Origin of the sequence: Streptomyces sp. NPDC090445 (assembly GCF_044769385.1) — a bacterium.
In the GTDB taxonomy this organism is placed as follows: domain Bacteria; phylum Actinomycetota; class Actinomycetes; order Streptomycetales; family Streptomycetaceae; genus Streptomyces.
Genome location: NZ_JBIVXV010000003.1, coordinates 495,998 through 550,938, shown reverse-complemented (window position 1 = coordinate 550,938; position 54,941 = coordinate 495,998). Strand labels below are relative to the sequence as shown.

Here is a 54,941-nt window from a genome sequence, read left to right as displayed (position 1 = left end):
GTCGTGGTAGACGGTCCGCCGGTACGGGGTGTCGGATGGGGCGGCGCGCAGTTCGTGGTCGCCCGAGATGCGTCCGGGCTCCGGGAACTCCTGGTCGATCGCGGTGAGGAAGGTCTCGCGGCCGCCGGTGAGGGGGGCGAGTTCGTCCGTCCCGGCGACCTTGCCCGCGAAGGTGACCTTCGGTGCGGAGCCGCCGATCAGGGAGACGGGCTCCATCCGGTGGTCGGCCAGCACGTACAGGCCCAGCGACTGGGGGGTCTTCGCCATCCGGGACAGCCGCATCGGGTAGACGAGCCGCTCGCTGTCGAAGCGGATCCGCAGCGGGTCGAGGGTGCCGTACAGGACTCTGCCCTGCTTCCGGGGGGCGAGGCGTACCGCGACGTACTCCCACTTCTGGTCCACGTACGGCTTGACCTCGGTGGCCAGGGTGTCGGGCATCGTGAACCCGTTGGACTCCAGCCACTGCCGCAGCGCGTCCGGGTCGGTGGCGGTCAGGCGCGCGACGTCGAAGTCGCCGAGCTGTTCGCGGCCGACGACGCCGACGGAGGCGTCACCGCCGGCGGCCGGAGCCTCCGCGGCGGCCCTGTCGCCGCCGGTGGAGAACGGCCAGTCGCCGGAGCGGGGGAAGAAGTAGTGCCGGGCCTTGTGCTCGGGCCGGGTCAGCCAGGTGAGCTTGCGGAAGAGGTCCGCGTCGCCGAGCTCCACCGACGCCCGCGTCGGCACCGGCATGATCCAGGCCGCCCGACGGGCGTTCCCGGCGACCGTGAACCGCATCACGATCTCCTCGGTCCGGCCGTCCCAGCGCACGGCGGAGGTCTCGCGCGAGACGCCGATCCTGGACGTGCCGTCGGGGACCATCGCCCCGCAGCCGCACGCGTACGCGGGGCTGATCAGCGAGCCCAGCTGGGTCGCGAGGAGGAGCAGGAGCAGTGCTGCGATTCGGTTTCTCATCCACACGCGGTCTCAGACGACCGGCCGTGTGATCCGGTTCCGGCCGTGTGTACGTCTCGCGCACCCCTCCCGTACGCCCTCGCCGGGCGTATGGGACGGCACTGCACGGGGGCCCCTGTCCCGCGCGCCGGGAGCATCCCCATACTGCTCCCATGAGAGGGAAGGAAGACAAGCCGCGCAGCAGCCCGCTGGTGCCGGATCTGGTCATCGCGGAGATTGCCCGGCACGACTGGGAATCGATCGTGTGCGGCTGCGGGCGCAGTGCCGGACATCTGGTGGACCAGCTGTGGGACGCGGCGGAAGGACATCCGTCGGCCTATCGCGCGCTGGAGGGCCATGCCTTCCAGGCGGGGCAGCTGCGGCCGCCCGCCCCGGCGGTGTGCGGGGTGCTGATGGCCGTGTGGTCGGCGGGCCCGCCGCGGCTGGCGACGCGGGAGGCCCTGCTGTGGACCCTGCTGGCGCTGGCGAGCACGGAGGACGACGGGTCCCCGTACGAGGCCGGGCTGTACGGGCAGTGCGCGGCGTACATCCGGACGAACGTCGGCTCGCTGCGCCTGGAGGCGGTGACCCGCCCGGACACGGTGTCGGCGGCCTATGTGGACGGCATCCTCGAACTCCTGGGCCTGGCCGCCTGACGCCCTGAACGCCCCGGCCGGCCGGGGCGCCCAGGGTCGCCCGTGTCCCCGGCCGCCCACCCGGAGGACGGCCTGGTGGCCGGGCGGCCGGGGGACGGGTTCCCGGAGCCGGGGGCGTTCGGGCCGTCAGGTCATCAGGCGGCGCGCGCGGAGGACGTCCAGGGTGACGTCCTCCAGGGAGCGGGCGAACGACCGTGCCGGGGAGGCGGCGACGTCCAGCAGGGAGGGGACGACCAGGACTCCGCACCCGGCCGCCTCGGCCGAGGCGGCCCCGTCCGGGGAGTCCTCCACGGCGACGCAGGCCCGCGGTGCGGCGCCCAGCCGGGCGGCGGCCGCCCGGTAGGGCTCCGGGTGGGGCTTGGTCCGCGGGGTGTCGTCGGCGGACAGCGTGAACGCGAACGGGACGCCGGCCAGCGCGCCCCCGACGACCGAGTCGACGACCGGCCGCGGGGAGGCGCTGACCAGGGCGAAGGGGATCCCTTCCGCGGCGAGTTCGGTCAGCAGCCGCTCGGCTCCGGGCCGCAGCGGCGCTCCGGCCGCGACGCGGCGGAAGAACTCCTCGGCCAGGTCGGCGGCGACCCGGTCGGGGTCTCCTCCGCCGCTCGCGCGGACCAGGTGGGCCGCGGTGTCCGGGACCGCCCGGCCGACGACCTCGGGCGCGTCGGCGTCGGTCAGGGCGTGGCCCAGGCCGGCGGCGACCTCCGCGGTGACGTCCCACCACAGGACCTCGGTGTCGACGAGGGTGCCGTCCATGTCGAACAGGACGGCGGCGAGGGTGCTCATGCGGCCGCCCGGGCGACGACCAGGACGGGCCGCTCGACGAGGCCGACGGAGGCCCGCGCTCCCGGAACCAGCTCGCCCGCGTCGCGCGACGGCAGGTCGGCCTTGACCGGGGCGGCGCCGGGCAGGTCGAGGTGGAGCCGGGTCACGGCTCCGAAGAAGGAGGCGGAGACCACGGTGGCGGTGCCGTCCGGGTCGGCGGTGACGGTGACGTTCTCGGGCCGCACCAGCACCTCGACCTCCCGGGTGCCGTCCGGGGCCGGGCCGTCGACGGGCAGCCGGGAGCCGGCGACCTCCACCAGCCCGGAGTGGGCGATCCGGCCGGGCAGCCGGTTCATGGTGCCGACGAACTCGGCGACGAACGGGGTGGCGGGCCGCTCGTACAGCTCGGCGGGGGCCGCGCACTGCTCCAGCCGCCCGGCGTTGAGGACGGCGACGCGGTCGGCCATCGACAGCGCCTCCTCCTGGTCGTGGGTGACGAACACGGTGGTGATGCCGAGGGAGAGCTGGAGCCGGCGGATCTCGTCGCGCAGGGTGGCGCGGACCTTGGCGTCGAGGGCGGACAGCGGCTCGTCGAGCAGCAGTACGCGCGGGCGCAGCGCCAGGGCGCGGGCGAGGGCGACGCGCTGCTGCTGGCCGCCGGACATCTGGTGCGGGTAGCGGTCGCCGTGGTCGGGCAGGCCGACGAGGTCGAGGAGTTCGGCGGCGCGCTCGCGGCGCTCGGCTGCGCCGGCCTTGCGGACGCGCAGGCCGAAGGCGACGTTGTCGCGGGCGTTGAGGTTGGGGAAGAGGCTGTACGACTGGAAGACCATGCCGGCGTCGCGGCGGTTGGCCGGGACGCGGGTGATGTCCCGGCCGTCGATCAGGACCTCGCCCGAGTCGGGCTGCTCGAAGCCGGCGACCACGCGCAGGGCGGTGGTCTTGCCGCAGCCCGACGGGCCGAGCAGGGCCAGGAGTTCGCCGGGCTCGACGGTGAGGTCGAGCCCGTCGAGGGCGGTGGTGGAGCCGAACGCCCGCCGCAGGCCGCGGAATTCGACGCGCGCGCCCGCGGTGCCCGAGCCGTCCGCGCCGGCCCCGGCGGCCCCGGTGGCTGCGGCGGGCCCGGTGGCTGCGGCGGGCCCGGTGGCTGCGGTGGCCGCCGGCTCGTCGGGCTTCCTGGCCGGGGGGAGGGTGGTGGACATGTGGGTCAGGACTCCTTGGGGGAGGTGGCGAGGGCGGGGGAAGGCGGCCGGGACCACACCCGGGGGCGGGTGCGGGGCTTGGCGGACGCCGCGGGGGTGTCGGTCCCGGCCCGCGAGAGGGCGAGCAGCAGCAGCCAGGTGACGAGGAGGCTGAGGATGGAGACGGCGACCGACATCCGGGCCTGGGATCCGGAGATGGACACGATCCACACGGCGAAGGGGCGGAAGCCGAGGAGGGACGCGATGGTGAACTCGCCCAGCACGAGGGCCAGGGTGAGGAAGGCGGCGCCGGCGAGGGAGGTCCGCAGGTTCGGCAGCAGCACCCGCAGGACGACGTGCGGCCAGCTCGCCCCGCAGCTGCGGGCGGCCTCGACCAGCGTGGGCACGTCGACGGCGCGCAGGCCGGCGTCGAGCGAGCGGTGGACGAACGGCAGGGCCAGCACCGTGTAGGCAAGGACGAGGACGAACGGGAACGACGGGTTCTGCACGGCGATGAAGGTCTGGTACAGCGGGGTCCGCGACAGGTGCTCGGGGCCCCAGCGCAGCACCGTGGTGATGCCGGTGACCAGGGCGATCGGCGGGACCACCAGCGGCAGCGTGCAGACGACCTCGACGACGGGCCGCAGCTTCGGGGAGCCGATGCGTACGGCGATCAGCGCGGGCACGGCGAGCAGCAGCGACAGCGCGATGGTCGCGGCGGCCAGGCCGAGGGAGAGCAGCAGGCTCTCGGTGAAGCCCTCGGCGGAGAGCAGCCGGGTGTACGCCTCGAAGTCGATGCCCCGGCCGGGCACGTGCACGGTGAACACGAACGAGGCCAGCAGCGGGAGGAGGAAGTACGCGCCCGCGAGGACGAGCACGGCTCCGCGCCGGATGCGGGGTTTCATCGCAGCCATCGGGCGCTCCGTCGCTGAAGGGGCAGGTGGATCGCCATGACGAGGGCGGCGATGAGGATCATGTCGAGGCCGAGGGCGAGCGCCACGTTCTCCTGGCCGGTCAGGACGTTGCCGGACAGCGCGTCGGCGATCTTGAGGGTGACCAGCGGTACGGAGCCGCCGACGAGCGCGGCGGCCGTGGCGTGCGCGGCGAAGGCGGTGCCGAAGAGCAGCACGAACCCGCCGAGGAGGGAGGGCGCGAGCACGGGCAGGCCGACGTGCCGCCAGAACTGCCGGGTGGTGGCCCCGTTGTTGCGGGCGGCCTCGCGCCACTGCGGGCGCAGGCCGTCCAGCGCCGGTACGGTCACCAGCACCATCAGCGGGATCAGGAAGTACAGGTAGACCACGGTCAGGCCGGTGAAGGAGTACAGGTCCCAGCCGAGCGCGGTGAGGTCGGCGAGCTGGGTGACCACCCCGGAGATGCCGACGGTGGCGATGAACGCGAACGCGAGGGGCACGCCGCCGAAGTTGGCGAGGACGCCGGAGGCGGTCAGTGCCACACTGCGCAGGGCGCGCGAGCTGGAGGTGACCACAGCCTGGGCGATCAGGACCCCGAACAGCGAGCCGAGCAGCGCGGTCAGGGCGGAGAGCTGGACGCTGCCGGTGAGGGAGCCGAGGTAGGGGCCCTGGAGGGAGCGGGCGAGGTGCTCTCCGGTGAGGCGGGTGGCGCCGGTGGCCGGGTCGGTGCCGGTGACGGCGCCGAAGGCGATCGCGCCCATTGGGAGGCCGAAGCAGATCCCGGTGAAGGCGAGGAGCGGGAGGGCGGCGAGCCAGGTGCGGGGGCCGCGCCGCCGGCGGCGCGCGGTGCTGCCGCCGGCGGTCGTCCGCTCCGGGTGGGAGGCGGTGGTGGGAGCGGGCATCAGGAGAGGGCCTTGTCCCACTTCTCGGCGAGGGCGGCCTTGGCCTTGTCCAGTTCCTCGGAGGCCGGGAAGGACGGGGTGCCCTGGGTCTGCGGGAGCTTGGCGGCGGCGTCCTTGTCGGCGGTGCCGTCCTGGGTCATGGCGGGGAGCAGGACCGGGCGGGCGTGGCCCTTCAGCCACAGGTTCTGCCCCTCGGTGCTGTAGAGGAACTCCATCCACAGGCGGGCGGCCGCCGGGTTCGGGGCCTCCTTGTTGATGGCCTGCGAGTAGAACTGGGCGTAGACGCCGTCGGAGGGGACGACGACCTTCCAGTCGACGCCCTTGCCCTTGAACTGCTCGGCGTAGCCGGCGTTGAGGTAGTCCCAGTCGATGGAGATGGGCGTCTCGCCCTTCTCGACGGTGGCCGGGGTGGACTCGACGGGGATGAAGTTGCCGCTCTTGCGGAGCTGCCCGAAGAAGTCGATGCCGGGCTGGATGTCGGCGAAGGAGCCCTTGTTGGCGAGAGCGGCCGCGTAGACGCCGCCGAAGGCCGAACCGGACTTGGTGGGGTTGCCGTTGAGGGCGACCTTGCCCTTGTACTCGGGCTTGAGGAGGTCGGCGAAGGTCTGCGGGCAGGCGGCGATCTTCGCGGCGTCGCAGCCGATGGAGACGTAGCCGCCGTAGTCGTTGTACCAGCGGCCGTCGGCGTCCTTCTGGCCGGCGGGGATCTTGTCCCAGGCGGTGACCTTGTACGGGGCGAACAGGTTCTCGGCGGCGCCGCTGCGGGCGAAGGCGATGCCGAGGTCGAGGACGTCGGGGGCGCGCTTCTGGCCCTTGCGGGACTTGACGGCGGCGATCTCGTCGGAGCTGGAGGCGTCCGGGTTCTCGCTGTTGACCTTGATCTTGTACTTGGCCTCGAAGGCCTTGACGATCTCGCCGTAGTTGGCCCAGTCCGGCGGCAGCGCGATGACGTTGAGCTGCCCCTCCTTCTGCGCGGCCGCGACGAGGGCTTCCATGCCCCCGAGGTCGGCGGCCGAGGCGGCGGCGCCCGGCTGGACCTTGGTCTTGCCGTCGGCAGAGGCGCCGGCGGTCTGGTCGGGGGCGGCACCGCACGCGGCGAGCGTGGTCAGCGTGGCGGCGGTGAGCAGGACGGCGGCACCGCGGCGGACGGCTGCGGAGGAACTGAGCACGGTCTCTCCTGGAGACTGAGGCCTGGACACTGAGGCCTGGACGGGGTCCACTTGTCTGAACAAGTTGGCTCCAGTTCGCCCTGCCTCACTGTACGGACGGTGAACGCCGCACGACCCGCCGGGCACGGCTCGCCGAAGAGACGAGATTGACCGAAAGAAGTCGTGACAAGCGGGGCGGAATTCGATCACGTGGCTAGGCTGGCCGGGGAACACCGACGTCAGCGGAACGACCGAAAACAGCCGAAATCAGCTGGAGACAGCCGGAGACAGGGGGAGCACTGCGTGGACGCGAGCACGGGTGCGGGCGCGGGAGCGGGCGGAGGGAAGAGAACGGGTTCGGTCCGGTACCTGGAGATCGCCGAGGCCCTGCGCACAGCGATCCTGTCCGGCGACTACCCGGTCGGCGCCCGACTGCCCTCGGAGAGCGACCTGGCCGCGCGCTGGTCCGCCTCGCGCGGAACCGTCCGGCAGGCCGTCGCCACCCTCGCCGCCGAAGGGCTGATCGGGTCCCGGCAGGGCGCCCGCAGGATCGTCCTGCGCCACGAACGCCGGCACAGCTTCGGCGAACTGAACAGCTTCGCCCAGTGGGCGCAGGGGCTCGGCCAGGAGGTCACCAGCCGCTTCCTGGACCGCACCCGCCGCCCGGCCACCGCCGAGGAGGCGGAGCGGCTCGCACTGCCCCCGGGCACGGAGATCCTGGCCGTGCTGCGGCTGCGACTGCTGGACGGCCGGCCCACCATGGTCGAGCGGACCGCGTACGCCGACTGGGTCGCGGCCGCGGTCGAGGCGCTGCCGGACGACTGCCGCTCCGTCATGGACAGCCTGGCGGCGGACTCCGGGGTCGTCGCCCACTACGGCGAGCACCTCATCGACGCGCTCCCCGCCGGCACGGAGGACGCCCGGCTGCTGGGGGTCCGCCGCGGGAGCCCGCTGCTGCGCCAGCGGCACGTCTCGGCCACGCAGACGGGGCGCCCGATCGAATGGTCCGACGACCGCTACCGGGCGGGCAGCGTCACCTTCAGCGTGAGCAACTCGGCGGCGGCCACGCCCCTGGAGCGCCGGACGGGCGACCTGTGACCCGCCGGCCCCTCGGGCTGCTGCCCGGCCTCGCGGCCAACCCGGCGCTGCCGCCGGAACTGCTCGACGGCCTGATCGCGCTCGCCGCAGCCCGTCCGGAGACGGACGGGAACGCGCACGACCGGTGCGCGGTCGTGGAACTGCGCGACGAGCTGGCCGAGCGTGCGGACCTGGCGCCCGCCCAGGTGCGCGCCCTCGCGGACGCCTGCGAACACACCGCGAGCCGCCTCGCCCGCGACGGACGGCTGCCCGCCGCCGCGGTGGACCCGGCGGCGCGGCCGTCGGCGGCCCTGGCCCTGCTGGACGAGGGCACCGGGCGGCCGGAGTGGGCCCGGCTGCTGGCGGAACACCCGGACCGGGAGGTCCGCCGGCGCCTGGCCTCCTGTCCCGGCCTGCCGTCCGACGTGGTGGAGACCCTGGCCGCCGACCCTGACATCGCGGTGGTCGCCGAACTCGCCCTCTGGACGGACCGGCAGGAGGCCGCCGCCCGCCTCGCCGCGCACCCGCACGCGGAGGTCCGGATGTCCGCCGCGCTCAACGAGGCGGTGCCGCCGGCCGCGCTCGCCGCGCTGGTCACCGGAGAGGGGCTCGCCCCGGCGACCGCCTGCCTGGTGTGCGACCGCGAGCCGGTCCCGTTCCGGCACGATCCGTCCTGCCCCCGCCCGGACTGCGACCTGCGGCCCGACGCCGCCTGCGCGGGCGGGCACGAATCCACCGTGCACGACGCCCTGCAGCGCGCCGCCCGCAACCCGGCCACCCCCGCGGCCGCGGTGGTGCCCCTCGCCGCGCACCCCTCGATGATCGTCCGCTGGTCACTCGCCGAGCGCACCGACCTGCCGCAGGAGGTGTACGCCCGCCTCGTCGAGGACCCGGTCCCCGGGGTCCGGTGGGAGGCGGCCGGGAATCCCGCACTCGGCGAGCCCCTGGTCCGCGCCCTGACGGCGGACGCCGCCCGCAAGGACGGTGAACTGCGGCGCCGGCTGGCCCTCCGTCCGGAACTGCCGCTGGACGTGCTGGCGGAGCTGGCCGTGGCAGGCCGCATCGGGCCGGAACTGCTGCCGGCGGTCGCCGCCGCCCCGCCGGACGCGCTCGCGGAGCCGGCCGCCTCCCCGCACGCGGCCGTACGGATGCTGGTGGCCCAGAGGCGCGACCTGCCGCCCGCGGTACGCGACCGGCTCGCCGTCGACCCGGATGCGGCGGTGGTCAAGGCGGTCGCCCCACACCCCGGGCTGTCCGAGGACCGGCTGCGCGCCATGGTCGCGCGGCACGGCGTACAGGTGCTCGCGCGGGTCGCGGCCAACCCGGACGCCCCGGCGGGGCTGCTGGAGGAGCTGGCCCGGCACGATCCGCCGGTCCGGCGGGTGTTCCGCGAGGTCGCCGTGCACCGCAACGCCACGGCCGCGGCACTCCTGCCGTGCCTGGACGACGACAGGGCCCGCCCGGCCGCGGCAGCGCATCCGGCGCTGCCCGTTCCGGTGGTCGTCGGCCTGCTCGGCGACACCGATCCCACGGTGGCCCGGTCCGCCGCCGCGAACCCGTCGCTCCCCCGCGACGCCATGGAGCGGCTGGTCGCGGATGCCATGCGGGAGGCCTGCGCCGGGCCGGAGATGGGCCGGGACGCTTAGCAACCCGCGACACGGCGGCGGCCCGGGCGGGCCGGGTTCGCAGAACGGCTCAGGTCCCCGGCCGCTGGACGGATCGGGCGGCCGGGGCGCAGAGCGGGTCAGGCCCCTGGCGCCGGCCGCCTCAGGCGGTCGGGGTGCTGTCGTTCGGGGCCGGTGCGGCGATCCGGCCGTCCTGCAACTCCACGACGTGGTCGGCGAGTTCGATGAGGACGGGGTCGTGGGTGGCGACGAGGACGGTGACGTCCTCGCTGCGGACCACCGCGCGCAGCAGCTGCATGATCGAGCGGCCGGTCTCGGAGTCGAGCTGGCCGGTCGGCTCGTCCGCGATGATCAGGGCGGGCTCGTTGGCGAGGGCGCGGGCGACGGCGACCCGCTGCTGCTGGCCGCCGGAGAGCTCGCCGGGCCGCTGCTCGGCGTGCTCGGCCAGGCCGACGAGGGCGAGCAGGGTGCGGGCCCGCTCCTCGCGCTCCTTCGCCGGGATGCCGCGCATCCGCATCGGGATGCCGACGTTCTCGGCCGCGGTCAGGACGGGGATCAGGCCGAAGGACTGGAACACGAAGCCGATCCGGTCGCGGCGCAGCGCGAGCAGGCCCGCCTCGTCGAGTCCGGCGAGGTCGGTGCCGTCGACGGTGACGGTGCCGCCCGTCGGGGCGTCGAGGCCGCCGACCAGGTTCAGCAGGGTGGTCTTGCCGGAGCCGGAGCGGCCCTTGAGGGCGGTCAGGCTCCCGCGCGCGACCGCGAAGGAGGCCCCGCGCAGCGCGTGCACGGCGTGTTCCCCGCTGCCGAAGGTGCGGTGGACGTCGTCCACGACGACCATGGCTGCCGCGGGCGCGGCCGTGGCGTCCGCCGCGGCTGCGCCCCGTGCGGCGGGCATCGCGGGTGCGGTCGGCTGATCCTCTGTCATGGTGCTTGCTCCCCCCGGAAATCGGTCGGCCAGCGCCCCGTGGACCACGTCCGGATCGCTCGCCCCCCGAATATGTTCATCCGCCACCTGGATCGCGCAAGCCCCTTCCGTGTAGCGACCGGATCTGACAACATCGTCCGCTATCCGGATCCCCTGGTCCGGAACGGGGGAGGAACACAGCGCATGCTCGGCTTCGTCGTGCGCCGGCTGCGCGGGCGACTGCCGCTCGCCGCCGCCGTGCTGCTGACCGTACTGATCGCCACCACGGTGCTGACCGCGCTGACCGCTTTCACCCGCGGCGTCGGCGAGGCCGGGTTACGCCAGGCCCTGACCGGTCCGGACCGGGTCCGGACCACCGTCCTCGTCTCCGGCGGGCATCCGGCGTCCGCGCGCGGGAAGGACGACGCCGCCGTGCGCGCCTTCGGCAGCGAGCTGTTCGGGCGCTTTCCGGTCGGCGTCGAGAGCACGGCGCGCAGCCGCGCGTACGGGCTGCCGCGCGCCCACAACCAGGGCACCGAGGCGGCCCTGACCCTGCTGGCCTCCCTCGACCGCGAACGGGCCGTCCTGGTCGCGGGTCAGTGGCCCGGCGCCGTCGCGGCGCCCGGCGGCCCGGTGCCGGTCGTCGTCCCGCAGCAGGCGCTGGCCCGGCTGGGGCTGACCTCGGAGTCGCTGCCGGGCGACGTGCGGCTGGACGACCGGTACGGCGGCGCACCGCTCACCGTGCGGGTCACCGGTGTCTACCGGGCGGCCGACCGGAACGCGGCCTACTGGAGGCTGGACCCGTTCGGCGGGCGCGAGGTCCAGGTGAGCACCTTCACCTCGTACGGCCCGCTGCTCGTCGACGACAGCGCCTTCACCGCGGGCGGCATCGTCCAGGACGCCCGCGCCTGGCTGCTCACCCCCGACTTCACGGACGTCCGCACCGCCGAGACGCAGGCCCTCACCGCCCGCGCCGCGGACACCGCCGCCCGCCTCAAGGGCTCCACGGGCCTGACCGCCGCCACCGAACTGCCGGAATTCCTGGGCGAACTGGAATCCGGGCAGCTCGTGGCACGCTCGGCCGTGCTCATCGGCGCGCTCCAGCTCGCCGTCCTCGCCGCGGCCGCCCTGCTGCTCGTCTCCCGCCTGCTGACGGACCGGCAGGAGGGCGAGCGAGGCCTGCTGCTGGCCCGCGGGGCGTCCCGCGGACGGCTCGCCGCCCTCGGCCTGGCCGAGGCCCTGCTGATCACCCTGCCGGCCGCGCTGCTGGCCCCGCTGCTCGCCCCGCCGCTGCTGCGGCTGTTCGCCGGGGTCGGCCCGCTGGCCCGGGTGCCGTTCGACCCCGACGGCGACCCGCTGCTGCTGTGGCCCGCCGCGGCTGCCTGCGCCGTGGCCTGCCTGCTGCTGATCACCCTGCCCGCCGTACTCCGCGGGACCGCGGCCGCCGCGCTGCGCCGGGCCGGCCGCCGGCAGGCGATCGTCGCCGGGGCCGCCCGCTCCGGGGCCGACCTGGCGCTGCTGGCCCTCGCCGTCCTCGCCTACCGGCAGGTCGCCCGGCACAGCGGCGACGGCCCGGCAGCGGACGCGCACGGGGCGGCGGCTGCCGGGCTCGGCGTCGACCTGCTGCTGGTCGCGGCGCCGACGCTGGCCCTGTGCGCCGGCACCCTGCTGGTGCTGCGGCTGCTGCCGTTCGCTGCGCGCCTCGGCGGGCGGATCGCCGCCCGGGGCCGCGGACTCGGGCCGGCCCTCGTCGGCTGGCAGGTGGCCCGCAGGCCCGGCCGGGCCACCGGACCCGTCCTGCTGCTCGTACTCGCCGTGGCCAGCGGTGTGCTGGCCGTGGGCCAGCACACCGCATGGTCCGCGTCCCAGCGCGACCAGGCCGAGTTCGCCACCGCGGGCGGGCTGCGGATCCACGGCAGCGCCCTCGCCCCGATGGGCCAGGGCGGCCGGTACGCGGCCCTGCCCGGCGGCGACCGGGTGATGCCGGTGATCCGCAGCGCGCAGCAGCTGCCCGACGGGCGGACCGCGCAGTTCCTCGCGTTCGACACCGCCGCGGCCGCCGAACGCGTCCCGCTGCGCGACGGCCGCCCGATGCGTGAACTGTTCGCCCCGCCCGCCGCCGCGGCCCCCGCCACGGGCGGCATCCCGCTGCCCGGGCAGCCCCGCCGCATCGACCTGGACATCGCACTGCGCTCGCCCGGCGACAGCGGGAACCCGGGGCTCGGGCTGCTACTCCGCGACCGGTTCGGGCTGACCCACCGGACGCCGATGGTCCAGCTGCCGCCCGGCGACGGGGCCACCGTGTCGGTGGACCTGGGCATGCTGACCGGGGCTCCGCTCGGATCCGCCGCGGCGCCGCTCAGCATCGCCGGGATCGTGGTGTCGTACCTCCCCATGGGCGAAGGGCCCGTCGGAGGCGAGGTGGCCGTGCGGCGGCTCGCCGTCTCCGACAGCCACGACGGCCCGGCCGTCCCCGTGCCCGCACCCGCGCCGGGGCCCGTCTGGACGCTCAACGCCCAGCAGCTCCCCAAGGCCGACCGGCAGCCCGCCGGCGAACTCCTGCCCGCAGGCGGGGACGGCTCCGCCTTGGTGCGGCTGCGCTACCGGGGCGGCATCGACATCCCGGGCGCCGTGCAGCTGACGCTCACGCCGCCCGGGGCGGCGCAGGCCGTGACCGAGGTGCCCGGAGTCGCCACCCGCGGATACCTCGCGGAGACGGGGGCGGCCGTCGGGGACCTCGTCACCGTCATGGTGGGGCCGACCACCGTGCCCGTACGGATCAACGCCGCGGTCGGCTCCCTCCCCGTGGCGGGCGACCCGGCCCTCGCCGTCGACCTGCACTTCCTGGGGCGCCTGCTGGCCGCAACCGGGGCGCGGGAGCTGCCCGCCCCCGCCGAGTGGTGGCTGCCGGCGGCATCCCCCGACGACCCCGCCCCCGCGCAGGCCGCCGCCGCACTGCGCTCCGGATCCGGGGCGCAGCAGGTGATGCTGCGCGAGGAGGTCGCCGACCGGCTGCTCCGGGATCCGCTCAGCGCCGGCCCGCAGGCCGCGCTGGCCGCCCTGGCGGCGGTCGGCGCGGTGCTCGCGGCGATCGGCTTCGCCGCGGCCGGCGCCGCCGCCGGGCGGGAGCGGGCCCGGGAGTTCGGCGTCCTGCAGGCCCTCGGGGCGTCCCGGCGGAAGCTGGCCGGAACCGCGGCCGCCGAGGGCTGCCTGCTGGTGGGGCTGGGCAGTGCCGTCGGGGCGGGGCTGGGCGCCGCCATCGTCCACCTGGTCGTCCCGCTGGTGGTGCTGACGCCCGCCGGACGGCGACCCGTGCCCGAGGTACTCGTCGACCTGCCGACCGGCGCCACCCTGCTGCTGGTGGCCGCCGTCGCCGCGGCACCGCTGCTGTCGGCCGTACTCGCAAGCCGCGGCGGGGGCGCCAACGCGGCCGCCCGGCTGCGCCACGTGGAGGAGCTGTGACCAGGGACGTGACGGACCGCCGGCCCGACCCGGCCGACGACCCGCAGCCGGGCTCCGGGCCCCGGCCCGACAGCAAGCAACCGGACAAGGCCACGCCGACGGCCACCGGCACACACTCCGGCAGGACCACGCAGGCGGTCGGCGGCGCGCGGCCGGACGACGCAGCACGGCCGGGCGACCGCACACGGGTCGACCGCGGTGTGCGCAACGGTGTGGCGGCCGGGTCCGGCGGCGCGCGGAACGGCGCCCCCGGCGGGGCCGCGCGGGCCGCGGAGCGGCGGGTGCGGCCGGCGCCCTGGGTGCGGACCCGGCTGCGCGCCGCCCCGCTGGGCGCCCTGCTCGCGGCCGCCCTCGCCTTCACCGCCGTCCTCCTCGCGGCCGCCCTGCCGCGGGCCCTGGACCGAGGCGCCGACCAGGCGCTGCGCTCCTTCCTCGACGGCCGCCCCGCCCCGACGAGCCTGATCGCCACGTCCAACGCGCAGGTCGGGCCGCAGACTCCCGAGGGCCTGGACACGGTCCTGGCGGAGCTCCTCGCGCGGACCGGGCCGGTGTTCCGGATCGCCCCGACCGGGCCGGTGCACGGCACCCGGGCGCTCGGTTCACGTGCGCTCACCAACCCCGAACTGTCCCGCCCCGAGGGCGTGCCACCCGAGCTGACCCTGCTGTACCTGCGGCAGGCCGACAAGCACGCCCGCCTCGTCGCGGGCCGCTGGCCCGCCGGCGGAACTCCCGAGGGGCCGGTGCCGGTCGCGCTGTCGCAGCAGGCGGCCGAGACCCTGAACGTCCGGCTCGGGACGGTGCTGGAGTCCCTGCCCGACCTCTCCGGCCGCCCGTACAGGGCCGAAGTGGTCGGCCTGTACGCACCCCACGACGAGGACGACCCCTACTGGGCCGACCTGCCCTGCCTCACCCGCACCTGCGCCACCTACACCCGGGGCAAGGAGCCGGAGCTGTTCTGGCGGACCGCCGCGCTCGTCGGACCGGACGGCATCGACCGGCTCGGCCCGTGGGGGAAGGACGCCGAGGACTTCTGGCGGCTGCCGGTGGACACCGCCTCCCTCCGGGCCGACCAACTCGCCGTCGTCAAGCAGGAGGTGGCCTCGTACACGGTCGGCCGGACCGCCACCGAGCTGGAGCGCTCCGCCGGCCGGTCCAATCTGCGGATCACCTCCCAGCTGCCGCAGCTGCTCACGCAGGCCGAAGCCCGCTGGCAGGCGGCCGCACCGCTCGCCGCGATCGGCCCGGCCGGTGTCACCGGAGTGGCCGTCGTCGTGTTCTGCCTGGCCGGGGCGCTCGCCGCCGACCGGAGGCGGGCCGAGTTGTGGCTGCTCCTGGCCCGCGGCGGCTCGCGCGCCGGCATCGTCGGCCGGCTGCTCGGCGAGGGCGCGGTCACCGTCCTCCCGGCCGCCGTGGCTGCGACCGCGCTCGCCGTGGTGCTGCTGCCGACGCCGCGGTGGGCGGGCTCCCTGCTGGCCGCCGCCGCGACCACCCTGTTCGTCCTGCTCGCCTTTCCCGTCCGGGCCGCCGTCCTGCTGTCCCCGCCCCGCGCCCCCGCACCGCGGCGCCGCTTGGTGGCCGAGCTGCTGGTGTTCGCCGTCACCGCCGCGGCCGTGTACGAGGTCCGCCGGCGCGGGATCGCGCCCGCCGGGCAGGGCCCCGACTTCCTGCTGGTCGCCGCTCCGCTGCTGCTCGCCCTGTCCGGGGGGCTGATGCTGGCCCGGCTCCAGCCCGCCGTCGTCGGGCTGCTGGCGCGGGCGGCCGGGCGGGGGCGCGGCCTCGTCGGCTTCCTCGGCCTGGCCCGTGCCGCGCGCGGCACGGGAGGCCGGGTCCGGCCGTCCGCGCTCCCGTTGATCGCACTGCTGCTGGCGGTCACCACCGGCGGCTTCGGTGCCACGGTGCTGGACGCGGTGGACTCCTCCAGGATCCGGGCGGCCCGGCTGGCCGTCGGCGGCGACGTGCACATCGCCGCGCCTCCCGGCTACGCGCTGCCCGAGGAGATGGCCGAGGCCGCCGCCGCGCTGCCCGGCGTACGGACCGCGGTGGAGGTGTGGACCGACGACAACGCCTTCCTGTTCGGCACGGTGCAGGGCTCCACCCAGGTCGCCGTGGTCGTCGCCGACCCGGCCCGGTACGCGGAACTGGCCCGGACCGTGGGGCGCGGCCGGTTCGACCCCGCGCTCCTGGCCACCGGCGCCACCGGTTCCACCGGAGCGGGCGCGGGTGCGGGATCCGCCGACGCCCCGGTGCCGGCGCTGTTCAGCAGTGCGCTGGCCCGGCTGGCCCCGCCCGGCGGTGAGTCGTTCCGGCTGCACCTGGACTCCGGCGGGGAGCTGCGGATCCGCGGCGCCGGCGTGGTCGACGGCACCCCGGCCAAGCCGGACGGCGGCGGGGCCGTCATCGTCCTCCCGGCAGGTCCGGCGACCGCCGCCGCACTGCCGCGCACGCCCGGCCCCGACCGGTGGTTCGCCACCGGCCCGGTCGACGAGGACCGGCTGCAGGAGCTCGTCCGGGCCACGGCCCCGGCCGGGCAGGCCGCGAGGTTCCGGCTGGAGACCAGTACCGCCGTGGCCGCCGGGCTCGGCGAGAACCCGCTCCAGCGGTCGGCGGGCCGGCTGTTCTGGGGCTCCCTGGCCGGGGCCCTCGGATTCGCCCTGCTGGCGGTGCTGCTGACCCTGGTGCGGGCCGCCCCCGAACGGGCCGCGGTACTGGCCCGGCTGCGCACGATGGGCCTGCCCCCCCGGCAGGCCCTGCGGCTGATCCTCGTCGAGGCGCTGCCGCAGGCGGTCGGCGCCACCATCGGCGGGGCCGTCGTGGGACTGGCCGCCGTGGCCCTGCTGGGGCCGTACGTGGACCTGTCGACCATGGTCGGCGCGCCCGTGCCACCGGGGCTGCGGCCGGCGGTCCTGCCGGTGCTGGCGCAGGCGCTGGGGCTGACCGCGCTGGTGGCCCTGGCGGTGCTCGTCGAGACCGCCGTGTCCGGGCGGCGCCAGATCACCACCGAGTTGAGAGCGGGAGACCAGCGTTGAGCACCGATCAGCCGACCTACGAAGAGCTGCGACAGCAGGCCCTGGCGGCCTCCGGGCCCCGGGGTCCGCAGGCCGGGACGGCCATCGCCTGCGACCGGCTGGTGCGCATCTTCAGCACCGACGGGATCGAGGTGCAGGCGTTGCAGGGCCTGGAACTGACCGTGGCCCGCGGTGATCTGGTGGCGCTGGTCGGCGCCTCGGGCAGCGGCAAGTCGACCCTGCTGAACATCCTGGCCGGGCTGGACGTCCCGACCGCCGGCACGGCCACCGTCGACGGGTACGACCTGCTGGAGATGTCCGCGAAGGACCGGCTGCGCTACCGGCGCGAGGCCGTGGGCTTCGTGTGGCAGCAGACGGCCCGCAACCTGCTGCCGTTCCTGACGGCCACCCAGAACATCGCCCTGCCCCTGCAGTTGGCGGGCCGCTCCCGGGGCGGGGCCCGGCGGCGGACCGCCCGGGTGGCGGAACTCCTCGACGCCCTCGGCATCGGCGACCTGGCGGGCCGGCGGCCCGCCGAGCTCTCCGGCGGCCAGCAGCAGCGGGTGGCGATCGCGGTGGCCATGGCCAACGACCCGGCGGTGCTCCTGGCCGACGAGCCCACCGGCGAGCTCGACTCCGAGACCGGGGCCGCGGTCTTCGAGGCGCTGCGCACCGTGAACCGCGAACTCGGCGGCACCGTGGTCGTCGTCACCCACGACCCGCTCGTCGCGGGCGAGGTCCGCCGTACGGTCGCGATCCGCGACGGCCGCACGAGCAGCGAGGTCCTGCGGCGCACGGTCACCGACGAGCACGGCGCCGAGTCGGTGAGCGAACGCGAGTACGTGATGCTGGACCGCACCGGCCGCGTGCAGCTGCCCCGGAAGTTCCTGGAGGCGCTGGGCATGGAGCACCGGGTCGCCGTCGAACTGGCCGCCGACCACATCGCCGTGCACCCCGACGACGCCTCCTGACGGCCGGCGGCCCGCGCCCGCGGCAGTGCGCGCGGGCCGGAGCCCGCGGGCCCGCCCGTCACTTCCGCAGCCCGGGTGTCGTTAGGGCCACGGGGTTGACTCTGGGGGGCGAAGGGATGACGGAATGCGGCAGTTTCCTCTGGAGATGCACGGCATGGCACCCGGCCGGGTCGTCGAATGGCGGTTGCGGTCCACGGCGGCGGGGCCGGAGCCGGCCGCGGAGGGGGCGGGCAGAAGGGCCTCGTTCAACCAGGACAAGCACTTCACCGTCGCCGAGCAGAGCCGGGGGGCCGACGACCCCGTCGCGTCGTGGATCGCGGTCACGTTCGAGGTCGCGGGGGCCCTGGACGAGCCGGCGATGACCCGGGCGCTGCTGGCGTTCGTACGGCGCCACGAGGTGCTGCGCTGCGAGTTCCGGCGGCTCGCCGGGGAGCTGGCGTGCGAGCCCATCGCCCCGGACGAACTCGCCCTGTCCGTCGCCCCGGTGGCGGCTTTCGACACCACCGGGGCGCTGGTCGGCTTCCTGTCGGAGCGGTTCAAGCGGAGCATCGACACGCTGTCCTGGCCCCTGTTCACGATGGGGGCCGTGCTGCGCGAGGATTCCGCGACCGTCTACCTGGCCTTCGACCACATCGTCTGCGACGGCCTGTCGATGCCGATCGTGGTGCAGCAGGTGCAGAGCGCGTACGAGGCCCTGTGCCGCGGCGAGGAGGCCGACGACGGCCCCGACCCGAGCTACCTCGACTTCGCAGAAGACCAGCGCCGCCGCTACGTCGGCTTCACCGCGGACGACGAACGGCTCGGCTACTGGCAGGAGTTCGTGGCGCGCGGCGGCGGGGAGTTCTTCCCCCCGTTCCCGCTCGACCTCGGCGTGGAGCCGGGCCGGATGTACCCGATCGTCAACGAGGCCTCGCCGCTGCTCGACGCCGGCGAGACCGAGGTGTTCGACAAGGCGTGCCGGGCGGTGGACGGGAAGGCGTTCATGGGGGTGCTCGCCGCGGTCGCGGTCTGCCTGCGCGAGGCCGGCGGGCCGGGCGTCTACCGGGGGTTCATGCCGGTGAGCGAGCGCGGCCGGGACGGGTGGGCTCAGTCGGTGGGCTGGTTCGTCAACACCATGCCGATCGAGTTCGACGCCTCGCCCGGCCGGGACTTCGCCCAGGTGATGGCCGGGGTGCGGGCCGCGTTCGGGGAGATGATGGGCCACATCGACGTGCCGTTCGTGCGGGCGTGGCAGCTGCTGGCGCCGGTGGAGTTCGCCGCCCGTTCCTGGCCGTACCCGGTGAACTTCTTCTCGTACATCGACACCCGCAAGTGCCCGGGCGCCGAGCGGCACGACGACTGGCGGCCCGCCTCGCACGTGTGGTCGGCGCGGGCCAACGGCGTCTGCTCCTGGTTCCAGCGGGACGCGTACGGGCTGCACATGAACTCGATCTACGTGGACACCCCCGCGGCCCGCCGCACCATGGCCGGCTTCCAGGAGGCGCTGCGGCGCACGGTCCGCGAGATCGCCCGGCACGGGTCCCTGGGCCGGCCCCTCGGGCTGGCCGCGCCCCGCGGGCCGGTCGGCGCGACGGTCGGCCTGAGCGGGTACGGGTACGCCGCCCGCCCCTGACGGGATCCGGCAGGCGGCCCGCGGTCGTATCGGCTCGGGTCCGGCCCGCCGCCCGCGGTCGCATGGCTCCGGCACGGCCCGGCACGGCCGGCCCGGCACGGGTCCGGTTTCAGGGGCGGCGGCCGGCCCGGCGCAGCAGCAGGTCCCGTTCGCGGGCGTTGGCGGTGAGGGAGGCGGCGCGTTCGAACGCGGCGCGGGCCTCCTCGGGCCGGCCGAGCCGCTCCAGCAGGTCGCCGCGGACGCTGGGCAGCAGGTGGTAGCCGCGCAGCGCCGGGTCCTGCGCCAGGGCGTCGACGAGCGGGAGGGCCGCCCCGGGCCCCTCGGCCATGGACACGGCGACGGCCCGGTTGAGCTCGACCACCGGGGAGGGGGTCAGCTCGGCCAGCCGCCCGTAGAGGGTGGCGATGGCCGCCCAGTCCGTGTCCTCGTAGCGGACGGCCCGGGCGTGGCAGCCGGCGATCGCGGCCTGGAGGGCGTACGGGCCGCTGCCGGCGCGTGACAGGGCCTCGATGCCCCGGCGGATGAGCATCCGGTTCCATCCGGCCCGGTTCTGGTCGGCGAGGAGGACGGGCTCGCCGTCGGGGCCGGTGCGGGCGGCGGTCCGGGAGGCCTGGAACTCCAGGAGCGCCGCGAGGCCGTGGACCTCGGGCTCGTCGGGCATCAGCGCGGACAGGAGGCGGGCGAGGCGGAGGGCGTCCTCGCAGAGGGCGGGGCGCAGCAGGTCGTCGCCGGAGGTCGCCGCGTAGCCCTCGTTGAAGATCAGGTAGATCACCTCCAGGACGGAGGCGAGCCGCTGTTCCCGGTCGGCTCCGTACGGCACCTCGAAGGGGACGCCGGCCTTGGCCAGGGACCGCTTGGCGCGGACGATGCGCTGGGCGACGGTCGACTCGGAGGCGAGGAAGGCGCGGGCGATCTCCCGGGTGGTCAGCCCGCCCATGAGGCGCAGGGTGAGGGCGATCCGGGCGTCGGCGGCGAGCACCGGATGGCAGGCGGTGAAGATCAGCCGGAGCAGGTCGTCGTCGATGTCGTCGGGCCCGGCCGGCTCGGGCGGCGGCACGTCCTCCAGGGTGCGGCCGACCTCGGCGAGCTTGCGGGCGTACGTCTCCTTGCGGCGGACGAGGTCGATGGCCCGGTGTGTGGCCGTGGCGGTGAGCCAGGCGCCCGGGTTGGCCGCGACGCCCGACGCGGGCCACTGCTCCAGGGCTGCGACGAGGGCGTCCTGAGCCAGTTCCTCGGCGATGCCGACGTCGCGCACGATGCGCGCGACGGCGGCGATGATCCGCACCGATTCGATCCTGAACACCGTCTCGACCGCCTGGGCCGTGTCCGCTCCCGTCACGGGCACCCATCAGAGCAGCCGTGACAGGCCGGGGCAAACCGGGCAGTCGCCCCGGCGCGGACACGGGCGGCTGCCGGCGGTCGCCGGCCGGGGTCAGCCTTCGTCGATCTGGCGGACCTCCAGGCCGACCGTCCACTCCGCGGGGTGGACCTCCAGGAACCGCTTGCCCCACTCCAGCGCCTCGGCCATGTCCTTGGCCTGAATGAGGGCGTAGCCGCCGATGACCTCCTTGGTCTCGGTGAACGGGCCGTCGGTGTAGCTCAGCCTGCCGCCGGACCAGGTCACCCGGGTGGCTTCGGAGGTGGGGCGCAGTCCGGCGGTGTCCAGCATGACGCCGGCCTTGGTGATCTCCTCCAGGAGCGCGGCCATGCGCTGTGCGAACTCCGGGGGGAACTCGGTGTCGGCGGGGAGGTTCTGCTCGTCGATGCGGACCATCGAAAGGAAGCGCGGCATGGTGACTCCTCGATCGCGAGGGCGGGGGCTCTCCCCACCTCTCACCCCTGCGTCGAACCGGAGGCTGCGGAATCGACACCCGCGGGGAATCTTTTCCCGGGATTCTCTCCGGACCGTGGACCGCGGGCCGGGCGGCGGGGCCGTGTCGGGCGGTCGAGGACCCCTCCGATGCTGCCGGATGCGGACCGGACGGGTGAACCCCGCCCCGACCCGTGCCTACGATCGCGGTGCCTGGATCCCCGCTCCCCGGAGAGAGGACGCACCGCCATGCCCCGCATCCCTTCCTCGCCCGCGCTGCTCGCCGGCTTCCCGGCGGCCGCGGGCGTGGCGCACGCGGCCGGGCCGTTCGCCGGCGTGTTCCCCGCGAACGCGCAGACGGCCGTCGACGCACGGCACCTCTCACCCGTCCGACGGGCGGCCGTCGTCGGCCGGCTGCCGCTGCAGATCCCGCCGGTGCCGTGGGCGCGGAGCGTGCGCCGGGGCGCCGCCCGCTGACCTGCGGCCGCGTCGCGGGTCAGCGGCTGTCGCCCGACCAGTCCCAGCGGTCGGGGTCGGCGGCGCGGCGCCGGTAGTGGGACCGGCCGCCGGCCCCGTACCGGCCTATCTCGGTGGGGAGGGCGGCCTCGTCGGCGAGCCGGCCGGCGCTCCAGCCCGTGACGTCGAGGAGGAGCCCGTCGAGGGGGCCGCCCACGAGCTCGCCGTAGCTGCGGCCGGGGCGCGGACCCGGGTCGGGATCGTCGTGGTCGGCACCGTACACCCGGCGCCGGAGCATCCTGTCGTCCATTCCGCCAGCTTCACAGGCACCACTGACAATGCCCGGTCAGGGCAGGGTGGGTGGGGTGGGTCGGGTGGGCGCGGGCCCATCTGGCCGAAAAAGGTATGGGTGAGATAGATGCCTTGAGCATGTAATGGATTCAGGCGAGACGGAACGTATCGACCGCGCTGATGAGGTGCTGTATGTCAGAGACCGTTGCCTTCCCCCAGGACCGAACCTGTCCCTACCACCCGCCGACCGCCTACGATCCCCTGCGCACGGGCCGGCCGCTGTCCCGCGTGACCCTTTTCGACGGCCGGTCCGTGTGGGTGGTCACCGGGCACGCCGAGGCGCGGGCCATGCTGTCCGACGGCAGGCTCTCCGCCGACCGCGACAACGCCGCCTTCCCCGCCCCCAACCCGCGGTTCAAGGCCCTGCGGGACCGCCGCACCGCGCTGCTCGGGGTGGACGACCCGGTGCACAACGTCCAGCGCAGGATGCTCATCCCGAGCTTCACCCTGAAGCGGACGGCGGCCCTGCGGCCCCGCATCCAGGAGACCGTGGACCGGCTGATCGACGGCATGGTCGCCCGCGGCCCGGGGGCCGAGCTGGTCGGCGCCTTCGCCCTGCCCGTGCCGTCGATGGTGATCTGCTCGCTGCTGGGGGTCCCGTACGAGGACCACGAGTTCTTCGAGGGGCAGTCGCGGCGGCTGCTGCGCGGGCCGGACACCGCCGACGTGGAGGACGCCCGCACCCGCCTGAACGCGTATCTGGCCGGGCTGATCGAGCGCAAGCGGACGGACCGCGGGGACGGCCTCCTGGACGAGCTGGTCGAGCGGCGCCTGGAGACGGGCGAGACCGACGTCGACGAGCTGGTCTCGCTGGCCGCGATCCTGCTGATCGCGGGGCACGAGACCACGGCGAACATGATCTCGCTGGGCACCTTCACCCTGCTGCGGCACCCGGAGCAGCTGGCCGAGCTGCGCGAGGACCCGTCGCTCCTCCCGGCCGCCGTGGAGGAGCTGATGCGGTTCCTGTCGATCGCGGACGGCATGCTGCGGGTGGCCACGGAGGACATCGAGATCGGCGGGGTCACGGTCCGGGCCGACGACGGGGTCGTCTTCCCGACCTCGGTCATCAACCGGGACGAGACGGTCTTCGCGGAGCCCGACGTACTGGACTGGCACCGCCCGGCCCGGCACCACGTGGCCTTCGGCTTCGGCATCCACCAGTGCCTGGGGCAGAACCTGGCCCGCGCCGAGATGGAGATCGCCCTGGGCACCCTCTTCGCGCGGCTGCCGGGGCTGCGCCTGGCGGCCGAGCCGGACCGGATCCCCTTCAAACCCGGCGACACCATCCAGGGCATGGTCGAGCTCCCGGTGACGTGGTGAGCGGCGGGCCGCCGCGGCGCACCGCCGTCGGCATCGACACCGCCGTCTGCATCGGCGCGGGCCAGTGCGCCCTGACCGTCCCCGACGTCTTCACCCAGGACGACGACGGCTTCGGCCAGGTCCTGCCCGGGCGGGAGGACGGCCACGGCAGCCCCCTGCTGCGCGAGGCCGTACGCGCCTGCCCGGTCTCGGCGGTGATCCTCCGGGAGGGCTGACGGCGACTCGCGCCGCACCCCGGGACACCGCGGTACGCCGCGGCACGCGGAAAACCGTGAGCCCCGCCGGCTGGGCCGGCGGGGCTCACGGCCCGTCACGTCGGGCCGGCGGCGTGAAGAAGCGGGGCGTTCAGCTGGTGGGCATCACATTCTCGGCCTGGGGACCCTTGGGGCCTTTGACGACGTCGTACTGAACCTTCTGGTTCTCCTCCAGCGCCCGGAAGCCGGACGTCTGGATGGCGGAGTAGTGGACGAACACGTCCGGGCCGCCGTCGTCCTGCTGGATGAAGCCGAACCCCTTCTCCGAGTTGAACCACTTCACGGTGCCTGTAGCCATCGGTGCTGATCCTTCTCAACGTTCCACGCGGGCCGCACATACGGTGCCGCCGTCCCAATCCTGCCCACCCGTCCCTGGGATCACACCCCCGTGCGGCCAACCGGGGACACTTCGAACACCTGCCCGTATATCTGCGCGGCCGACGCACGTCACCCGGAACCACCCGCCCCGCTGTCCGCGGCGGCCGACAGTGCGGTGGCACCCCGGGGCCCGACCGCCGGGGCCGCCGCCGCGGCGCGCCGGCCTCCGCTCATCCGGCAGCCCAGGCAGTCCGCGTGCCCCGTGCGGGCGGCGCCGTCCCGGACCCGCCAGTCGCGCGCGGGGGAAGGCCGGGGGCCGCTCGGCTTGCCCCAGCCCGCGAGGTGCAGCAGCCAGGTGACGACCGCGGCCGCGGCGACGAGGGCGAGGCCCAGCCAGACGCCCGGCGTCCAGCCCGCACAGAGGGCCGCGCCGGCGCCGGCGGAACCCAGTATCGCCAGGGCGGTGCCGGTCCAGCCGGCGACGGTGTGTCCGAGGTCGACATCTCCGTGCGCGCTCATGGTTCTCCCGAAGTAGGCTCGGAGGCAGGAAGGCTTATCTCACGAGCTAAACATCTGATCAAGGAAGTATCTCGCGAGCTAAGTAACTTAGATGCTAAGGAGTCTCTGCGTGCAGGGCAAGACCCGCCCCCCGGCAACGGCCGGGGAGGCGATCTCCCGTATGGACCACTACGTCGCCCTCGGCCTGATCGGCCAGCAGGAGGTGGCGCAGCTGCTGGGACTCAACGTCACCGACCTGACCTGCCTCGGGCACATCCTGGGAGCCGGGGACGAGCCCCTCTCGGCCGGCGACCTGGCCGCGCTGGCCAACCTCACCACCGGCGCGGTCACCGGCGTCCTCAACCGGCTGGAGCGCGCCGGGTACGCCAAGCGGCAGCCCGACCCGGCCGACCGGCGCCGGGTCCGGGTGGTGGCCGACCCGGTGGCGGCCCGGCGGGTGGTGGAGGTGTACGAGCCCTTCTACGCCCGGCTCGCCGCGCTGTTCGACGAGTACTCCCCCGAGGAGGTCGCCGTCATCGCCGACTGGTTCGCCCGCGCGGCCGTCGAGGCACGCGCGCACCTGGACCACCTGCGGTCCGGCGGGCCGGCCCCCACAGCCCCGGCCGGATCCGCGGACCCCGCGGCCCCGGCAGGCCCCGCGGACCCGGCAGCGGCCGGGGCCCGAATCCGCCGATGATAAAATTTCCCTTTTCGCGTCCCACGGAAGGCTCTGCATGAGGAACCCGTCCCCCTACGGGCGTTTCGGCGTCAGGCCCGCCGCCAAGGCAGCTCAGGCAGCTCCCGGGCGCGGTGCCGGGAAGGGCGCCGACAAGGCGCCCCGGACCCCCGCCCTGCAGGGTGAGTTCGCCGTGCCCGAGCCGATCTCCCCGGCTCTGCCGCCCGTGGAGTCCTTCACCGAGCTCGACCTGCCCGCGGAGCTGCTGGCGACGATGGCCGAGTCCGGGGTGGAGAAGCCGTTCCCCATCCAGGCCGCCACCCTCCCCAACTCGCTCGCCGGCCGGGACATCCTGGGCCGCGGCCGGACCGGCTCGGGCAAGACGCTCGCGTTCGGCCTGGCCGTGCTCGCGCGCACCGCGGGCCGGACGGCGGAACCGAAGCGGCCGCTGGCGCTGGTCCTCGTACCGACCCGCGAGCTGGCGCAGCAGGTGACCGAGGCCCTCACGCCGTACGCGCAGACCCTCGGGCTGCGGATGGCGACGGTGGTCGGCGGGCTGTCGATCGGCCGCCAGGTGAGCGCGCTGCGCACCGGCTCCGAGGTCGTGGTGGCCACCCCGGGCCGACTGAGCGACCTGGTGGGACGGCGCGACGTCCACCTGGACCGGGTGCGGATCACGGTGCTCGACGAGGCCGACCAGATGTGCGACATGGGCTTCATGCCGCAGGTCACCGAGATCCTGGACCAGGTGCGCCCCGACGGGCAGCGGATGCTGTTCTCGGCCACCCTGGACCGCAACGTCGACCAGTTGGTGCGGACCTACCTGAAGGACCCGGTCTCCCACTCCGTGGACCCGTCCGCGGCCGCGGTGACCACGATGGACCACCACGTCCTGCACATCCACTCCGCCGACAAGGTCACCGCGGCGACCGAGATCGCGGCCCGCGAGGGCCGGGTGCTGATGTTCCTGGACACCAAGCACGGCGTGGACCAGTTCGTGAAGCACCTGCGGGCCATGGGCGTACGGGCGGAAGGGCTGCACAGCGGCAAGTCCCAGCCGCAGCGCACCCGGACCCTCGCGCAGTTCAAGGAAGGGACGATCACGGTCCTCGTCGCGACGAACGTCGCCGCGCGCGGCATCCACATCGACGACCTCGACCTGGTCGTGAACGTGGACCCGCCGGCCGACCACAAGGACTACCTGCACCGCGGCGGGCGCACCGCCCGGGCCGGCGAGTCCGGCAAGGTCGTCACCCTCGTCACCCCGAACCAGCGGCGCGACATCGTCCGGCTGATGGCGGACGCGCGGATCCGCCCCACCATCACCCAGGTCCGCTCCGGCGAGGCCGCACTGAGCCGGATCACCGGCGCCAAGGCCCCCTCCGGGGTGCCGCTCTCGGGCGCCGCGCCGACCGACGCGAAGGGCCGCCCGTCCGGCAGCGAGCTCGGCTTCCGCGGCATCGGCAGCCGCCCGGGCCGGCCGGGCAAGGGCAAGGAGTCCCGCAAGACGGCGGAGGCCAAGGCCCTGGCCGAGGCCCGCCGCGCGGCCCGCGTCCGCCGCGGCCACTGACCCGGGGGCGTACGGGAAAACGAGCGGTGCGGGCCCCGGATCCGGGGCCGCACCGCAGGCAGCGGCAGGGACGGTCAGCGGCGCCGGCGGCGGCGCAGCTCGGCCACGATCGCGCGGGTCACCACCGGCGGGAGCACGTCCTTCGCGAGCTTGCGCCACGCGGCACCCGGACGCGGCGCGGGCCGCCGCACGGGAGCGGGCGGGGCCGGCGGCTCGGGAGCCGGCCGCAGCGGCTTCGGGATCACCGGCGGGACGGCCCCGTGGTCACCGATGCGGACCAGCGGCTCGCCGGCCACCTCCTCCACACCGGTCCACAGGTCCGCCCGGCCCTCCAGCCACCCGAGCAGCGCCGTGCGGTACGGCTCCGGGTCGTCCCAGGTCGCGTACAGCTTCGCCCCCGACACGGCGATCAGCCGGAGGCCGTCGACGGCGACCGCACCCCACACCGCGGCGGCGACGCCGGGGCAGTGCTCGGAACGGTAGTCGTCGAAGACCACGACGGCTCCCGGGGCGGCGACGACCCGGGAGGACGCGATGTCCTGGACGACGTGCTCGTACAGGTGCGAGGCGTCGATGTGGATGAAGCGGCAGCTCGCCGGACGCACACGGTCGGCGACCACGAAGGTCGGCGCCTGGATGACCGTCGGCAGCGCCTCGTGGAACGCCAGGTAGTTCGCCTCGAACCCGCGGCGGGTCAGCGTCGGGTACGAACCCTGCATCTCCGCGAGATTGGACTCGTCCGGCGCCGGCGAGTCGAAGAGGTCACAGACGGTGAACTCCTCGCCGTCCCGCAGGTACTGCCCGAGGAAGATCGCGCTCTTCCCCATGAACGCGCCGAGCTCCAGGAGGTCGCCCGGCTTCACCCCGTCCCTGTTCTGGCGGGCCAGGAACCAGTCGAAGAGCGCCTGGTCACAGTCCGAGAACCACCCCTTGACCTCGCCGTACGCGGTGGGAACGGGCATGGCCGGCTCGCCGTCGGGGGTGGTGACGGGAGCTTGCGAAACGTGCGACACGGAGTACTGCCTCCAGTGGAACGGCATCTGAATCAACACTGATACCCGGCCAGGTAGCCAGACCATAAACCGGCGGATGCCCGAATGACGAGACTCCTGTGCAGAGCGATTAATTCCGCAGCCGCCACCGCCCCTTTTTACCCCTTTGGCCCCACTTCACGCTCAGGTCTGCGCCCTGACGGGCCGCGCCGTCGTGTCGGCCCGGCCGGCGGCAACTCCCGCCCCCGATCCGGGAGTACGCGCTCCAACCGGGCACCCCCTCCCACCGCTGACCTGCGGCTCCGGCCCGGCGGCGCAGCCGGGATCCCCGGGGCGCTGCCCCGGACCCCGCGCCTCAAACGCCGGCGAGGCTGAAACACCCGACCGCAGCCGAGAACCGACACAACCCAGCCCCACCAACGTCCGAGGCCCAGGCCCGGGGCATTCCGGCCCCGCCGACGTTCGAGGCGCAGGGCCGGGCCATTCCAGCCCCGCCGGCGATTGAGGCGCAGGCCCGGGCAGAGCCCGCAGTACCGGGCAAATCCAGCCCGCCGATGTTCGAGGCGCAGGCCGGGGCATTCCAGCCCCGCCGGCGATTGAGGCTCGGCGTCGGGCGGGGCCCGGGGGTGTCAGGCCGTGTGGCGGCGGAGGCGCTGGGCGGCGGCGTTGCGGACCCGGCGGGTGCGGGCCGAGCCCGCGAGCAGGGTGAGCGCCTCGTACGAGGCCAGCGGCCCGGCCGCGGTGCGCTGGCACCAGTCGGAGGCGGCGGTGAGCTCCGCCGCCGACCACGGCTCGCCGCGGTCGATCGCCCTGAGCAGGGTCCACTCGCGCAGCCTCCGGGCGGGAAAGGCACGGTCGCCGACGACGGCGGCCAGCGCATCCGCCCAGGCGGGGAAGGCCGCGTCGGCCAGCAGCCGGGGGGCGCGGCGGTCGAGGTGGGTGACCACCGCGCTCTCGGCCATCACGGGGTCGGGATCCCGCAGGACGGCGGCCACGACGTCGGCCTCCGCCGCGATGCCCGCCGCCCCGGCGTGCCCCCCTGCGGCTCCGGCCGCGTCGGCCAGGGCTGCGAGGTGGCGGGTGTAGCGCCAGTGTTCGGACGGCGTCGCGGCGTCGGCCGGGCGTATCAGGTCCTCTTGTGTCCCCATGCGGCTCATTCCACACGACCGGCGGCGGCAGCCCGTGCGCAGGGTGCCGCCGCATCGGCCCGCCGGGACGGGTCACACCGCCGGCTCCGGGCCCGGTCCGGGACCGCCGAGGCCCTCCTCCGGTAGCGGGGCCCCCGTCTCCAGCAGGGTCTTGAGGCTGGACGCGAGCATCGGCCAGGCCTGGCTGCACATGCCGATCAGCGTGCCGCCGGGCTCGAAGCCCTCGTGGCGGACCGTCAGCCGGGTGAGGGCGTCCCCGACCGGCTCGATCTCGTACGCCACTTTCGTACGCGGCTGCCCGGCCAGCTCGGCCCGCAGCTCCTCGCCGACCCCGACCGCGGCCGCCCACTCCTGCGTGAAGGTGTGCCAGGTGTACGAGAGTCTGCGGTCCGGCACGCAGTCGAGGACCACCTGTTCGGGGTCGCTGGTCCGGGCCCCGCGCTCCACCCACGCCATCTGCGAGCCGACCGCCCAGTCGGTCTCGAAGCTCAGGCCCCAGTACCGGCGGGTGAAGGCGGGGTCGGTGAGGGCCTCCCAGACCTGTGCGGGATCGGCCAGGATGTAGACGGTGTAGGTGATCACGCTGTCGCTCATGCCCCCATGCTGCGGGACCGGGGGCCGCGCACCCGGGATTTCCCCGGCGGCGCCTGCCGCTCCTCGTCGCCGCCGCCCCCTTCCGGCCACACTGACTTATTACCTTGTTACGCCGTCCCTGGTATGTTCGCGGCGCGGACTGTCGGGATGAAACCTGCCGGTCCGACCACGTGAAAACACCGGCCTCCGGCCGGGACATGAGGAGAGGCACGCAGAGGCATGCGAGTGGCCGGCGCTTCCCGTCCGCGCAAGGATGCGGGCCCGGGCCGCTTGACCGGGGTCGACGCCGTTCGCGGACTCGCCGTCCTCGGCATGTTCGCCGTGCACGTCGGTCCGGGCCCCCGGCCCGAGGGCGTCGGCTACCTGGTCGTCGCGGCGGACGGACGGGCACCCGCCCTGTTCACTCTCCTCGCCGGGTTCTCCCTCGCCCTCGCCCAGCGCAGCAGCGGCGGCACACCGGCGGAGACCTCCGGCAGCCGGGCGCAGCGCCACCGTGCGCTGCTGATCCGCTGCGCGGTGCTGGCCGCGCTCGGGCTGGTCCTGGCCGCGCTGTGGCCGGGCATCCTGGTCATCCTGACTTTCTTCGCCGTGTACTTCCTCGCCGCCGAGCCCTTCACCCGGCTCACCACCCCGGTGCTCACCGCCGCCGCCGGCACGTCCGTGGTGGCGGGCCCGCTGCTGTCGTACCTGCTCGGCCCGGCGTTCGGATACGCGGACTCCGGGCGCGGCGCGGTGCCCGAGCCGTCCGCCCTGACCAGCTGGGACGGGCTGGGCCGGACGCTGCTGGAACTGCTGCTGACCGGCGCCTACCCGCTGGCCACCTACTTCCCGTACGTCCTGGTGGGCCTGGCCCTGGGCCGGCTGTGCGATCTGCGCGAGCGCCGCTCCGCCGCCCGGATGGCGCTCTGGGGCGCGGCGGCCGCGGTCGCCGGGTACGGCGCCGCCTGGCTGTGGGCCCACCCCCTGGGCGGCCGGGAGCGGCTGCTGTCGGTGATAGCGGAGCGGCACCCGGAGGCGGCGGCCGCCGCCGATCCCGTGGGCGCGGTGCTGGGCGGGCAGTACGGGGCCATCCCGAGCACGTCCTGGGAGTGGCTGCTGGTGGCGGATCCGTACAGCCAGACCCCGTTGGAGACGATCGGCAATGCGGGTGTGGGCTGTGCGCTGATCGGTCTTTTCGTGCTGGCCGCGCAGCGCCGGTCGGGCGTGCGGGTGCTGGGGCCGCTGGCGGCGCTCGGGGCGATGGCGCTCAGCGCGTACGTCGCCCACGCACTGGTGCTGGCCGGCCCGGCCCACGGCGCCGGGTCCTGGACCGCGCTGGCCGCGTTCGCCGGTGTGTCGGTCGCCGCGGCCTGGGGCTGGCAGCGGGTCTGGGCGGACAGCCCGCTGCGCCGCGGCCCGCTGGAGCACGCGCTGCGGCTGGCCTCGCGGGGGCGTACGCCGGCGTGAGCCGCGGGTGCGGATCACCCGTACGCATGACGGCTCGTGGATCGCCGAACCGCCCGTACGGCAAGCTGGGCGAATGCAGCCGATGCAGCCCGTGCAGCCGCGCCGAGCAACTCCGCCCCTGCCGTTGATCCTTGCCGCGGTGATGCTGACCGCCGGGTGCGTGTCCGTGCGGCCGTCCGCATCCCAGGCCCCGGCCGCCCCGGAGCCCGCCGGGGCCGGGATCCGGCAACCGGCCGTGGCGGCCCTCCCGTTGACGCCACTGCCGGAACCGACGCCGACACCGGCCTCCCCGACTTCCCCGTCCGCGGCGGAAACTGACGCTCCCGCACCGCCCGCCGAACCGCCACCGCGCCGGGCCGCGGACCGGGACCGGCCCGCCGCGCAGTCCAAGCCCGGGTCCTCCGCCACGGCCCCGTCGGCGTCCTCCCGGTCCGCGTCCGGGTCCAAGCCGCGCAAGCGGCCGCCCGCACAGCCGCGGCCCGGGCCCGGCCCGGGCCGCGGCTACGACATGGGACCCCTGTGCGAGGCGGCCAAGGGGACCGTCGCCCCCGAGATCGCCGCCCTGTGCCGTTGAGGAGCCGACTTCCGATGGACACGCAGGGGACGGACGTGACGGGCGGGACCGAGCCGCGGCGGCACGCGTGGCGGATCGAGGCGGACGAGTACGCGCGTCACGAGCGCCGCCGGGGCCACCGCCACGCGTACACCGAGCTGCCGGGCGAGCGGACCGCGCTGGTCGTGGTCGACATGGTCCGCTTCTTCGTGGCGGGCAGCGGGTTCGGGCTGGGCATCGTGCCGCAGGTGCGGGCCCTCGCGCACGGGACCCGGTCGGCCGGCGGCACCGTGGCCTGGGTCCTGCCGGCCGTGGCGGCGCAGCCCACCCGCTGGGCGGTGGACTTCTACGGGCCCGAGGTCGCCGAGCGCTACCGGCTCGCCGGGGGCACGGGCGCGGTCACGGACCGGCTGTGGCCCGAGCTGGTTCCGGCTCCGGAGGATCCGGTGGTGGAGAAGCACGCCTCGTCCGCCTTCTTCCCGGGACGCTGCCCCCTGCCCGAGGTGCTCGACGACCGCGGTGTGGACACGGTGATCGTGTGCGGTCTGGTGACCAACGTGTGCGTGGAGGCCACCGTGCGGGACGCGGCGACGCTCGGCTACCGCGTGGTCCTGGCGGCCGACGGGTGCGCGACGCGCAGCGACGCCGCCCACAACGCCACCCTGGCAACGGTCTACCGCAGCTTCGGCGACGTCCGCCCCACGGCGGACATCCTCACCCTCCTGGCCGGCCGGCAGGACTGACGCCGAAACCGCGCGGGCAGGCCGGCGGGGCGGATATTGGGTGGAGGGGGCCGGGTCGGAAACCTACAGTGACCTGGCACCACGTTGCCGAGCAGGAGCCGTTCATGCGCACGCACTACCCCCGCACCCCGCACCTGCCGTGGTCGCCGGGGACGACGGCGGACGACGTACGCGCCGCAGGGCTCGCGGGCCTCGCCGGGCGCGAGGTCGTCGTGACCGAGAAGCTCGACGGGGAGAACACCACCCTCTACGCGGACGGCCTGCACGCCCGCTCCCTCGACTCCGCCCACCACCCCTCCCGCGCCTGGGTCAAGGGCCTCCAGAGCCGGATCGGCGCAGGCATACCCGCCGGCTGGCGGGTATGCGGGGAGAACCTGTACGCGCGGCACTCGATCCCGTACGAGGACCTCGACAGCTGGTTCTACGGGTTCTCCGTGTGGGACGGCGAGCAGTGCCTGGACTGGGACCGCACGGTGCGCTTCCTGCACGGTCTCGGGGTGCCCGTCCCGCGCGTGCTGTGGCGGGGCGTCTTCGACGAGCGCGCGCTGCGCGGACTGCGCGTCGACACCGCCCGCCAGGAGGGTTACGTCATGCGGACGGCGGACGGCTTCGCCCGCGCGGACTTCGGGCGGTGCGTGGCGAAGTGGGTCCGCGGCGGGCACGTGCAGACCGACACGCACTGGATGTACGCCCCCGTGGTGCCGAACGGGCTGGGCCCGCAGGCCGCCCTGTGGGCGGTGCGGTCGGGCGCCGAACCGGACACGGCCGGACTGTCGGCCGCCCTCGGCCTGGAGAGCGGCCCCGGCGACGGTGTCGATCCGGTCGTCGCCGAGGTGGCGGGCCGGCTCGACGCGCTGGGCCGCACCGGGGACGCCCGGCTGGCCGGCGTCCTCGCGGCCCTGCTGCACCGCACCCCGCGGGCCCGCGTCGCGGCGCGGCTGGCGGCGGGGCCGCTCGGCATGCCGCAGGCACGCCGGGTCGCCGACCTGGTCGGGCTGTACCCGCGGCTGCGGCGGCCGTTCCCGGACGAGCTGCGCCGGGCCGGGCTGGTCCGGATGGCCTCCGCGGCCGACCTCGGGGCACTGCACGCGCTCGCCGCCGCCGCAGGCGGTACGGCGGACTCCGGGGCCCGGGACTGCGTCGAGTGGTCGGCGCTGTACGCGCAGGAGGAGGGGCTGTTCGGCCCCGACCCGCTCGGCCCGCTCCGGGCCGGGCTGCGGACGGCCCTGGCGGACCTGGACCCCGACGCGGCGGACCGCTGCTGGGCCGAGGCCCGCGAGGCCTTCGCGCGCGGCGGGATATCCACCCCCGAGGAGGCGGTGGCCGCGACCTGGCGTTGGCGGGACGGCAACCACCCGCGGCTGGTCCAGCTGTGCGGGCCGTCGGGCAGCGGGAAGAGCACGTACGCCCGGAGCCTGCCGGGCGTGGCCGCGTACATCAGTCTCGACGATCTGCGGGCCGCCCGGGGTTCCCGGGCCGACCAGCGCGCCAACGCGGACGTACTGCGCGAGGGCCTGGACCGGCTGGACGCGGCGCTCGCCGCCGGGGGCACCGTCGTCTGGGACGCCACCTCCCTCACCGCGCAGCAGCGGGGGCTGGCCGGCGCGGTCGCCGCCCGCCGCGACGCCCTGGTCACCCATGCGGTGGTGCTGGTGGAGGAGGCGGAGCTGCTCCGGCGCAACGCCGTACGCGCCCACCCGGTGCCGCCGCAGGTGCTGGCCTCCCAGCTGCACCGGTTCGACCCGCCCCGTCCGGGGGACGGGCAGGCGCACCGCATCCGGTACATCGGCGCGGGCGGCACCGTCGAGGACACCGCCGGAACCCTCGGCACGACGGACGGGGACCGCTGATGCGCACCAGTGAGCAGCTGTACCACCAGGTCCGCTGGGACCCCCGCTTCGACCCGGCGCGGTTCGTCCTCGGGCTGCACCAGCGCGGGGCGCCGCCGAAGCGGATCCCGCTGCCCGCGTTCGTGCCCGGCGGCGACATCCCCTGGCACCGGGTGCTGTTCGTCGAGGCGGACGGCGAGCTCGTCTGGGACCGGGCCAGCGGCCTCGACGTCATCGACTCCACGCGGGCCGGGCGGGTCCGTGCGCCGCGCCTGCTGCGGGCACCGTTCTTCACGGCCCGCACCCCGCACGCCTGGGATCCGGCGGACGGCGCCTGGCGGCCCGCCGGGACTCCCCCGCCGGGCGCGGCGGAGCCGGGTCCGGGGGCGGATCCGGGGCCGGGCCGGGTGCGGCTGCTGACCTGGAACACGCTGTGGGACCGGTACGACGCCCCGCAGATCGCCACGGCCCGGCGCAGGCCGCTGCTGCTCGCCGCCCTGGAAGCCGCCGACGCCGACGTCATCGCGCTGCAGGAGGTCGAGCCCGAGCTGCTCGGCATGCTGCTGGCGCAGCCGTGGGTGCGGGCCGGGTACACGGTCGGGACCGATCCGGCCGGCAAGGACGTCGACACGAGCGGGCTGCTCCTGCTCAGCCGGCTGCCGGTGGCCGAGGCCGGGCTGCACCTGCTGGGGCCGTACAAGGCCGTCGCGGCGGTGACGGTGCACACGGCCGGCGGTCCGCTCGTCGTGGCCGGGGTCCACCTGACGAGCGATCACACCGAGGGCGGGGCCGAGCGCCGCGGTACCGAACTGGACCGCATCCAGGAGGGGTTGAACGGCATCGACGCCGATGTGGCGCTGCTCGGCGACTTCAACGACGGCCGCGGCGGACCGGACGGACCCGCGGCGGTGCTCGCCATGCGGGACGCGTGGACCGAGGTGCACGGGGCGCAGGACGCCACACCGACGTTCGACCCGGTGGCCAATCCGCTGGCCGCGGTGGGCTCGCTGTCGGGACGGGCCGGCCGGCTGGACCGCGTCCTGCTGCGGTCGGCGGCCGCGGAGGTGCGCCGGGCGGCACTGCGGGGGGACTCCCCTGCCGCCGCCGACGGCCTGTTCGTCTCCGACCACTACGGGGTCGAGGCGGTACTGGACTTCACGGGTGAGGGCGCCGGAGCCGAGGCGGAGGCGGCGTCCGCGGCCGGTTCGGACGCGCGGCGCGCCGTGCTCGACGCACGGGCGACCGCGCACACGGCCGTGGCGTGGCTGCCCCCGCACCATCCCGCGGTCGAGGAGCTGCGCCGGGACCACGACCCGGCGGCGGACCGCTGGCCGGCGCATGTGAACCTGCTGTTCGGCTTCGTTCCCGAGTCGTCCTTCGAGGAGGCGCTGCCGCTGCTGGCCGAGGCGGCCGCGGCGACGGCCCCGTTCGCGGTGCGGCAGGCGGGCGTGCACAGCTTCGGGAGCCGGGAGGACGCCGTGCTCTGGCTGGACCCGGCCGCCGCCGGCGAGGCGCCGTGGCAGGAGCTGCGGCGGGAGCTGGCCGCGCGGTTCCCCGGCTGCCGGGGGCGCGGCGAGGGGTACACGCCGCACCTGACGCTGGGCCGCAGTGCGGATCCGCAGCGGGCGCTGGCGGAGTTCACGGCGCGGCTGGGCGGCGCCGGGGCCTCGTTCCCGGCCCGGGTCGGGGAGCTGGCGGTGCTCTCGCGGCGCGGGGACGAGCCGATGCGGGTACGGGCGACGGTGGAGCTCGGGACGGGCACGGTCCACTGGCTGCCGGAACAGCCGGGCCCGGTCGCGGTCCCGGGGCCGACGGACGCCGAAACCGAAACCGAAACCGCCGCCGAAGCCGACGCCGACGCCGACAGCGGCCACGACCCCGACTGCGGCCTCGGCCGTGCCGCGCAGGCCGTCACCGCCCGCATCGCGCAGGCCCTGGCCGACGGGGTGGTCCACGTCGCCGGATCCCGGCGCATGGGCTGCGCCCTGCCGGGGGCGGACCTGGACCTGGTCGCGGCACTGCCCGGCACGGTGGACCTCGCGGACGTACGGGCCCGGGTCGCGGCAGCCGTGCCGCAGGCCGCGGACCGGATCCGGGAGGTGACGGGCGCCCGGGTGCCGGGGCTGCGGCTGCGCGCCGACGGGCTGGACGTGGACCTGGTGGTCGTCCCCACGGGGGCGGTGGATCCGGCGCAGGCGGTGCGGCGCCGGGCGGAGCTCGGCGCCGCGGCGGCGGTCGCGCTGAGCGCGGTCAGCGATGCCGAGGCGGTACGCGGCTTCGTGGGCTCCGACGGGCCCCGGCAGGCGGCCTTCGCAGAGCTGGCCCGGCAGGTGAAGGCCTGGGCCCGGATCCGCGGCCTGGACTCGGCGCCGTTCGGCGGGCTGCCCGGGCTGGCCTGGACGGTGCTGGCGGCGCGGACGGTCCGCGACGCCGCGGACCTGTCCCCCGCGGCCCTGCTCCGGGCGTTCTTCGGGACCTGGGCCGCCTGGGACTGGCGCACCCCGGCCGGTCTCTTCCCTGCGGGTGGGTTGGCGTCCGTGGACGACCCCGACCCGGTCACCGTCCTCACGCCTTCGGAGCCGGTCCGCAGCTGCACGGCCCAGGTGGGCCCCGGCCTGCGCGACCTGCTCGGCCAGGAGCTGTACCGGGCCTGGGAGCTCCTGGATTCCGGCGCCGGGCCCGGGGAGGCGGGAGCCGGGCTCCTCGTCCCGCCGCCGCTGCACCGCCGGCACGCCGCCTGGGCCGTGGTGAGCGTACGGGGCCGCGGCCCGCGGGAGTTCGAGGAGTCGCTGGGCCGGGCCCGGGGCCGGATGCGGGCCCTGCTCGGGGCGCTGGCCGAGGCGGGGGTCGGGGACGCGCACGCCTGGCCGCGCCCCTTCTCTGCCTCGTCCCTTTCGGCGGACTTTGCGATCGGGCTCGGCAGTCGGCCGCCGGACGCGGCCCGGCTCGCGGCCGCGACGTCCCCTTGGTGCGCCGGCCTGCCGGGCGTCGAGGTGTTCCGAGCGCGCTGCGGTTCGGTGCCCACCCTGTCCTGAGGGGTGGCTCCGGACGGGCGGAGCAGAGCGTCCCGGCGTCCCGTCGGTCCGTCCTTCCGGGGCGGGGAGGGGGGAGGGCGGGCTTCGGGCCCGGCCCGGCTCCTCCGGGGTTCAGAGGGTGATGATGATCTTGCCTGCGGTGTGGCCCTGCTGGTTGAGGTCGAAGGCCGCGGCGAGCTCCGCGAGGGGGAAGGTCTCGGCCACCGTCACCTTCAGCCGGCCGCTGTCCGCGAGCCGGCCCAGCTCGGCGAGGTCACTGCCGACGGGCCTCACCCACATCCACCGGCCGCCCGCGCCCAGCACCGTGTGGTCGGCGATGGAGGCGTGGCGGCCGTCCGGTGCCAGGACCGCCGTGGTGACGTCCAGCACGCCGCCGACGAAGTCCGCGCCCACCGTGACGCCGTCGGGGGCGAGCCCCCGGACGCGGTCCACCAGGCCCTCGCCGTACTCGACGGGCTCGCAGCCGAGCTCGCGCAGCCGGTCGTGGTTGCGGGGGGACGCGGTGCCGATGACCCGGGCGCCCAGCGCCCGGGCGATCTGCACGCCGAAGGATCCGACGCCGCCCGCGGCACCGTGGATGAGGACGGTGTCGTCCTCCCCCGTGCCGAGCCGTGTGAGCAGCTGGTAGGCGGTCAGCCCGGCCAGCGGCAGCCCGGCGGCCTCCTCCCAGCCGAGGGAGGGCGGCTTGGGCGCGAGGGCCCGTACGGGGACGCTGACGTACTCGGCGAAGGTCCCGCCGTGCACATGGTCCTTGCGGGCGTACGCCATCACCTCGTCGCCGACCGCGAACTCGGGGACGTCGATCCCGACCCGCTCGACCGTCCCGGAGACGTCCCAGCCGGGCACCACCGGGAACAGGACGTCCATCAGGCCGTCGAGCCCGCCCCCCATGATCTTCCAGTCGACGGGGTTGACCCCCGCGCACCGGACTTTGACGAGGACCTCGCCGGGAGCGACCTTCGGCAGCGGCAGCCGGGTCTCGGAGAGCACCTCCGTCCCGCCGTACCTGTCGTACGCCATCGCCCGCATGGTGTCCTGGGACATCTGTCCGACCTCTCCGTGAGCCCCGTGAGCCAGCCCCGATCTGTGGAACCGTCGGTTCCTCATCCCACCACGAAAGGCCGCTCCCGCCCCGTCAGGCCACGCCACGCCCCCGCGCCCGGTGTCACTCGTACTCGGTGCCGCCCTTGCGCGTCAGGTACGCCGGGCTGACCGCCTTGGCGATCGCGCGGCCGCCGACGACCGGGCTGTACCGGTCGACGGCCGGGCGGATGACGACGCCCTCCCGCAGGTGGGCCTCCCGCCCCGACACCGTCTCGCGGCCGGTCGCCCGCTCCAGCACCGTGTCCAGGTCGTACGGGCCCTCGTACAGCCGCGGTACGAGCGGCAGCTCGCCGTCCGCGAAGAGCTCCGCCGGGTCCAGCCAGCGCACCTGACCGTCGATCTCGGCCGACACGTCGAAGACGGCGTACCCGGGAGGCGCGTCGGCGGTGCGCGCGTCCGTCCCGTACGCCAGGTCCTGGACGCCCGCCCCGTACACCTCGCCGAAGACGCCGATCCGGGTCGCGCCCAGCCGGTCGGCCAGCTTCGCCGCGACCTCGGGGACGCCGTGGCCCCGTACGGCCCGCCAGTACAGGTTGCGCTCGTCCTCCTTGAGGGCCAGGCCCTTGGCCCCGAAGCCCTTGGAGGAGACGAGGACGCGTCCGCCGTCGGCGAGGTACGTCATCAGACAGGCCGTGCCGTGCAGCTTCTCCGTGAGGACGACCGGCTCGCCGGGCTCGAAGATGTGCGGGTAGCGCTGCAGGTTCTCGATGTCGACCCACGGCAGCAGGTCGGCGGCGGCCTCCACCTCTCCGCTCATGGTGGTCGGGACCGGCGGCGCCCATTTGGTGATGCCGAGCAGCTCCGCGAAGTCCGTGCCCTCCTCGGCGGCCCGCGCCAGGTCCACGCCGTCCAGCGCCCGCGGCCGGCAGACCAGTCCCTGCGAGAGTTCGCCGCGCAGCCGGACCGCCTTGACCCGGTCGGCGCCGGACCCGGCGAGCCGGCCGGTCAGGCCGAGCTCCTCGATCAAGGCGGCGGGCAGCACGGCCTGTTCGGGTATGTACAGCGCGAACTCACCGCTGCGATAGGCCCCCTTGGCGACGACGGCGCGGTAGAGGCCCACTTGGGCCAGTTCCAGCGCATCGGCGTTGGGGTGCTCGTGGACGGTCAGCTCTTCGACGGTGACGCGCAGAGTGGACATGGGCGGCTCCTCGGACGGAGGCGAACAGGACACCACCCACTTTCCGTTGGGGTATTTCCGCTGGTCCAGCGGAATTAGCGGTGCTAGCGTCTCTGATCAGTCAAGCGATCCCATGCGAACCGTTGGGTTCGGTGTGGGCGCGGCACCCGCGACGCCTGCTCCAGCTCGAACACGTCGGCCGGGAGACGCCCGTCCTCGCGCTCGTAGGAGACGATCTGACGGGTGCGGGAGCGGATGCTGCTCGACGGCAGGTACTGCCCGCCCGGTATCGCGGCCCGCACGGTGTCCCACTCCTGCGGCGTGCGCTTCCTCGGATCGGCAGGCCAGGCGGCCAGGATCCCGGCGGCCACGCCGGCGCGCCACTTCACCGAGCCGGGGCGAGAACCTCGCCGGTCTTCTCGTCCACGCCCGACCGGACAAGAGCGCGGACGCAGGCGGTGCGGGGCGTCTCGCCCTCGCCCAGCGGCAGCTTCCGGCTCACTGCCAACCCTCGCTCTCGCCCGTGGTGCTGTCATCCGATCAACGACACCGCCACGAAAGGGTCACGCATACGATCCACGAACCCACGAACGACACCGGCACCAGACACACGGCATGACACCGACGAACGACACATCACCACGGATCCCGAAAGAAACACGTGAACCTACACAACCCCCGGCCGCTCGGACGGTGCGTCAGCCTCCGAACGCGGCCCGGGTGGCCGGTCCGTAGACGCCCGTCGGGTCGCCCTTCACGTCCCGGTCGCGCTGGAGCTGGGCGACACCGCGCTTGGTCTGGCCGTCGTAGACGCCGGAGACGTGCACGTACGTGAAGCCCTGCCCGTACAGGAGCTGCTGCAGGGCGGTCACGTCCGGCCCGCGGTCGCCCATGCGCAGCGTGTCGCGCTGCCCCGGCGGCGTGGCAGCCGACGTGCTGGGCGCGGGCGGCTTCTCCGAGGGGCTCGCGGACGGGCTGGGCGAGGGCGACGGGCTCGCGGTGCCCCGTGCGGACGGGGTCGGCGTGGGGCTGCCGTCGGCGCCGGGGTTGCTGCCCGGGAGCTCCGGGACGGACAGGTCGGGCCGCTGGGTGGAGCGCTCGTTCTCCGGTTCGGAGTCGCCGGGCCACAGCGCCAGGACACCGGCCGCGCCGAGCAGGAGCAGGGAGCCCGCCGCCCACGGGAGCCGGCTGCCGCGGTCCCGGCGGCGGTCGTCCGGGCGCCCGTGGCGGGCGTGCCGGCGGCCGGACCGCGCGGCCGCGGGTGCCGTGGCGGCCTCGGGTCCGGGGGTGTCGGCGGGCTCCTCGCGGCCGTGCGCGGACCAGGAGGCATCGAACGCGGCCGCGGCCTGCCCGGCTTCCGGCTGCGGCCCGGCCTCCGGCCACGGCCCGGGCGCCGGTTGCGGTCCGGCCTCCGGCTGCGGTCCGGGCGCCGGTTGCGGCCCGGCCTCCGGCCAGGCAGGCATGGCCGGGTCGGCCGCGGGGGCCGGGCCGGCGGGTGCGAGCGCGGGGTCCTCGGGGGCGGGCCCGCTGTCATCGGGGTGGTGGGACACGGTGGTCTCCCGGGGCGGGGCGGGGATCCGGGCGGCGGTACGGTACCGCCGCCGGACCCGGCGCCCTGCGCCGGTCAGGCGTTGCGCCGCCGCGCGGCCGGAGCCGGAGCCTGAACGGGAGCCGCCGGGGCGGTGGCCGGGAGGCCGGTGGCGCGGGTCGTCGCCGGGACACGCGGGAAGCGAACCGGTTGGGGCATCTGGGCTGTCTCCGATGTGCGACTCGTGTGGTGGTCCTCTTGTCTGCCTGACCGGCGCACTCTTGCCGCCCGGGACGGCTGCGGTCAAGCCTGCTGTCCGAACTGCCCCATCCGTCCGGCGCGCCGGACGGTGGTGACCGTGCGGAATGCGGTGGCCAACAGCCCGGCGGCACCGCAGGACGCACCGACCACCCCCCTGCACGGACAGACGTTCGAAGACGTCGCCCGCACGTGTGAACGGGGCCGCCGGGTCGTCCCGGCGGTGCGGCATCGTGGTCGAATGCAGCTACGCCGGGCCCTGCCCCTGTCCCTCGTCGCGTTGCTCGCGAGCACCGGCTGTGCCTCGATGGGCTCACCCCCGGCCCCGCCCGCGCCGCGCGGTCCGCTTCCGGCGCGTGCGTCCGTACCGTCGGCCGGGGCCCAGACGACACCGCGCGGGCCGTCCCCCGCGGCGCAGCCGCCCCGCCCGACGCCGACCTCGGCCCCGCCGCCGTCCCGGCCGCAGCCGCCGCAGCGGGACCCGGAGCCGGAGCGGCCGCCGGTCCCGGCGGAGGACGACACCGCACCGGCCACCGCTGCGGGTCGGGCGTCCGCCGTACGGCCCGTGAAGCCGCCCGCGCCCCGCAGGGCGCACCCGCCGGGCCCTTCACCGCGCCGCACCCTGCGCCAGCAGCACTCCCCCGCGCCCGCACCGGAGCCGGCACCGGTGCCGGTGCCGGTCCCGGCCGCCGGCGGGGAGGAACCGTGCGGAGCGGCGGAGGGTGCCGTACCGCCGTCGATCGTGGACCTGTGCATGCGGCAGTACGAGCGCTGACGGGCGTACGGCGCGACCGGCTCAGGAGGCGGACGTGCGGCGGGCGCGGACGGCCGCGCAGCGCCGGACGGTGTTCCGGCGGGCGCTGCGCAGGCGGCGCATCGCCGTGTGGCTGCGCCGCCGCCACTCGCCGCGGGGCAGCCCGGCCCGCTGGCCCCCGCTGGTGATGAGCGCGTTGACCGGGGTGTGCGGATCGGCGGCCATGCCCTTGGCCACGAGGACGCCGACCACGAGCGGCAGCAGCGCCACGGCCAGGGCCGAACCGGCCACGGTCACGTGCTGCAGGCGCGGGCGGGGGGAGCTGGGCGGGCAGTGCGCGCCGCGCGGGGCGTCGGAAGTCATGCCCCCATTCGACCAGCGGCGGGCCGGCGCGGAATCGGTACGGATACTCAGACGGCCGGCCGTGACGTACTCATGAGCCGTCCTCATGACCTTTACTCGTACGGCGTACTCGGCAACGGCGTACCCCCACGCACAGCGGCGGAAGGGCGGTGGACGATGGCCTCACCGGGGCAGGGGTTCGAGCCGGCGACCGGCGACGGTCCGGCCGTTCCGGCCACCGCCGAGCGGGCGGGCGAGGTGCGCACGGCGTACCAGGGCCTGCTGCAGATCCGCCGCATGCTGGGCGGCGGGACGGGGGCGGCGGTTCCCGCCCCCTGGGAACGCCGGCAGATGCCCCGCGCGGTGGCCCTCGCGCTGGAGGCGGCCGGCCTCCCGTCGTCCGCGGTGGACGCGGAGGGCCGGCGGACGCGGACCGGGTACCGGGTGGCGCCCGGCCCGCCGCCGGGCGGCCGGGTCGAGGTGACCTGGGTCGGCCCGCCGGGCGGCGGTGCGGCCCTGGAGGAGCAGGAACGGCTGGCGGCCTGCGCGGCGGCGCTGGAGGCGCTGGGCTGGGTCTGCCTCCTCTACCGCGGCCCGCGCAGGCGCCGGTTCCTGGAGGTCGAGCCCCCGCGCTGACCGCGCCGCCCCCTCACCGGTCGGCGCCAGGGATCAGCGGTACCGCTCGGCGAGTGCCGCGACCGTGTCGGCGAGGGCGCGCCGCAGCTCGGGCGGGCCGAGGACCTCGGCCTCGGTGCCGAGCCGCAGCAGGTCGCCGACGGCCACGGACTGCGCCTCGACGGACAGGCGGACCACGACCCAGCCGTCGGGGTCGGCCGGGTCGACGGGTTCGGCGTCGGCGAGGGCGCGGGTGCCTGCCGCCCCGAACTGCATCGGCAGCAGGGCCCGGCCGCGCGGGGAGAGCCGTACGAGGGCGGTCTGATGGCGCAGGGCGTCGTTCAGGCGGCGGGTGGATTCCTCCCAGTACGCCACGAGGTCGAAGCCCGGCGGGCGTGCGAAGCCTGCGGGGGCGGTGTCCACGTCCCGGAACCGCGACACGCGGTAGGTGCGCAAGCGGGTGTCCCCGCCCTCGGCCCCGGCAGCCCCGGACCCGGACCCGGACCCGGACCCGGACCCGGACCCGGACCCGGACCCGGCCGCCACGAGGTACCAGATGCCGCCCTTGAGGACGAGCCCGAGGGGGTGCAGGGCGCGGCCGGTGCGCTCCTCGCCGTTCCAGCGGCGGTAGCCGACGACCAGGACGCGCTGGTCCCAGACGGCCTGGGCGATCCGCGCCAGGTGCGGGACGGGGTCGGCGTCCCGGAACCAGGCCGTGGCGTCGAGGTGGAAGCGGCCTTCGAGGCGCCGGGCCCGGTCGGCGAGTGCGGCGGGCAGGGCGGCCTGGAGTTTCAGCCGGGCGGCGGCCAGGTCGGCGCCGAGGCCGAGGTCCTGCGCGGGTCCGGGCGTGCCGGCGAGGAAGAGGGAGTCGGCCTGGGTGTCGGTGAGGCCGGTGAGGCGGGTGCGGTAGCCGTCCATCAGCCGGTAGCCGCCGGCGGGTCCGCGGTCGGCGTGGACCGGGACGCCGGAGGCGCCGAGGGCCTCGATGTCCCGGTAGACGGTGCGGACCGAGACCTCCAGTTCGGCGGCGAGTTCGGGGGCGGTCATGCGGCCGCGGTTCTGCAGCAGCAGGAGCAGGGACAGGAGGCGGTCGGCACGCATGGGGCCATTGTCCGCAGCACGTCCGGGATACCTGCCGGGGATACCTGACAGAGGGTGTCAGGTATCCCCGGCAGGCTGGTCCCGTGCCGGGCGGGGAACTGGATCCCGCCCGGCCCGTCGAGCACCTGGAGGTACCCCATGTCCGTCCGCACCACGGGCCGTTTCACGTTCGCCGACTGGGAGGAGCAGCCGGTCGGCCCGGCCGGCTCCGTGCCGCGGATCGCCCGCGCCACGGTGGTGAACTCGTTCACCGGCGGCGTCGAGGCCGAGGCGACGACCTGTGCCTACACGATCGTGTACACGGGGGAGAACGTCGGCTCGTACACGGGTCTGGAGCTGCTGTCGGGTGCCGTCGACGGCCGCAAGGGTGCCTTCGTCCTGAAGCAGCACGGCACGTTCGACGCCGGCGGCACCCGGTGCGGCTTCGAGGTGGTGCCGGGCTCGGGGACGGGCGAGCTCGCCGGGCTGACGGGGTCGGGTTCGTTCGAGTACCGCCATGGCGACACCTCGGTGGAGTACGTCCTCACCTACGACCTGTGAGGAGGCGGGTGAGGACGTACTCCACCGGCGCCCGCGCGGCTACGGCGCGCCGAAGGTCAGCGTGAGCTGCGGCGTCCCCTCGTTGGCCTGGGCCTCGGAGGACCACAGCCACAGGGCGTCCGTGCCGGAGCCGGTCAGGGCGAGGCCGTAGCCGGTGCCCAGTGCGGCCCCGACGGCCGCCGTGGACAGCGCCGTGGTGTGCACCGCGGAGCCGTCGGGGACGCCGGCGAAGCTGCCGACGGCGGGGCCGCCGAGCGCGGGCCGGTTGTCGTACGTGGTCCCGCTCTCGCTCCAGGCTCCGGTGACCGGGACCACCGACACCGTGTCGGCGGTGCCGGCTCCGCTCATCGTGCTGGTCTTCACGGACAGCACGGCCGACTTCAAGGCCGTGCCCGCCGGCGCGGCGGGCAGGTTGAAGCGCAGGTGGCTCTGGTAGAGCGGGGTGCCGCGCACGGCGAGCGACCCGGACGTGCCGTAGTTGGTGTCCGGGGCGCCGGCGTTCGCGTACGTGTCCTCGGCGGCGGTGACCCGGACGACGGTGTCGGCGGGGGCGGAGGCCAGGGCGTAGTGGTTCTGGACCTGCGCCGGGCTCAGCACGCTGCCGTAGACGGCGGTCTCGTCGAGCCGGCCGGCCCAGAACTCGCTCGCCGGGCGGTTCGGCCAGCCGCCGAGGCTGTCGCCGCCGGCGTGCCAGTAGCCCGCGTAGTTCTCGTGCGTGGTGACGGCGAGGGTGCCCTGCTGCACGCCGTCGACGTACAGGGCCATGCCGCCGGGGCCCTGGGTGGCGACGACGTGGTGCCACGTGTCGTCGTTGTAGGCGCCGGCGGTGGTGATGGTGCGGGTGGCGCCCGTGTAGACGCCGTAGACGAGGCGCCCGTCGTTGGTCATGTAGACGTGCTTGTCGTACTGGCTGCTGCCGCGGGCCTGGTTGTTGCCGAAGCCGACGAGCTTGCCGCCGCGGGTGGTGCCGGTCCTGAACCAGGTCTCCACGGAGTAGCTGCTGCCGATGGTCTGGCGGCGGTCCCCGTAGATGCGGGTGTCCGTGCCGTTGAAGCCGATGGCCGTGCTCGCGCCCGAGACCGCGGCCGGGGTCTGGCGCAGGGCCGGGGCATTGTGGTGCACGCCGTTCTGGTTGCCGCCGGCCGAGGAGTCGGCGGCGTACGGCAGGACGGTGTCGTCGTGGCGCCAGTACAGCTGGGCGCCGTCGGAGCGGACGCGGTCGGCGTAGGCGTCGGCCGACTGCGGCACGGTCACGGTCGCGGTCGCCGACAGGGCGCTGGTGTTGCCGGCCGCGTCGGTGGCGCTGACCCGGTACGTGTACGTCTGGCCGGGCGCGGCGGTGGTGTCGGTCCAGGACGCCTGCGGGCGCTTGAAGAACAGCGAGTCGGCGGTGACGGTGGCGATCGGGGTGGCCGCGCCGTTGCGGTGGATCCGGTAGGTGAGGGTGCTGTCGTCGAGGTCGAGGCTGGTGCGCCAGCGGACCTGCACCTCGCCGGGCCGGAAGCTCGCCGCGCTCGCGACGGGGGTGGTCGGCGCGCCGGTGTCCCCGGTGGAGGCGAACCGGGACAGGCTCTGCTGTGCCGCGCCGTTGACCGTGGTGAACTCGCCGCCGACCCAGAGGTACTGGACGCCGCCCCGGGAGCCGACGGCCATCACGCGCGGGCCGATGCCCTCGCCGATGCCGTCGTTGGTGTCGGGGGCCCAGCCCAGCTTGCCGGTGCCGGTGGTCGGCTGGGCGAGGAGGTGGTGGCGCTGCCCGTCGGGGAACTCTCCGACACCGGAGCAGTCGTGCGCGTGCGAGGCGCTGTAGAGCACGCTCCGGTACGGGAGCACGGCCTGGGTGGCGCCGAGGCAGGTGTCGCGCCAGCGCTGGCCGAAGTCGGACAGGTTCAGCGCGATCCGGCCGTCGAAGACGCCGCCTCCGGTGCCCTCGTTGGCGGTGTAGAAGCCGGTCGCGTCGGTCGCGATGTCCTTGACGACGGAGTTGGTCTCGATGAAGTTCGGGTACGCCCTGGTGAGCGCGCCGCTGGCGGCGTCGACGACGGCCAGGGCGTGCGTGTTCACGCCGTTGACGGTGAAGAAGTCGCCGCCGAGGACGACGCCCCGGCCGTCCGGGGTGACCTCGACCGCCCGGCCCGGCTCGTCCGCGTCGGCCCGGAAGGGCTTCAGCGCGCCGTCGGACGCGGCGACGGCTGCGAACCGCTGCCGCGGCTGCCCGGCGACGGTCAGGAAGTCGCCGCCCGCGTAGACGGTGTCGCCGGTGACGGCCAGGGCCCGCACGGTCGCCGCGAAGGCGGGGCGGAAGGACGGCTTCACGGTGCAGGTGGCCACGTCGACGGCGGCCAGGCTGGAGACGGGGGTGCCGTTGACCGCCCCGAAGTAGCCGCCCGCGTAGAGGGTCTTCTTGTCCGGGGAGAGGGTGAGGGCGCGGACGGTGGCGGTGCCCGAGCCGATGGTGAAGGACAGCTTGCAGGACGTCGGGGCGCCGGTCGCCGCGTCGAGCGCGACGAAGTTCACGGCCGGCTGCTCGGTGCCGGCGCCGCCCTCGGGCGGCCGTACGGCGGAGAAGGTGCCGCCGGCGAAGACCGTCCCGCCGGCTTCGGCGAGCGCCCAGACGACGCCGTCGGGCTGCCAGGTCGGCAGCGCGTCGGCGGTGAAGGCCACGGGTGGGGTGACGGCCGCCGCCTGCGGGAGGAGGCCGAGGCCGACCCCCGCGGCGGTCCCGGCCAGGGACAGGGCGAGCGCGGCCGCCGCCCCTCTGGATCTGCGCATGAGACCCCCAGTTGGGTGTGCACCCGATCGCTGTGCGCGGTGCGGTGGCGGCCGGAACGGGGCGCCGTCCCGCCCCGGCCGTGCGTACGGGCGCACCCTAGGCCGAATCGCCGGTCCGTTCACCACACTTGGCATATTGGATGCAAAATCGCCCGGCCCGGGTCAGGGGGTCGGCAGGGGGCGGCAGAGCAGGGCAGCGGGGGACGGGCGGGAGGCGAAGCGGGTGGTGAAGGCGATGCCCGCCGCGTACTCGGAGGGCAGGCACTGGCCCTTGTAGTGGCCGGACGCGTAGTCACCGCCGGGGCCGCCCGCCGGGCGGTTGTCGCCGCGGTCGAACCACACCGTGCGGCCCCCGCCGGCCGGGAGGGCGGTACGGGCCGGTGCGCAGAGCGCCGCCGACACCCGCGTGCCGCGCAGGCTGTGGCCGATCAGGAACTGTCCGGCCGGGCACTGGAACTTGGTGTACCCGGTCGCCCAGTCGCCGCCCGCCGGGACGTGGGACTCGTCGCGGACGACGGTGTGCGCGCCCGCCGGGGCGCGCAGGTCCGCGTCGGTGCACAGGCCTCGGCCGCCGGTGTGGGACAGGCCGGCGAGGCGGGAGCCGTCGGGGCAGACCGCCTTGCGGGCGCCGCTGTCCCAGTCGCCGCCGGCCCGGGTCAGCAGGGAGGCGTTGTGGTCGCGGTGGTCGGTGGTCAGCTGGTGCCAGCCGGGCACGGCGGGCACGGTTCCGGTGCGCCCGGGGGCGGTGGCGAGGGCGTTCCACGGCGCGGTGCGCCAGTCGGCGGCGTCGAGCACTCCGGAGCGGCGGCCCGCGGCGTCGTAGCGGAGGATCGCCCAGCTGTCGCCGCCGGGGGCGCCCTGGGCGGTGGTGCTCCAGCCGACCAGCGGCCAGTACGCGAAGTCGGCGTCGGCGGCGGCCAGCAGGCCGGTGAGACGGGGGAACCAGGCGCGCGGGCGCTCGCCCGTCTCGTCGGCGCCGATGCCGAACTCGCTGATCCAGACGGGTGCGGTGAAGTGCGTGCCGGTCTCCGCGGAGACGTAGAGGGCCTGCTCGTACACGGCCTGCTGCAGCTCGGCGGGGCTCAGGTCCTGGTAGCGCGGGTCGCTGGTCTCGCCCAGGCCGGTCGCGCCGCTGTGCCGGGGGCCCGTGTAGCCGTAGAAGTGGGCCGAGTAGACGAGCTTGTTCGAGACGACGAGGGTGTGGGAGAGGGTGCGGACGGGGGTGAGGGCGGGGCGGCCGTGCGGGAAGCCGTTGACGGGGATGCCGGTCCAGTTGATGCCCTCGACCACGATGAGCAGGTTCGGGTTGGCCTCGGCGAGGATCCGGTCGCCGGCCTCCTGGGCGGCGGCGTGCCAGTCGTGGTGGTCGCCGAGGCCCCAGTTGGGGTCGTCGAAGGTGTCGCGGCGGACCTCGTTGTAGAGGTCGGCGCCGACCACGCGCGGGTTGTCGCGGTAGCGGCGGGCGAGGAACACCCAGTCGTCGGCCCACTGGGCGGTGGTGCGGCCGCTGTTCCAGCGCTCGTTGCCGTCGAGGCCGCAGCACCAGCGGGTGGTGACGGTGTGGTTGTTGAGGATGACCGCGAAGCCCGCGTCGGTGAGCGCGGCGACGACGGCGTCGAACACCTGGAGCGGGGTCCGCCCGCGCAGGGCCGGGTTGGCGGCGACCGCCGCGTCGGGGACGGGCGCGGTCGTGCGGAGCATCTCGTTGGAGAAGGGCAGCCGGATGCTGTTGAGGCCGAGGGCGCGGAAGTCCGCCAGCAGGGTGGGCAGGGGCACCCGGTCCAGGCCCAGGGGGATGCCGTGCGCGTTCTGGCCGGAGTGGTGGGCGGCGGGGTCGTTGCGGTCGCCGGAGCCGGTCCAGGAGCCCTGGGCGCCGTCCCAGTTGCCGGAGCGCAGGCGGAAGCGGTTGCCGTGCGCGTCGACGATGTACCGGCCCCGGGTGGACAGCGGCGGCGTCCAGCTCTCGGCCGGAGCCGCCTGCGCGGCCCGGCCCTGGCCCCCGGCCCGGCCCTGGTCCCCAGCCCGGCCCTGGTCCGCCGCCGTGGCCTGCTCCGCCGCCCGGGCCGCCGGGGCGGCGACGGCCGCGGTCGGGGCGGCGAGCGCCGGCAGGGCCGACGCCAGCAGCAGAAGGGTGGTGAGCAGGGGGCGCACACGGCGGCTTTTCATCGGGCTCCTGCCGGTTCGGGCCACCCGGGCCGGGCGACTGCCGCGGACAAGTTACCGGCCGGTCGGCATCCGGGGAACCCGTACGCACCCCGGTTTCCGGGAGCCGGCCCGGCCGAAACCCCCGCGCGCGGCGCCGCCGGCCTCTACCGTGCCCTGCAGGGACCGGGCGAGGGCGAGCGACGGGAAGGCGGCGGGGCCGGTGGACGAGGAAGAAGACCTGCGGCTGGCGAGGATGACCCCGGAGATCTCGCGCCGCACCCTGGTCATGCTGCGGGGCCTGGCCGGGCTGGAGCCGCCGGAGCGGGTGCCCGAGGACGCGATGGCCGTGGCCGACGAGATCCTCGCCGAGCACGGCACGGACGGGCTGCGCGTCCTGGTGATGACGCTGGCGTCCTGGGCGACGGCGCAGATCGAGAACGTGGCCGAGCTGAGCCGGCGCAGCCACGAGGCGGTGCTCGACGCGATGGAGCTGGCCTGCCTGGAGGCCAATGCCGAGGACTGACGGCAAACAGTGGCGCCGCCACCTGCCGCATTCGCGCGGGTGTCGGCCACACTGGGGTTAGCGGGGGGCCCTGATCGGAGGCCGTCGTGAGCACACCTTCCCCCATCCGAATCGCCGCAGTGCTCTCCGCCGAACACCGCGGCCGGCTGATGTCCCACGCGCGCGAGGTCAACTTCCCCGAGGGCGCGCGGATCTTCGACGAGGGCACCCCGTCCGAGTCGTTCTGGATCGTGCGCTCCGGCACGGTGACCCTGCAGGTCCCCGTGTCCGGCAGACGGCGGCCCGCCCCCGTCGAGAACCTCGGCCCCGGGGAGCTGGTCGGCTGGTCCTGGCTGTTCCCGCCGTACGTCTGGCAGCTCAGCGCGGAGGCGATGACCCCGGTACGCGCGTACGAGTTCGACGCGACCGCCGTGCGGATGCTCATGGACGCCGACCCGGCCTTCGGCTCCGCGGTCGGGCACTGGGTCGGGCGGGTGCTCGCGATGCGCCTCCAGCAGACCCGGACCCGGCTGCTCGACCTGTACGCCCCACACGCCGGAGCAGGTTTGTGAACACCGTGTAAACCTCCCGGCCAGGCCCGCTGGACAAAGGTTTCAGCGTGTGTGTTCGGCCGTTTCGAAGGCCTGCTTCCGCACAGGTCAGCGCCTTCACACGGCTGCGGACTGCATACATTCGCTCACGATCGGTGACGAAAAATCACGGTGTGGACGGGCGTTCGACGCCCGGGTCGGCAAGACTCCTGTCCGCTATCCGAAGCACCCACCCCAAGGAGTTCGAAATGCGGTTCATCGCACGGAGTCTCGGCCTCGGTTCCTCCGCCATGGCGCTCACCGCGCTCACCGCGCTGGCCTGGCCCGGAACCGCCGACGCCGCGCCGACCGGCACCGAGAGCGTCTACGCCCCCTCCGCCCTCGTCCTCGCCGTCACCGCCGGGGAGGACCCCGGGTACGGCACGGCGCTGCGCGCGGTGACCCTGTCCTGCTCGCCCACCCCGCGCGGCACCCACCCGTCCCCGGCCGCCGCCTGCGCCGAACTGCGTACGCACGCCGACGAGCTGGACGCGCTCGCCGAGCCCCTGCCCAACGTCGACTGCACGAGGGAGTGGAACCCCATGACGGTCACCGCCGACGGGGTCTGGCAGGGCCGCCGGATCAGCTACTCGTACACCTTCGCCAACCCGTGCGCCCTGCGGCACAGCAGCGGCACCCTGTTCGACTTCTGACCGGTCAGCCGAGTTCGAGGCTCGTCACCCCGTACAGCCCGGACAGTTCCAGGTCCGGCGCCGGCCCCGTGTACATGCGGGCGGCCTCGAAGACGGGGACCAGGCCGAGGCCCGCCACGAGCTCCGTGGCGGCCCGGTTCGCGTCGGGCACGTCCACGGCGACCACCCCGTCCGGGGTGTGCTCGGCGAGCCGGTGCAGCAGCGCGGCCGCGACCTGCGGGGTGGCCGCGTACAGCGGGCCGATCCGGGAGGCCCCGCTGCACGGGCGGACCACTCCGAGGCCCTCGATCCGGCCGTCGCGGACGGCGGCGAGGGCCGTCCGCCCGGGCAGCCCGGTCCAGGCCGACAGGAAGGAGTCGCGGGCCTCGGGGAAGAACCGGCGGTCGTACGCGGCGAGCAGGCCGAAGGGCAGCGCGGCGGCGTCTACCACCTCGAACCCCCCGGCGCCCGTCCCCCGGCCCGGGCCCGCACCCTGCAGCCGGCCCTCGTGGCGGACGTTGTTCCAGGCCGGCAGGAAGCCGGACTTCCGGTAGTTGTCCTGCTGTTCGACCACCCCGTCGAGGCCGACGAGCCGTCCGGCCAGCCGGTCCATGCCGGCGTGCCAGAGCCGGATCCCGTACCCCTGGCCGCGGAAGGAGGGGTTCGCGATGTAGAAGCCGATGAACCCGAAGCCGGACCCGTACCGCACGGCCGAGATGCAGGCCGCCGGTTCGCCGTCGACCCGGCCGATGAGGAAGCCTCCCGGATCGGCGACCGCGAACGCGAACCGGTCGGAGTCGCCCGGGTTCCAGCCCTCGGCATCGGCCCAGGTGCGCATCAGTTCCATGTCGGCGGCGCTCGCGCCGGTGATCTCGAATCCCGTCATGCGCCGTGTTGTACCAGATGCGCGAGAGGCCGTCAGGAGCGCCGATCAGCCGTCAGCAGCCGTCAAAAGCCGTGCGAAGGCCGCCAAATCGACGGCCCGGTGGACATCGCTCACCTGTGCGTCACCCACTTCGACGACCCGCCAGACGCCGTCGGCGCGCAGCGCGAGGTCGGTCGTGACGAAGGGGCAGTCCAGCGCCTCGACGGCGGCGCGCACCGGTTCGAGCTCCTGCGGGCCGGGCTGCGCCCCGCCTCCGGCCCCGCCCGGTCCTGCGCAGGCGCCGGCCGGGCTGTCGGGGTGCGGGGTGACCAGCCGCGGGACACCGTCCCGCCACCACACGCGGATCTCCCCGGGCGCCTCGGCCGGTCCCGGCCCGGGAGCGCCGAACGGCTCGAAGGCGCGCAGGACCACGCCGCCGGCGAGGAACTCGCCCTGGAGTTCGACGAACCGGCTGACCACGCGGTGCAGGGCGGCCCGGTCGGCGAGGTCGGGGATGTGGCAGGCCTCGTCCCACTCGTGCTTGCGGGACTTCACGTAGTCCTTGACCACCGCGGCCCCGGCCGGCAGCCCGGCGGCCAGGGCCGCGAGCCGCTCCGGTCCCGGAGCCCGGCCCGGAGCGGCGGGAAGCCAGCGGCTGGCCGGGGTGAGCCCGTCGAACGTGGCGTACCAGCCGGGGAGTTCGTGGGCGCGCCGGTAGCGGGACGGGTCGGTGAGGAGCCGGGCGCCGCGCGGCCGCAGTGCCGCGTCGAACTCGGCGTACCGGTCGGCGGGGAGCATCCAGCCGCGGTACCACAGCGGTCCCGCCCCCGCGGGTACGCGGGCGACGGCGCGTTCGGCGTCCCCGGCCGCCAGCGCGTCGTGGTCGACGAGGTGGACGGCGGCGCCGTCGGTGCGCAGCTGCCGGGCCTCCGTCGCGAAGTGGGCGTCGACCCGGCGTTCGTTCAGCGGATCGGAGCAGTACAGGACGGTGGTCGGCATGCGGCCAGCCTACGGGGGCCGCCGCCGACCCCGTGCCGGCGGTCAGCCCGCGCAGATGACGTCGTCGAGCGTGATCGGCTGCGAGTCGAGGCGTACGTACGCCGTGAAGGTGTCGGTGGTGCCGGCGTCCCAGTGGGTGGTGACGGTGGCCCAGCCGACATTGGCCATCTGGGCGACGGTCACCGGGCCGACGGCGATGCTCCGCGGTTCCTGCGGGGCGCAGAGCAGTATGTCGAGGCTCCGGCTCACTGCCTGTCTGTCCTTGAGGTGCTGCGAGACCCGCTGGGACCGGTCGTGGTCGGAGGGGCCGTGGTGTCCGTAGAAGGTGGTGAGGAAGCGGCTGATGTCGGCGGCGGTGTGCCGGTACCGGGCGTGCGCCGGGGCCGGGTCGGCAGCGGCGGCGAATGAGGACGGGGCCGGCAGCGCGAGCAGGCTGAGCAGCGCGGCGCCGACACCGTACGGCATGAGTCTCATGCCGCATGTGTAACCGGCGGGGCACGGCGCGGGCCGGGGCGGGCGCCGGATCTCACTCCGGTGGAGGGCGGGATTCACCGCAGGGGGATTCCCGCGGGACGGCGGCGCCCGGCCGGGGCCTGCGCCAATCCGGTCGCGGTCCGGCCCCGGTGGTCCGTAGGGTCGGGGCATGGGTAAGCCGCTTGTCGCAGTGTTCAGTGGGGCCGGGATGTCCACCGACTCCGGGATTCCGGACTACCGGGGGCCGCAGGGGTTGTGGCGCCGGGAGCCCGATGCCGAGAAGCTCGTGACGTACGCGTACTACATGGCGGATCCGGAGATCCGGCGCCGGTCCTGGCTGATGCGCGCCGAGATCGGGGCGCTCGCCGCCCGGCCGAACGCGGCGCACCGGGCCGTCGCCGAGCTGGAGCGCGGCGGCACGCCGGTGCGGGTGATCACCCAGAACGTGGACGGGCTGCACCAGCTGGCCGGGGTGCCGGCGCGGAAGGTGCTGGAGCTGCACGGTACCGCCCGGGAGGTGGTCTGCACGGCCTGCGGCGCCCGCTCGGGGATGGACGTGGCGCTGGAGCGGGTCGCCGCCGGTGAGCCGGACCCGTCCTGTACGGCCTGCGGCGGGATCCTCAAGGCGGCGACCGTGATGTTCGGGCAGAACCTCGATCCGGAGGTGCTGGCGCAGGCGGTGGCCATCGCCAAGGGCTGCCACGTGTTCATCGCGGTCGGGTCCACGCTGCAGGTGCAGCCCGCTGCCTCGCTGGCCGGGATGGCCGCCGAGGCGGGGGCCCGCCTGATCATCGTGAACGCGGAGGAGACCCCGTACGACCCCCTCGCCGACGAGGTGGTCCGCGAGCCGATCGGCACCGCCCTGCCGGCGCTGCTGGCCCGGATCGCCGGCTGAGCCCGCGCGGCCGTCCCGGGCCGGCCGCGCCTGCCGTCCTTGAACACGGACAGGTAGGAGTCGGCGGCGGCCTCCGCATTGCCGTCGAGCCACAGGCACGTGGTGAAGCCGTTGCTGCTCATGACTGCCTCCAGGCGGGGCGGGTGGGCGGTCGGGGTGCGCGGGGCACCCCCTTCTCCCACTACAGACCCGCCCCGGGCCCGATGTTCATCGGTGGGCCCGGGGCGGATCTGCTCAGTGCCTGGAATGCACTCCTTCGGCTCAGGCCTCCGGGTTCGCACCCTTCTCCAGCATCCGGTCGACGACGCGCTCGGTGGCCCGGCCGTCGTCGAGGTCGCAGAACTCGGCGCGGAACGCGGCCCGCGCCTCCTTGTACTCCTCGCAGAGGGCGTCGGCGTTCCGGACGGCCTCGATCAGGCTCGCCGAGTCGGCGAGCATCGGGCCGGGCGCCTTCTCCTCCAGGTCGAAGTTCAGGCCGCGCAGCGTGCTCCGGTAGTGCTGCAGGTCGTACGTGAAGAGCAGGATCGGCCGGTCGGTGACCGCGAAGTCGAACAGCACGGAGGAGTAGTCCGAGACCAGCACGTCGGCGACGAGGAGCAGGTCCGTCGCGTCCGGCCAGCGGGACACGTCGACGACGAAGCCGTCCCGGCCCTGGTCGCGGACCTGCTCGGTGACGCGGTGGTGGCCGCGGATCAGCAGGACGTGGTCCTCGCCGAGCGCCTCGCGGGCCGCGTCGAGGTCGATCTGCAGGTCGAGCTTGTAGCCGCCGGAGAAGCTCTCGCGGTTCTCCCGCCAGGTCGGCATGTACAGGACGACCTTCTTGCCGTCGGGCAGGCCCAGCCGCCGCTTGACCTCGGCGATCCGCTCGGCGTCGGGCCGGACGAGCGCGTCGGTGCGCGGGCTTCCGGACTCGACGATCTCGCCCTTGTAGCCGAGGGCGCGCTTCAGGAGCGGCGTGGCGTACGAGCTCGG

The 54,941-nt window shown here is 75.3% G+C and carries 50 protein-coding genes (2 of these 50 running past the window's edge); 23 read left to right on the top strand and 27 right to left on the bottom strand.

Annotated features, from left to right (window positions below):
* A protein-coding gene (locus ACIQUT_RS10500) for a DUF2330 domain-containing protein (RefSeq protein ID WP_403561512.1) crosses the window boundary here: on the bottom strand, window positions 1–951 show its 5' portion. 186 nt of this gene lie to the left of the window's left edge; the window shows 951 of its 1,137 coding nt (coding positions 1–951); its start codon is at window positions 949–951; its stop codon lies off the left edge, out of view.
* 152 nt (window positions 952–1,103) lie between these two features.
* On the opposite strand from ACIQUT_RS10500, the gene ACIQUT_RS10495 reads away from it, so the two are divergent.
* Entirely contained in the window at window positions 1,104–1,586 is a 483-nt protein-coding gene (locus ACIQUT_RS10495) for a hypothetical protein (RefSeq protein WP_403561508.1), read from the top strand.
* 126 nt (window positions 1,587–1,712) lie between these two features.
* Here ACIQUT_RS10495 and ACIQUT_RS10490 read toward each other — a convergent pair whose 3' ends face one another.
* From ACIQUT_RS10490 to ACIQUT_RS10470, 5 genes are read right to left on the bottom strand one after another with little or no spacing between them, the layout of a single operon-like run.
* Entirely contained in the window at window positions 1,713–2,369 is a 657-nt protein-coding gene (locus tag ACIQUT_RS10490) for an HAD family hydrolase (protein ID WP_403561506.1), read from the bottom strand.
* Window positions 2,366–3,547 (bottom strand): ABC transporter ATP-binding protein, encoded by a 1,182-nt coding sequence (locus ACIQUT_RS10485; protein ID WP_403561504.1) that lies wholly within the window; start codon window positions 3,545–3,547, stop codon window positions 2,366–2,368. Before ACIQUT_RS10485 ends, ACIQUT_RS10490 begins: the two co-directional genes overlap by 4 nt.
* A gap of 5 nt (window positions 3,548–3,552) precedes the next feature.
* The gene (locus ACIQUT_RS10480) at window positions 3,553–4,440 is read right to left on the bottom strand and encodes an ABC transporter permease (protein ID WP_403561502.1); all 888 of its coding nucleotides are present in this window, start codon (window positions 4,438–4,440) and stop codon (window positions 3,553–3,555) included.
* A complete protein-coding gene (locus ACIQUT_RS10475; RefSeq protein ID WP_403561500.1) occupies window positions 4,428–5,339 on the bottom strand; it encodes an ABC transporter permease in 912 nt (303 codons plus the stop codon). Before ACIQUT_RS10475 ends, ACIQUT_RS10480 begins: the two co-directional genes overlap by 13 nt.
* Entirely contained in the window at window positions 5,339–6,508 is a 1,170-nt protein-coding gene (locus ACIQUT_RS10470; protein WP_403561498.1) for an ABC transporter substrate-binding protein, read from the bottom strand. Before ACIQUT_RS10470 ends, ACIQUT_RS10475 begins: the two co-directional genes overlap by 1 nt.
* A 282-nt stretch (window positions 6,509–6,790) precedes the next feature.
* On the opposite strand from ACIQUT_RS10470, the gene ACIQUT_RS10465 reads away from it, so the two are divergent.
* Window positions 6,791–7,585: a GntR family transcriptional regulator gene (locus ACIQUT_RS10465; protein WP_403561496.1), complete on the top strand. Its 795-nt coding sequence runs from the start codon at window positions 6,791–6,793 to the stop codon at window positions 7,583–7,585.
* Complete coding sequence (locus ACIQUT_RS10460; RefSeq protein ID WP_403561494.1) at window positions 7,582–9,210, top strand: hypothetical protein; 1,629 nt, start codon at window positions 7,582–7,584, stop codon at window positions 9,208–9,210. The genes ACIQUT_RS10465 and ACIQUT_RS10460 overlap by 4 nt, the downstream gene beginning before the upstream one ends.
* A 121-nt stretch (window positions 9,211–9,331) precedes the next feature.
* Here the strand turns inward: ACIQUT_RS10460 and ACIQUT_RS10455 are convergent, their stop codons facing one another.
* Window positions 9,332–10,084, bottom strand: a complete 753-nt coding sequence (locus ACIQUT_RS10455) for an ABC transporter ATP-binding protein (protein WP_403561680.1) — start codon at window positions 10,082–10,084, stop codon at window positions 9,332–9,334.
* Between the two features lie 213 nt (window positions 10,085–10,297).
* On the opposite strand from ACIQUT_RS10455, the gene ACIQUT_RS10450 reads away from it, so the two are divergent.
* The 4 genes from ACIQUT_RS10450 to ACIQUT_RS10435 all read left to right on the top strand — a co-directional run bounded on the left by ACIQUT_RS10450 (window position 10,298) and on the right by ACIQUT_RS10435 (window position 19,143).
* Window positions 10,298–13,555, top strand: a complete 3,258-nt coding sequence (locus tag ACIQUT_RS10450) for an FtsX-like permease family protein (protein WP_403561492.1) — start codon at window positions 10,298–10,300, stop codon at window positions 13,553–13,555.
* On the top strand, window positions 13,552–16,581 hold the full coding sequence (locus ACIQUT_RS10445) for an FtsX-like permease family protein (protein WP_403561490.1): 3,030 nt from the start codon (window positions 13,552–13,554) through the stop codon (window positions 16,579–16,581). The genes ACIQUT_RS10450 and ACIQUT_RS10445 overlap by 4 nt, the downstream gene beginning before the upstream one ends.
* On the top strand, window positions 16,578–17,531 hold the full coding sequence (locus tag ACIQUT_RS10440; RefSeq protein ID WP_403561488.1) for an ABC transporter ATP-binding protein: 954 nt from the start codon (window positions 16,578–16,580) through the stop codon (window positions 17,529–17,531). Before ACIQUT_RS10445 ends, ACIQUT_RS10440 begins: the two co-directional genes overlap by 4 nt.
* Window positions 17,532–17,655: 124 nt before the next feature.
* Window positions 17,656–19,143 carry a condensation domain-containing protein gene (locus ACIQUT_RS10435; protein WP_403561486.1) on the top strand — a complete coding sequence of 496 codons (1,488 nt, stop codon included), beginning with the start codon at window positions 17,656–17,658 and terminating at the stop codon, window positions 19,141–19,143.
* Window positions 19,144–19,252: 109 nt separating this feature from the next.
* Here ACIQUT_RS10435 and ACIQUT_RS10430 read toward each other — a convergent pair whose 3' ends face one another.
* Both ACIQUT_RS10430 and ACIQUT_RS10425 read right to left on the bottom strand, forming a co-directional pair.
* The gene (locus ACIQUT_RS10430; RefSeq protein WP_403561484.1) at window positions 19,253–20,482 is read right to left on the bottom strand and encodes an RNA polymerase sigma factor; all 1,230 of its coding nucleotides are present in this window, start codon (window positions 20,480–20,482) and stop codon (window positions 19,253–19,255) included.
* A 93-nt stretch (window positions 20,483–20,575) separates the two neighbouring features.
* Entirely contained in the window at window positions 20,576–20,935 is a 360-nt protein-coding gene (locus ACIQUT_RS10425; protein WP_403561482.1) for a YciI family protein, read from the bottom strand.
* Between the two features lie 267 nt (window positions 20,936–21,202).
* Between ACIQUT_RS10425 and ACIQUT_RS10420 the strand changes: the two genes are divergently transcribed.
* On the top strand, window positions 21,203–21,430 hold the full coding sequence (locus ACIQUT_RS10420; RefSeq protein ID WP_403561480.1) for a hypothetical protein: 228 nt from the start codon (window positions 21,203–21,205) through the stop codon (window positions 21,428–21,430).
* A gap of 19 nt (window positions 21,431–21,449) precedes the next feature.
* Here the strand turns inward: ACIQUT_RS10420 and ACIQUT_RS10415 are convergent, their stop codons facing one another.
* Complete coding sequence (locus ACIQUT_RS10415) at window positions 21,450–21,719, bottom strand: hypothetical protein (protein ID WP_403561478.1); 270 nt, start codon at window positions 21,717–21,719, stop codon at window positions 21,450–21,452.
* 173 nt (window positions 21,720–21,892) lie between these two features.
* Between ACIQUT_RS10415 and ACIQUT_RS10410 the strand changes: the two genes are divergently transcribed.
* Together ACIQUT_RS10410 and ACIQUT_RS10405 are read left to right on the top strand one after the other, a co-directional pair.
* On the top strand, window positions 21,893–23,080 hold the full coding sequence (locus tag ACIQUT_RS10410) for a cytochrome P450 (RefSeq protein ID WP_403561476.1): 1,188 nt from the start codon (window positions 21,893–21,895) through the stop codon (window positions 23,078–23,080).
* Window positions 23,077–23,295, top strand: coding sequence for a ferredoxin (locus ACIQUT_RS10405; RefSeq protein ID WP_403561474.1), 219 nt, complete (start codon window positions 23,077–23,079; stop codon window positions 23,293–23,295). The genes ACIQUT_RS10410 and ACIQUT_RS10405 overlap by 4 nt, the downstream gene beginning before the upstream one ends.
* Window positions 23,296–23,425: 130 nt before the next feature.
* On the opposite strand, the gene ACIQUT_RS10400 is transcribed toward ACIQUT_RS10405, so the two are convergent.
* Together ACIQUT_RS10400 and ACIQUT_RS10395 are read right to left on the bottom strand one after the other, a co-directional pair.
* Entirely contained in the window at window positions 23,426–23,632 is a 207-nt protein-coding gene (locus tag ACIQUT_RS10400; RefSeq protein ID WP_179174575.1) for a cold-shock protein, read from the bottom strand.
* A gap of 149 nt (window positions 23,633–23,781) precedes the next feature.
* Entirely contained in the window at window positions 23,782–24,171 is a 390-nt protein-coding gene (locus tag ACIQUT_RS10395; protein ID WP_403561472.1) for an HGxxPAAW family protein, read from the bottom strand.
* Window positions 24,172–24,280: 109 nt separating this feature from the next.
* Here ACIQUT_RS10395 and ACIQUT_RS10390 point away from each other — a divergent pair, with 109 nt between their 5' ends.
* Window positions 24,281–24,847 carry a MarR family winged helix-turn-helix transcriptional regulator gene (locus ACIQUT_RS10390; RefSeq protein ID WP_403561470.1) on the top strand — a complete coding sequence of 189 codons (567 nt, stop codon included), beginning with the start codon at window positions 24,281–24,283 and terminating at the stop codon, window positions 24,845–24,847.
* A 37-nt stretch (window positions 24,848–24,884) separates the two neighbouring features.
* Entirely contained in the window at window positions 24,885–26,396 is a 1,512-nt protein-coding gene (locus tag ACIQUT_RS10385) for a DEAD/DEAH box helicase (protein ID WP_403561468.1), read from the top strand.
* Between the two features lie 74 nt (window positions 26,397–26,470).
* On the opposite strand, the gene ACIQUT_RS10380 is transcribed toward ACIQUT_RS10385, so the two are convergent.
* The 3 genes from ACIQUT_RS10380 to ACIQUT_RS10370 form a co-directional block, all read right to left on the bottom strand.
* Window positions 26,471–27,358: a class I SAM-dependent methyltransferase gene (locus tag ACIQUT_RS10380; protein WP_403561678.1), complete on the bottom strand. Its 888-nt coding sequence runs from the start codon at window positions 27,356–27,358 to the stop codon at window positions 26,471–26,473.
* Between the two features lie 659 nt (window positions 27,359–28,017).
* Entirely contained in the window at window positions 28,018–28,536 is a 519-nt protein-coding gene (locus ACIQUT_RS10375) for a hypothetical protein (RefSeq protein ID WP_403561466.1), read from the bottom strand.
* A gap of 72 nt (window positions 28,537–28,608) precedes the next feature.
* On the bottom strand, window positions 28,609–29,130 hold the full coding sequence (locus ACIQUT_RS10370; RefSeq protein WP_403561464.1) for an SRPBCC family protein: 522 nt from the start codon (window positions 29,128–29,130) through the stop codon (window positions 28,609–28,611).
* A gap of 270 nt (window positions 29,131–29,400) precedes the next feature.
* Here ACIQUT_RS10370 and ACIQUT_RS10365 point away from each other — a divergent pair, with 270 nt between their 5' ends.
* The 5 genes from ACIQUT_RS10365 to ACIQUT_RS10345 all read left to right on the top strand — a co-directional run bounded on the left by ACIQUT_RS10365 (window position 29,401) and on the right by ACIQUT_RS10345 (window position 36,736).
* Window positions 29,401–30,576, top strand: coding sequence for a DUF418 domain-containing protein (locus ACIQUT_RS10365; RefSeq protein WP_403561462.1), 1,176 nt, complete (start codon window positions 29,401–29,403; stop codon window positions 30,574–30,576).
* 73 nt (window positions 30,577–30,649) lie between these two features.
* A complete protein-coding gene (locus tag ACIQUT_RS10360; RefSeq protein WP_403561460.1) occupies window positions 30,650–31,150 on the top strand; it encodes a hypothetical protein in 501 nt (166 codons plus the stop codon).
* Between the two features lie 14 nt (window positions 31,151–31,164).
* Window positions 31,165–31,872 (top strand): cysteine hydrolase family protein, encoded by a 708-nt coding sequence (locus ACIQUT_RS10355; protein ID WP_403561458.1) that lies wholly within the window; start codon window positions 31,165–31,167, stop codon window positions 31,870–31,872.
* A 104-nt stretch (window positions 31,873–31,976) separates the two neighbouring features.
* On the top strand, window positions 31,977–33,722 hold the full coding sequence (locus ACIQUT_RS10350) for an RNA ligase family protein (protein WP_403561456.1): 1,746 nt from the start codon (window positions 31,977–31,979) through the stop codon (window positions 33,720–33,722).
* Entirely contained in the window at window positions 33,722–36,736 is a 3,015-nt protein-coding gene (locus ACIQUT_RS10345) for a poly(A) polymerase (RefSeq protein WP_403561454.1), read from the top strand. The genes ACIQUT_RS10350 and ACIQUT_RS10345 overlap by 1 nt, the downstream gene beginning before the upstream one ends.
* Window positions 36,737–36,847: 111 nt before the next feature.
* On the opposite strand, the gene ACIQUT_RS10340 is transcribed toward ACIQUT_RS10345, so the two are convergent.
* The 5 genes from ACIQUT_RS10340 to ACIQUT_RS10320 form a co-directional block, all read right to left on the bottom strand.
* Window positions 36,848–37,765, bottom strand: coding sequence for an NADP-dependent oxidoreductase (locus ACIQUT_RS10340; protein ID WP_403561676.1), 918 nt, complete (start codon window positions 37,763–37,765; stop codon window positions 36,848–36,850).
* Window positions 37,766–37,901: 136 nt separating this feature from the next.
* On the bottom strand, window positions 37,902–38,978 hold the full coding sequence (locus ACIQUT_RS10335; protein WP_403561452.1) for an RNA ligase (ATP): 1,077 nt from the start codon (window positions 38,976–38,978) through the stop codon (window positions 37,902–37,904).
* Window positions 38,979–39,061: 83 nt separating this feature from the next.
* Window positions 39,062–39,346, bottom strand: a complete 285-nt coding sequence (locus ACIQUT_RS10330) for a hypothetical protein (protein ID WP_403561450.1) — start codon at window positions 39,344–39,346, stop codon at window positions 39,062–39,064.
* A gap of 309 nt (window positions 39,347–39,655) precedes the next feature.
* The gene (locus ACIQUT_RS10325; protein ID WP_403561448.1) at window positions 39,656–40,507 is read right to left on the bottom strand and encodes a peptidoglycan-binding protein; all 852 of its coding nucleotides are present in this window, start codon (window positions 40,505–40,507) and stop codon (window positions 39,656–39,658) included.
* A 1,032-nt stretch (window positions 40,508–41,539) separates the two neighbouring features.
* Entirely contained in the window at window positions 41,540–41,860 is a 321-nt protein-coding gene (locus ACIQUT_RS10320) for a hypothetical protein (RefSeq protein WP_403561446.1), read from the bottom strand.
* Window positions 41,861–42,016: 156 nt separating this feature from the next.
* Between ACIQUT_RS10320 and ACIQUT_RS10315 the strand changes: the two genes are divergently transcribed.
* The gene (locus ACIQUT_RS10315) at window positions 42,017–42,475 is read left to right on the top strand and encodes a hypothetical protein (protein WP_403561444.1); all 459 of its coding nucleotides are present in this window, start codon (window positions 42,017–42,019) and stop codon (window positions 42,473–42,475) included.
* 33 nt (window positions 42,476–42,508) lie between these two features.
* Here ACIQUT_RS10315 and ACIQUT_RS10310 read toward each other — a convergent pair whose 3' ends face one another.
* Window positions 42,509–43,555, bottom strand: coding sequence for a helix-turn-helix transcriptional regulator (locus ACIQUT_RS10310; RefSeq protein ID WP_403561442.1), 1,047 nt, complete (start codon window positions 43,553–43,555; stop codon window positions 42,509–42,511).
* Window positions 43,556–43,693: 138 nt separating this feature from the next.
* On the opposite strand from ACIQUT_RS10310, the gene ACIQUT_RS10305 reads away from it, so the two are divergent.
* Window positions 43,694–44,095, top strand: a complete 402-nt coding sequence (locus ACIQUT_RS10305; protein WP_403561440.1) for a DUF3224 domain-containing protein — start codon at window positions 43,694–43,696, stop codon at window positions 44,093–44,095.
* Window positions 44,096–44,134: 39 nt separating this feature from the next.
* On the opposite strand, the gene ACIQUT_RS10300 is transcribed toward ACIQUT_RS10305, so the two are convergent.
* Window positions 44,135–46,867: a DNRLRE domain-containing protein gene (locus tag ACIQUT_RS10300; RefSeq protein ID WP_403561438.1), complete on the bottom strand. Its 2,733-nt coding sequence runs from the start codon at window positions 46,865–46,867 to the stop codon at window positions 44,135–44,137.
* A 162-nt stretch (window positions 46,868–47,029) separates the two neighbouring features.
* Window positions 47,030–49,033, bottom strand: a complete 2,004-nt coding sequence (locus tag ACIQUT_RS10295; protein WP_403561436.1) for a glycoside hydrolase family 5 protein — start codon at window positions 49,031–49,033, stop codon at window positions 47,030–47,032.
* Window positions 49,034–49,232: 199 nt separating this feature from the next.
* Between ACIQUT_RS10295 and ACIQUT_RS10290 the strand changes: the two genes are divergently transcribed.
* The 3 genes from ACIQUT_RS10290 to ACIQUT_RS10280 all read left to right on the top strand — a co-directional run bounded on the left by ACIQUT_RS10290 (window position 49,233) and on the right by ACIQUT_RS10280 (window position 50,757).
* On the top strand, window positions 49,233–49,535 hold the full coding sequence (locus ACIQUT_RS10290) for a hypothetical protein (protein WP_403561434.1): 303 nt from the start codon (window positions 49,233–49,235) through the stop codon (window positions 49,533–49,535).
* Window positions 49,536–49,621: 86 nt separating this feature from the next.
* On the top strand, window positions 49,622–50,086 hold the full coding sequence (locus ACIQUT_RS10285; protein WP_403561432.1) for a Crp/Fnr family transcriptional regulator: 465 nt from the start codon (window positions 49,622–49,624) through the stop codon (window positions 50,084–50,086).
* Between the two features lie 227 nt (window positions 50,087–50,313).
* Window positions 50,314–50,757, top strand: coding sequence for an SSI family serine proteinase inhibitor (locus tag ACIQUT_RS10280; protein ID WP_403561430.1), 444 nt, complete (start codon window positions 50,314–50,316; stop codon window positions 50,755–50,757).
* Between the two features lie 4 nt (window positions 50,758–50,761).
* Here ACIQUT_RS10280 and ACIQUT_RS10275 read toward each other — a convergent pair whose 3' ends face one another.
* Genes ACIQUT_RS10275 through ACIQUT_RS10265 form a run of 3 tightly spaced genes read right to left on the bottom strand, consistent with a single transcriptional unit; the run spans window position 50,762 to window position 53,074 of the window.
* Complete coding sequence (locus ACIQUT_RS10275; RefSeq protein ID WP_403561428.1) at window positions 50,762–51,622, bottom strand: GNAT family N-acetyltransferase; 861 nt, start codon at window positions 51,620–51,622, stop codon at window positions 50,762–50,764.
* 45 nt (window positions 51,623–51,667) lie between these two features.
* Window positions 51,668–52,600, bottom strand: coding sequence for an ATP-grasp domain-containing protein (locus ACIQUT_RS10270; protein WP_403561426.1), 933 nt, complete (start codon window positions 52,598–52,600; stop codon window positions 51,668–51,670).
* 42 nt (window positions 52,601–52,642) lie between these two features.
* Window positions 52,643–53,074: a hypothetical protein gene (locus tag ACIQUT_RS10265; RefSeq protein WP_403561424.1), complete on the bottom strand. Its 432-nt coding sequence runs from the start codon at window positions 53,072–53,074 to the stop codon at window positions 52,643–52,645.
* Between the two features lie 169 nt (window positions 53,075–53,243).
* On the opposite strand from ACIQUT_RS10265, the gene ACIQUT_RS10260 reads away from it, so the two are divergent.
* Window positions 53,244–53,969: an SIR2 family NAD-dependent protein deacylase gene (locus ACIQUT_RS10260; protein WP_403561422.1), complete on the top strand. Its 726-nt coding sequence runs from the start codon at window positions 53,244–53,246 to the stop codon at window positions 53,967–53,969.
* 261 nt (window positions 53,970–54,230) lie between these two features.
* Here ACIQUT_RS10260 and ACIQUT_RS10255 read toward each other — a convergent pair whose 3' ends face one another.
* Window positions 54,231–54,941: the 3' portion of a CDP-glycerol glycerophosphotransferase family protein gene (locus ACIQUT_RS10255; protein WP_403561421.1), read on the bottom strand. The gene runs 2,874 nt beyond the window's last position; only the last 711 of its 3,585 coding nucleotides appear in the window; its start codon lies beyond the right edge, outside the window; its stop codon occupies window positions 54,231–54,233.

What these genes read in the sequence shown, in the direction of transcription:
- ACIQUT_RS10495 (WP_403561508.1), top strand. Translation starts at nt 1,104, where the DNA reads ATGAGAGGGAAGGAAGACAAGCCGCGCAGCAGCCCGCTGGTGCCGGAT.
- ACIQUT_RS10490 (WP_403561506.1), bottom strand. Translation starts at nt 2,369, where the DNA reads ATGAGCACCCTCGCCGCCGTCCTGTTCGACATGGACGGCACCCTCGTC.
- ACIQUT_RS10485 (WP_403561504.1), bottom strand. Translation starts at nt 3,547, where the DNA reads ATGTCCACCACCCTCCCCCCGGCCAGGAAGCCCGACGAGCCGGCGGCC.
- ACIQUT_RS10480 (WP_403561502.1), bottom strand. Translation starts at nt 4,440, where the DNA reads ATGGCTGCGATGAAACCCCGCATCCGGCGCGGAGCCGTGCTCGTCCTC.
- ACIQUT_RS10475 (WP_403561500.1), bottom strand. Translation starts at nt 5,339, where the DNA reads ATGCCCGCTCCCACCACCGCCTCCCACCCGGAGCGGACGACCGCCGGC.
- ACIQUT_RS10455 (WP_403561680.1), bottom strand. Translation starts at nt 10,084, where the DNA reads ATGCCCGCCGCACGGGGCGCAGCCGCGGCGGACGCCACGGCCGCGCCC.
- ACIQUT_RS10450 (WP_403561492.1), top strand. Translation starts at nt 10,298, where the DNA reads ATGCTCGGCTTCGTCGTGCGCCGGCTGCGCGGGCGACTGCCGCTCGCC.
- ACIQUT_RS10435 (WP_403561486.1), top strand. Translation starts at nt 17,656, where the DNA reads ATGCGGCAGTTTCCTCTGGAGATGCACGGCATGGCACCCGGCCGGGTC.
- ACIQUT_RS10425 (WP_403561482.1), bottom strand. Translation starts at nt 20,935, where the DNA reads ATGCCGCGCTTCCTTTCGATGGTCCGCATCGACGAGCAGAACCTCCCC.
- ACIQUT_RS10420 (WP_403561480.1), top strand. Translation starts at nt 21,203, where the DNA reads ATGCCCCGCATCCCTTCCTCGCCCGCGCTGCTCGCCGGCTTCCCGGCG.
- ACIQUT_RS10415 (WP_403561478.1), bottom strand. Translation starts at nt 21,719, where the DNA reads ATGGACGACAGGATGCTCCGGCGCCGGGTGTACGGTGCCGACCACGAC.
- ACIQUT_RS10410 (WP_403561476.1), top strand. Translation starts at nt 21,893, where the DNA reads ATGTCAGAGACCGTTGCCTTCCCCCAGGACCGAACCTGTCCCTACCAC.
- ACIQUT_RS10400 (WP_179174575.1), bottom strand. Translation starts at nt 23,632, where the DNA reads ATGGCTACAGGCACCGTGAAGTGGTTCAACTCGGAGAAGGGGTTCGGC.
- ACIQUT_RS10395 (WP_403561472.1), bottom strand. Translation starts at nt 24,171, where the DNA reads ATGAGCGCGCACGGAGATGTCGACCTCGGACACACCGTCGCCGGCTGG.
- ACIQUT_RS10385 (WP_403561468.1), top strand. Translation starts at nt 24,885, where the DNA reads ATGAGGAACCCGTCCCCCTACGGGCGTTTCGGCGTCAGGCCCGCCGCC.
- ACIQUT_RS10380 (WP_403561678.1), bottom strand. Translation starts at nt 27,358, where the DNA reads ATGCCCGTTCCCACCGCGTACGGCGAGGTCAAGGGGTGGTTCTCGGAC.
- ACIQUT_RS10375 (WP_403561466.1), bottom strand. Translation starts at nt 28,536, where the DNA reads ATGGGGACACAAGAGGACCTGATACGCCCGGCCGACGCCGCGACGCCG.
- ACIQUT_RS10370 (WP_403561464.1), bottom strand. Translation starts at nt 29,130, where the DNA reads ATGAGCGACAGCGTGATCACCTACACCGTCTACATCCTGGCCGATCCC.
- ACIQUT_RS10360 (WP_403561460.1), top strand. Translation starts at nt 30,650, where the DNA reads ATGCAGCCGATGCAGCCCGTGCAGCCGCGCCGAGCAACTCCGCCCCTG.
- ACIQUT_RS10355 (WP_403561458.1), top strand. Translation starts at nt 31,165, where the DNA reads ATGGACACGCAGGGGACGGACGTGACGGGCGGGACCGAGCCGCGGCGG.
- ACIQUT_RS10350 (WP_403561456.1), top strand. Translation starts at nt 31,977, where the DNA reads ATGCGCACGCACTACCCCCGCACCCCGCACCTGCCGTGGTCGCCGGGG.
- ACIQUT_RS10345 (WP_403561454.1), top strand. Translation starts at nt 33,722, where the DNA reads ATGCGCACCAGTGAGCAGCTGTACCACCAGGTCCGCTGGGACCCCCGC.
- ACIQUT_RS10340 (WP_403561676.1), bottom strand. Translation starts at nt 37,765, where the DNA reads ATGCGGGCGATGGCGTACGACAGGTACGGCGGGACGGAGGTGCTCTCC.
- ACIQUT_RS10335 (WP_403561452.1), bottom strand. Translation starts at nt 38,978, where the DNA reads ATGTCCACTCTGCGCGTCACCGTCGAAGAGCTGACCGTCCACGAGCAC.
- ACIQUT_RS10320 (WP_403561446.1), bottom strand. Translation starts at nt 41,860, where the DNA reads ATGACTTCCGACGCCCCGCGCGGCGCGCACTGCCCGCCCAGCTCCCCC.
- ACIQUT_RS10315 (WP_403561444.1), top strand. Translation starts at nt 42,017, where the DNA reads ATGGCCTCACCGGGGCAGGGGTTCGAGCCGGCGACCGGCGACGGTCCG.
- ACIQUT_RS10310 (WP_403561442.1), bottom strand. Translation starts at nt 43,555, where the DNA reads ATGCGTGCCGACCGCCTCCTGTCCCTGCTCCTGCTGCTGCAGAACCGC.
- ACIQUT_RS10305 (WP_403561440.1), top strand. Translation starts at nt 43,694, where the DNA reads ATGTCCGTCCGCACCACGGGCCGTTTCACGTTCGCCGACTGGGAGGAG.
- ACIQUT_RS10300 (WP_403561438.1), bottom strand. Translation starts at nt 46,867, where the DNA reads ATGCGCAGATCCAGAGGGGCGGCGGCCGCGCTCGCCCTGTCCCTGGCC.
- ACIQUT_RS10295 (WP_403561436.1), bottom strand. Translation starts at nt 49,033, where the DNA reads ATGAAAAGCCGCCGTGTGCGCCCCCTGCTCACCACCCTTCTGCTGCTG.
- ACIQUT_RS10280 (WP_403561430.1), top strand. Translation starts at nt 50,314, where the DNA reads ATGCGGTTCATCGCACGGAGTCTCGGCCTCGGTTCCTCCGCCATGGCG.
- ACIQUT_RS10275 (WP_403561428.1), bottom strand. Translation starts at nt 51,622, where the DNA reads ATGACGGGATTCGAGATCACCGGCGCGAGCGCCGCCGACATGGAACTG.
- ACIQUT_RS10270 (WP_403561426.1), bottom strand. Translation starts at nt 52,600, where the DNA reads ATGCCGACCACCGTCCTGTACTGCTCCGATCCGCTGAACGAACGCCGG.
- ACIQUT_RS10265 (WP_403561424.1), bottom strand. Translation starts at nt 53,074, where the DNA reads ATGAGACTCATGCCGTACGGTGTCGGCGCCGCGCTGCTCAGCCTGCTC.
- ACIQUT_RS10260 (WP_403561422.1), top strand. Translation starts at nt 53,244, where the DNA reads ATGGGTAAGCCGCTTGTCGCAGTGTTCAGTGGGGCCGGGATGTCCACC.